The following is a 47,677-nucleotide window of genomic DNA, read 5'->3' on the forward strand; positions in this document are numbered from 1 at the left end:
CATCCACCACGCTGACCAGCCGCGTTGCCTTACGCCTCACGAACTACAGCTGCCGTGACGGCAGAGCAATTCCGGTCTTCGCGAGTAACGCCCGCAATTCTTTCACCACGTCCTCCGCTTCTTCGACGCAGAGCGCCGAGTGCCGTTCCTTCACCCTGGTCCCCTTCTCTTCGGCTTTCACGCTTCCCGTCCTTAAGGTGCCCTCCGGAACCTACACTCGGAAGAGTTTTGCACTCTACAAGTAACAGGCTGCACAAAGGGGTTGGGAAAGGGGTCGGCAATGGCCAACGGTTCACGCCAGGCGGCATGGGAGTTCTTCGGCACGGAACTGAGGCGACGCCGGGAGGAGTCGGGGTTCACGCAGGTGGAGCTGGGAGCGAGGGTGTTCGTTTCGGGGGGCTACATCGGCCAATTCGAACAGGCCATTCGGAAACCTCAATTGGACGTGGCTCGGCGGATCGACGAGACACTCCAAACCGACGGTATTTTCGAGCGGATGTGGCGCAAGCTCATCAAGGACCAGACGTACACGGAGTACTTTTCGCACGCAGCCGAGCTGGAGCGTCTGGCGACGGAAATCTGCGAGTACGCGCCGGCAGTGGTTCCCGGCCTCCTGCAAACGCGGGAGTACGCACGGGCGATGTTCCTGGCAGGCAACCCATTGGCCACCGACGAGTACATCGAGGAACTGATCAAGGGGCGCGTGGACAGGACTCAGATCCTCAAGGACGCCACAAGACCTGTGTATTGGGTGGTACTGCACGAGACGGTACTGCGCGCTTCCGTAGGCGGACCGGCGATCATGGCGCACCAGCTCGACCACATCGCGGCCCTGATGCGGCAGCGCACGGTGCTGTTGCAGATGCTGCCGTTCTCTGCTGGGGCACACCCAGCCATGGGCAAGATGATGTGGCTCATGGAGTTCGAAGACGCACCGCCCACGGTCTATACAGAAGGGGTGTTCTCGGGGAGCCTGCTGGACGAACCGGCACTGGTGAAGCGAATCCGTGCGTCCTACGATCACATCAGGGCCGCCGCACTGTCGCCGGAAGCGTCCCTGCCCCTGATCGAATCGGCCGCGGAGGACTACAGACGATGCGCGAGTTCCAGCTGAGCAACGCCCGCTGGCGCAAGAGCACGTACAGCGGCGGCGACGGCGGAGAAGCCTGCGTCGAGGTCGCCGACGGCTTCCCCGGCATCGTCCCCGTCCGGGACAGCAAAGTGACCGCCGGCCCCGTCCTGGTCATCGGCGCGACGGCCTGGACGGAGTTCACAGGTGCCGTCGCCGAAGGGGGCTCCGCCCGGGGATAGCCCCTGGGACAGGGGCGTGCGCGTGGTGCGCGTGGTGCGCGTGTACGACCTGTGAGAATGCTGCGCAGTTGTACGGTTACGGAGTGATTCACGCCTTAGCGGGTATACGGAGTGAAGCATGCGCATATGTCACATCCGTTCGTGCCATGGGGCGCTCCCGCATCCGCTTCTCCCAACTCCCGCTTTTCCGCTGAGCGGTTGGTCCGACCGGAGGATGACCTGGCTATGACGCCGTTGGCGTGACGTTTCGGCGGGTCTGCCCCTGTGGCGGGCTCCGGGGCGGTCTCCTATGAGGTAGAACCACGATTCTTTGGAGACCGACGTGACCGCCACCTCGTACGAGTACGGCCCCCACCACACCTACGTCGACCCGTACGCCTTCGACGGGAGCGCCTACGGCGACTTCCCGATCGCGCCGCCGCACCCGCCGGAGCGGCTGGACATCGCCATCGATCCGCAGGACCGGCGCCGGCTGGAACTCCACGCGGCCCTGACCGCCGCCGGTATCCCGCCGCTCCCCGAGGACCGCGAGGCCATCGACCGGCTCAGCGCCCTGCCCGGCAACATCAACGACACGATCCAGCGCTGGCTGCAGCACGCCCTCTGACGCGAGGCGAGCGCGGCGTACGGGAGGGCGTGGCATCCGTCCCGTCCGTCACGGCGTTCCCGGTGCGACCAGCCCCGACTCGTAGGCCACAATGACCGGCCGGGCCCGGTCGCGGGCCGCGAGCTTGCCCATGATCCGGCTGATACGGGTTTCGGCCGTGAACCGACTCAGCCCCAACGCCTCGGCGACCTCGGTATCGTCGAGCCCGCGCGACCGGCGCGAGCACCTCCCGCTCAGGTTGCTCCCCAAGGGGCGACGGGAGCATGGGCAGGGCGGAGGCAGAGCAGGGCCGCGGCGAGGATGCCGGGCGGGGCGGCGACTCAGGTGCGGTCGACCATCCAGGTGCCGTCCTCCTCGTCGTCGACCCGCACCTCCAGTTCGCGGATGCTCATACCCGCCTCCCAGAGCTTCCAGAAGCGCTTCATCTGCATCTGGACGTGGTCCTGATCCGCGATGAGCCGGGTTCTGACGTTGACGTCGCGCAGGTCCTGCTCGATCTCGAAGGACACTTCCTCGTCGTAGACGATGAAGTCGTTGGCGGTGCCGCGCTGGATGTGCGGCGGCAGTTCGGGCAGCACCGCCACCCGCACCTCGATGCGCAGCGCCTCCTGCTCGTCGCACAGCCGCAGCAGCCGGTCGTCGAGTTCCCGGGCGCTCTCCAGCAGGAACAGCCGCCGTACGGGCACCCCGTGCTCCTCGATCGCCTGCTTCTGTGCGTCGAGGTAGCGGCCGGCGGGCTCGCTGTTCCAGAACTCCCGGTCGACGGACGTACTGATGGCGCAGATCGACTGCTCCGCGACATGGGTGAGGCTGAGCATCCAGTCGTGGTTCTCCCCGTGGCTCTCCACGCTCAACCGGGTGAGCGCCGACATGTGCCCGATCACCCGCTGCATCTCCGACCGGATGAAGGAGTAGAGGAGCGGGGAGCCGGGCGCCAGGACGTCGGCGAAACGCTGGGCCAGTTCGGGGATGCCGTCCATGCGGACCCGGTCCAGCGGCGGGTAGGGCTGCGGGGACCGGTCCAGCTGGGCGAAGCGGTTCTCGACCAGCTGCTTCATGTCCTCGGTGTGCCGGCTCAGACCGGTCCGCATCTCCTCGGTGTGCCGGGTGAGACCGGTCCTCAGGGCGTCGTCGTACCGCTGGAGACCGTCCCGCACGGTGTTCTCCACCTCGGCGGCGGTCCCGGCCAGGGTGTGCTCGGCCCACCTCTCCCGTTCCCGCCTGTACCTGTCCTGCCTCTCCCGCGTCTGCCACTCCCGCGCCTCGCGGTCCGGGCCGAGGATGTACTGGACGGCCACGGCGGCACCGGCGCAGAGCGCGGCGGCGGCGAGCTGCCGCCCCGTACCGGCGTCCGGGGCCATCAGCGCGGCGACACCCCAGGCGAGGAGGCCGAGGACCAGGCCGACCAGGAGCCGGCGCTTCCCCGCGAATGCGGCCGGCCCCTGCCACTTGCCCGGCTTGTCGGGCGCGTCGCGTGCATCGGCCGCGACGGGCGCGTCGCGTGCATCGGCCGCGGCGGGCACGTCGCCTGCATCGGCCGCGGCGGGCACGTCGCCTGCATCGGCCGCGGCGGGCGCGGCGGGCGCGTCCGCCGAGGGGGGTAACGGTGGGGTGCCCGGGTCGCCCGGCGGTCCCGCCTGTGCGGGAATCGCCGTGCCGGGTTCGGGCTGGGTGCCCTCGGACTCAGGTGATGGTGCCGTGCTCATCTCGCTCTTCCCCCCGTTGGGATACGCGTCGGATCGGGGTGCGGAAATGTGCTTGGGGCCGGGTCCGGCGGTTGCCCGGTGTCCGGTCAGGGACCCATGTCCGCCTCCCGGTGGGGGGACGGGATCGCGTGCAGGGTGAGCTGGTCGCGGATGCGCTGCACGAGGGTCTGCCACTGCCGGGTGAAGCCGGGCCGTTCCTCCAGCGCGTCCCAGAGCGGCGCCAGGTCCTGTGCCACCCGGGCCCGCGGCATCCACAGGTGCAGCAGATGGTCGACGGCGGGCCGCAGCGCCCTGACCACGGCGGGAAGCTCCTCGCCCGTCCCCGGACGCTGCCTCGGCCGCTGCCGGACCGGCGGTGCTCCGGCCGCCCCGGCACCGGCCCCCAGCCGGATGCCGTCGAGGATGCGGACCACGGTGGTGAGCAGCCAGTCGTGCAGGGCGAGGTCGTCGCAGAGCCCGGCGACCCCCTCGCTGGGGGTGCCCTCGGGCACCCGGAGCCGTACCGTGCGCAGCTCGTCCTCGGCGAGGGTGAACCGCTCGATCGACGGGCCGTCGCCCGGGTCCGCGGGCAGGGCCACCCAGCGGAGCCGGGTGGGGCGGGACCTGAGGGGCGGCCGGTGGTCGAGCAGGGGGTGGCGCAGCAGTCTGGTGTGCAGTCCGTCCGCGATCAGACCGACGTCGAGATCGCCGTGCCGCCCGCCGTTCAGCACGCCCTCGGCCACCACCTCGTGGGGCAGCTTCCCGAACGGCTCGACCACGCCGGGCCGTACCAGATAGTGGCCCCACGGCCGCCGGTGGTCGGGGCCGGTGGCGGGCACCATGAAGTACGCGGAGGACTGGAGCAGGCGTCCCTCGGTGAGCACGGCCCGCGCGGCGACCGTGCCGACGGCGCGGACCCGGGCGCCGTTGGCGCTGGGCAGGGGGCAGTCGACGCCGGTGAGGGTGTCGGGCGAGCGCCCGTAGAGGTTGGGACGCTCGGAGAGGAGGACGCGTTCGTCGGCGCGCAGTCCGAGGAGCTGGGCGGCGGCCCGGCTGTCGAGGGCCTGGAGGGCCGGCAGCAGCGAGGTGCGGACCTCGCCGCAGGCGAGCACGACACGCGGTGCGGTCTTCGCCGGCCCCATGTCACGGCCCCGCGTAGAAGACGTAGGAGACGCGGTCGGCGACCGAGTCGGGGACGGTCACCTTCTCGCCGGCGGACCGGCGGGCGGCCTGGCCCAGCGCTTCGGGGTCCACCTCGGTCTGGTCGAGGATGACGCGGACGGCGTGCTCGACGGGCAGGAACCGGTTGGGCACCACCGAGCAGGTGCGGTACGCGGCGAACGGGTCCGCCCGGGGGTTGAGCCGGAGCAGCGGGGGCAGTTCGTCCCAGTCCTCGGGGAAGCCGTCGGCGGTGTGCGGCTGGGGCGTCAGGACGGCCTCTCCCTCGGTGCGCAGCAGCCCGAGGCGGGAGAGCTGCCACACCGCGGCGAGGAAGGGGCAGGACCAGGTGCGCTGCCCGTCGGGTGCGTCGCTCCAGAGCTCGACGTCCAGGAAGACGGAGTGGCGGCGGGACGCGGTCTCCTTGGGCGGCTGCCAGACGGCGGCCTCCCTCATCGCCTGCGGGGCGCGCGCGACGGGGCTGCGCTCGCCATTGGCCAGCCAGCCGGTCTGCGCGGCCGGCGGGCGCAGGCCGTAGCTGCCGGGCGGGGGTTCCTCGACGAGCCGGCCGGCCACCGCCTCCGCGACCGGCACCTTGCCGGCGACCGCGCAGCCGGACTCGCGTGCCAGGTAGTCGACGGCCAGCCCGGCCCGGTCCGCCTCCGCCAGCAGCAGCGGGACGAGTTCGGCGGGGCTGGAGAAGCGGGTGAAGTAGTCGTCGATCAGGAAGCAGGTGCTGATCCGGGGGCGCTTGCCGCCCGTCTGGGTGGCCGCCGCCGCCCGCGCCGCGTCCGCCCAGGGCCGTACCTGCGCGAAGTGCCGCCGCAGGTGCTGCGGACCGGCCTCGAAGTCCTCCATGTAGAGGTGGCCCAGCTCCAGGGAGAGATGGGACAGCGGCACCGCCTGGGTGCGCGGTTCGGCGGTGGTCTCGCGGAACACTGCGTCCGTCATGGCCGCCCCCAGCAGGAGTCGTCGGTCAGGCGTCGCGCGATCTCCTCCAGCGCCTCGAGCGTCTCCTTGTTGGCGATCTGGGTGGAGAGCACGTCCTCTTCGGTGATCAGCTGCTCGCGCCACTGCAGGACGGGTTCCAGCGGTACGGCGCCGAGCACCACGCTGTCGCCGATGCGGTGTTCCGCGGCGAGCCGGCGCAGGGCATCGTCGCAGGACTGCATCCAGGCCGCCTGGGCGGGCGAACCCTGGGCCCACAGCGGTGAGTCGGGGTCGGGCACGGCGGCCCGGACGAACCGGATGGCGCCGCGCAGGGCCTCCTCGTCGTGCCCGCGGTCGACGCCGCCCCTGATGATGCCGTGTTCCTTGTGGACCAGCCCGGCGGCGGCGATCACGTGCTGCCGGGTCCAGCGGTGGAAGACGAGCCAGCGGAAGGGGACGTAGCGCATCCGGGGGTGGGCGGTCGCCGCCAGGACCATGTCCACGGCGTAGCTGCGCCCGGCGCTGAGGTCCACCACGGTCAGGTCGAACTCGCCGTTCAGCCTGAGCAGGAGGTCGACGCACCGGTCGAGGGTCTCCTCGCCGGTGACGAACTCGCCGCCGCCGGCGTCGCCGGGGAACAGGGCCAGGCGGCCGGACTGGTTCGGCCGGGCGTGCAGCTGGGGGTGCTCGGTCTGCCGCCAGACGTCGATCCTGGCCGGTTCCGTGACCTCGCCCTCCAGGTAGGAGTGCAGGCCCCGCTCCGCGATGCCGCGCATCGCGCTCGGTACGTCGAAGACGGCGGCGGCCGTGGGCGAGCCGAAGTCGAAGTCCACGTACGCCACGTGGTCACCGGTGAGGGCGCGCTGATAGGCCAGGTTGGCGCTGGTGACCGAACGGCCCGTGCCCCCCTTGTCGGAGGCGGCGAAGACGAGCACGGCTCACATCTCCTCTGTGGCGGCACCGCGGGCCTGGGCCAGGGTGTCGAGCTCCTGGAGCACGGGCAGGGCGAGTGCGAACGCGGTGGCGGGCCGCTCGTCGACCAGGTCGCGGGCATGGTCCAGGCGGCTCTCGATGCTTCGCATGGCCCGTCCCCGGCTGCCGTCGGCGGTGGCGGAGGCCTCCAGCTGTTCCTTGCCGAACAGGTGGGCGGCCTCGCTGAGCAGTTCGCGGGCCAGCTCGGCGAGTTCGGGGCTGCGGATGGGCTGCTGCTCGTACAGGCTGCGGGCGGCGACCAGGCACTCGGTGATGCGCTCGGTGATGCTCCAGGAGAGGCGCAGGCCGATGGACGCGTCCGGGAAGACGGCTGCCGCGTTGTCCCAGAGGCCGGCTCCGTCGCCCTCCTCGATCCGCCGGTCCCACAGGTGCTCGAACGCCTGCTCGCCCAGGCGGATCAGGCGGTCCTGTGCCTCGATGTTCCGGGAGAGTGCCGCGAGCTGGATGATCCGCTTGAGCAGTTGGGCGGAGAAGTCGGTCATCCGCCACTCCAGCGGCGCGCCGGACCGCTCGGACCCGGCGAGCGGCATGGTGACCCCCGGGTGGTGCAGCCGGACGGTGGGGTCGTTCCTGGTCATCCGGCTGGTGACGCGGCCCCGGTCGGCGAGGCGTTCCATGATGGCGACGGTGCGGGTGAGGTCGTCGTCGGTCGCCTTCCGGCGGATCAGGTCGTGGACGAGGATGGCCGCCACGGTGAGGGAGAAGTACTCCGACTCCAGCCGCAGACCGGTGGTCTGCCAGGGGAGGTCCTCCAGGGGCCAGCGCTCGGTGCCGAAGCGGGCGATGGCCGACCAGTACTGCTGGCTGAGTTCCCAGCGCAGGCGTAACGCCTCGGCGAGCTTCTGCTGGTCCTCGTCGAGCAGCCCCAGGGTGAGGGTGCGCTCGGAGAACAGGTCCTGGATGCCGTCCAGGGCGACGACGGTGAAGTACACGTAGGGCAGCCGGTCGGCGATGCCGTCGGGCTGGCCGTTGACCGGGACGTCCAGGTCGACGACGGCCGGCGCGTCCTTCACCACGCCCCAGGCCCAGCCGCACTCGAAGAGCTGGCTCTCGTCCCGGATGCTCTCGTCGACCTCGATGCCGCGGCTGAGGCTTTCGATGATCGTGGCGCGCAGCGGGCGGAATCTGCGGGAGAACTGCTGGAGCACGGCCCGGTCGGACTGCTTGTTCTGCCCGATGACCTGGATCAGCCGCCGGCCCTGCTCGGACTCGGCGTCGAAGACGTTGACGGTGAAGGAGCGCAGCAGGCTGACCATCGCGGCGGTCAGCCGGGCATTGGTGGCGTCTCTCAGTTCACCGAGCGACTTGCGCACCTCGGGCCGGGTGGTGTTCTCCTCGTAGACCTTGAGGAACCCCAGGGCGGCCAGGCACAGCGTGACGGACATGGAGTAGGCGTCGACGACGCCCAACTGGGTTTGTTCGTGGGTGAGTTTCTGCTTCGGGTCGGCCGGCCTGAAGTAGTGCCCGCCGGAGAAGGTGGGGCTGTCGTCCGGCCCGGTGTGGGTGCGCATGAACTGGGACAGGACGGTGATCAGGTTGGGCGGGATCTCGAGCCGGCTGCCGACCCGCTCGAGCGCGCGCAGGACGTCCCGCTCGGTGGTGTCCGGTTGGTCGAGACGGAACGCGGGGACCTCGGTGGCGGGGTACAGCAGGCAGAGCAGCCGCTCCGCGTCCGCGACGGCACTCAGCCCGTCGGTGTCCCCCCAGACGAGCTTTCCGTCGTCGAACGAATGGCGGGCCGCGGCCCGCCAGATGTCCAGCAGATGCTGCCGTGGCTTGATCTGCATCCCCGCACCCCTCGTACAGATCTGGTTGCCCTGTGTTCAGACATGGTCCCCGTTCCTAGGGGACCGCAATCTCCGAATTGCGCCGTCCCAGGGCAAGGATGATTCCCTCGTGACCCGTCCGTACCATGTGGTGCAGATCGTGGATCTCCAGCTCGGAGGTGAAGGCCTCCAGGCTCTCGCGGACCCGGTCCTCATTCACCCGGTAGGCGGGATAGCGGTGTTCGCCGACCTGGTAGCCGACCGACTCCTTCATGAACGCGGCGGCGAAGGGAGCCCCTTCGGTCAGCGCGTCCATGAAGCACCGTACGCCCCGCAGGAATTCGTCGGGGCACTCGGACATCGAGTCCGCGACGAAGAACATCGTCCCGATGTCCCAGCGCCGCTGTCCGTCGAGGTCGAGCAGGTTGGCCCGCTCCACACGGACGATCTCGCCGAACCGGGCCTTCGGTTCGACGGCGGCGTAGGCGGGGGCTTCGCCCAGCTCGTCCCAGAACGCGTCCCAGGCCTCGTCGTAGCCCTTGGGGGAGGTCTGCCGCTCCAGGTACTCGACGTTCGGCTGCGCGTACTCGAGCAGGACGATCTTCTCGCACCACGGGAGCATGGCCAGGCCCGGGTACAGGTTCGCGCCGGCTCCGACGTCGACACCGCGCATCGAGTCCGGGACGCCCCGGGCGAAGCAGCCGCTGAAGTAGTCGCGCATCAAACGCACGATCAGCAGGTCGACTTCGAGCGGGGTGCGGTAGTTGAGGTCGACGTACACCTCGGGATCGAACTGCGCCCACGGCGCGTCGGCGTTGCGATCCATCATCACCCTGTCGTTTCCCAATTCAGTGTCGGACAAGACTCCGTGCTCTGTACGCATGTCCTCGTGGACATCGGCAGGTGAAACAGCATCTTCCGATACCCGCACGGTAAACCGACACGAAACACGCAGAGAAGCTGGGAAATGAGCCAGTCCAGGGCGAACAGGCGCACGACAGGCGCACGTCAGCACTTCACCGACAAACTTGAACTCGCCATTGCACGCAGTGAGTTGGGGGCTCACTGTAGCGAGGTGAAGCCGCCGGCCGCCACCGGAGCCCTCATCCTCACGGGTGAATCTCCTCAGAGCTGTCGGTGTTGACGGCTGCGCGTTCGTATGCCGTCCACATGTCCGACATCCCGAACGTTCCGCACGTCCCGACTGGGGGTGGCATGACCGCCGAGCCGCTGGAGCACGCCCTGGACCGCCGCGGGTATCTCAGGGAACCGGACCCGTTCCCCGACCCACGGCCCCTGGTCCTGCGGACGGCACAGGAGTCCGACCTGCCCGAGCTCCGGCGGCTCGACGAGGCGGTCTTCCAGGAGGTCGCGTACCCCGCGTTCCTGTTCCGCCAGCTCTACGAGATGTACGCCGAGCACCTCCTGGTCCTCGACGACGGCGAGGGGCGCCTGCACGGCTACGTCCTGGCCGGGACCACGGCGCTCAGCCGGGAGAGCTGGGTCCTCGGCCTGTGCGTGGCCGAGGAGCGCCGCCGCCACGGACTGGGCCGGGAGCTGATGGTGGCGGTCCTGGCACGGCTGCGCGACAGCGGCATCGAACAGGTCCGCCTGACGGTGGAACCCGCCAACCGCGCGGCCGTCCTGCTCTACCGGTCCCTGGGATTCTGTCCCGAGCAGCCCGGCGCGGGGCTGCGCCGGGACTACTTCGGCCCCGGCCAGGACCGTCTGATCATGCACCTCGCACTCACCGGATCCCACTGATCCGGGAGCCGGGCCGACCCCCGGGAGGGCCAGGACTCCCGGGGAAGGTCAGGACGGCGTCCGTGCCGCCGTCAGCAGGCGGGTCACGTCGGTCGCGCAGAGGGTGAGGGCGGCGCCGACGGTGGACAGCGTGTCGCGTTCGGCGGGGGTGTAGGGGCCGTCGGCGAGGGCGATGCGGGCCCCCTGGAGGAGGATCGATTCGCGGCCCGGGGCGGCGAGGTGCGGGGCCAGCGGGTCCAGGGCCTCGTGCAGTTCGATGGCGAGGCCCGCCGCGCAGGGCTCGCCGGTGAAGCGGCCGGTGTCGGCGGCCAGCGCCTCGACGAGGGCCGCCAGCTGGTCCTGGGTGCAGTCGTCGAAGCCGGCCGCGCGGACGGCGGTCACGGCGGTCTCCAGGGAGGCGCGCGCGCAGGTGCCGCCCGCGGCCAGCACCGCGAGGGCGACGGTGTGCACGGCGTCGCGGAGCATCGCGGAGAAGCGGGTGGTGGTGGGGTGGTCCAGGATGTCGGTGCCGAAGTGGCCGCGGCAGGCGGCGCATTCGACGACCGGGCCGGTCGTACCGCGGGGCAGCAGGGGCACGCCGAGGAGGGCGAAGCGGCGCCGTCCGGTCAGCCGCCGGTAGTTGCGGTCGCCGCCGCAGCCGGGGCAGAAGAACTCACCGTCGCCGACGGCCGTCCACGCGGTCCGGATGCCCAGCAGGCGCGAAAGTCTGGCGACAGCGGCACGGCCGTCGGGTCCCCGTCCTGGCAGCACGTCGCACCTCCGCATCACCCGGCTTCATCGCCGTGCCCCGTGATGTTAGCCACATCGGCGAGGCTGAGTCAGCACCTCGGACGAGACCTTTCCGTGACCTCTGCCGAATGTGGCCGGTAAATGACGGAGCCCCGCCCGCCGGAAGTGGCGGGCGGGGCCGTCGAACCCCTCGAAACGGCTGTTCAGCGGGTTGCCCGGTTGACGGCCGAGACGACCGCCTTCAGCGAGGCGCGGGTGGTGTTCGCGTCGATTCCGATGCCCCACAGAACCTTGTCGCCGACGGCGCACTCGATGTACGAGGCGGCCTGCGCGGAGGCACCCTCGCTCATCGTGTGCTCCTGGTAGTCGAGCAGGCGCACATCGATGCCGACGGACTGCAGGGCGTCGAAGAACGCGGAGATCGGTCCGTTGCCGCTGCCGGTCAGCACGGTGTCGACGCCGTCGACGGCGGCCTCGACGGTGAGCGTGTCGACGTCGTCCCGGTCGGTGGTGGACTGGCCCTTCTTGACCTGGATACGACCCCAGGGGTTGTCCGGGTTGGGCAGGTACTCGTCCTGGAACACCGACCAGATGTCGGCCGGGGTGACCTCACCGCCCTCGGCGTCCGTCTTGGCCTGGATGATCTTCGAGAACTCGATCTGCATCCGGCGGGGCAGGTCCAGCTTGTGGTCGTTCTTCAGGACGTAGGCGATACCGCCCTTGCCGGACTGCGAGTTGACGCGGATGACGGCCTCGTAGGAGCGGCCGACGTCCTTGGGGTCGATGGGCAGGTACGGCACCGCCCACTCAAGGTCGTCGACGGTGACGCCCTTGGCCTTCGCGTCGGCCTCCATGGCGTCGAAGCCCTTCTTGATGGCGTCCTGGTGGGAGCCGGAGAAGGACGTGTAGACCAGGTCGCCCACGTACGGGTGGCGCGGGTGGACGTCCATCTGGTTGCAGTACTCCCACGTACGACGGATCTCGTCGATGTCGGAGAAGTCAATCTGCGGGTCGACACCCTGGGAGAACAGGTTCATGCCCAGGGTGACCAGGTCGACGTTGCCGGTGCGCTCGCCCTGCCCGAACAGACAGCCCTCGACGCGGTCGGCGCCGGCCATCAGGGACAGCTCGGCGGCGGCCACGGCCGTACCGCGGTCGTTGTGCGGGTGGATGGACAGGCAGACGTGCTCGCGGCGGGACAGGTTGCGGCCCATCCACTCGAAGCGGTCGGCGTGCGTGGACGGCGTGGATCGCTCCACCGTGGCCGGCAGGTTCAGGATGATCTCGCGGCCCGGACCCGGCTGGTAGACGTCCATCACCGCCTCGCAGACCTCCAGCGCGAAGTCCAGCTCGGTGTCGGTGAAGATCTCGGGGCTGTACTGGTAGCCGAAGCGCGTCTCGGGGTCCAGCAGCTTCTCCGCGTACTCCACGACCAGGCGGGTGCCGTCGACGGCGATCTGCTTGATCTCGTCCTTGGAACCGCGGAAGACGACCCGGCGGAAGACCGGCGCGGTCGCGTTGTACAGGTGCACGGTGGCCCGGTGGGCGCCCTTCAGGGATTCGACCGTCCGCTCGATCAGGTCCTCGCGGGCCTGGGTCAGTACGGAGATCGTGACGTCCTCGGGGATCGCGCCCTCTTCCTCGATGATCGAGCGCACGAAGTCGAAGTCGGTCTGGCCGGAGGCGGGGAAGCCGACCTCGATCTCCTTGTAGCCCATCGAGACCAGCAGATCGAACATCGCGCGCTTGCGGGCGGGCGACATGGGGTCGATCAGGGACTGGTTGCCGTCGCGCAGATCGGTGGAGAGCCAGCGGGGGGCGGTGGTGATCCGCTTTTGCGGCCAGGTGCGGTCGGGGATGTCGACCTGCTCGTAGCGGCCGTACTTGTGGATCGGCATGGGGCTGGACTGCTGGCGGTTCGCCATGGGGCGTGGGCTCCTCGATGGTCTGCGGTCATCCGGTGGGATCCGGAAGGGACGGCCGACGGCGCAGCACCGAACTCCGCGGGGAGGGGGTCGGCCTCGACTACAGGCCCTCGCCGCGGCAGCTAAGGAGGAGCAGCCCGATACGCATGATGCTGCGCAGCCTAACCGAGACGCACTCCCGCGGGAGGGTCCGTATCAGTATGCGGGACCAGAGGGAGGAACAGGACAAAAAGTGCCGTATACCACTCGGAGGTGTCCCAATACGGGGATTGGCGGCATGTTTCATCCATCGCGGTCGAGGTTTTGGTTGCCGATAGTGACATTTACGTGACACAGTGCAAGGGTGCGGGCATGACGACCAACGGGGGCTTCGAGCCCGTCTTCTGCACCATCGTCCCGCCGCACGTCCTGGACCGGCTCGCGCAGGCCGAGGACCCCGCGCTCGCCGGCCCCGCCCGCCGCACCCTCCAGCGCGACGCCTACGAGCGCACCCAGCGCCGCCTGACCACCGTGGTCGGTGCCGCGGCCGTCGCGCCCCTCGCCGGGGCCGAGCCGGGCAAGCCGCACCGGACGATCCACGACGCCCGGCACCGCACCGTGCTGCCGGGGGCGAAGGTCCGCGGGGAGGGCGCGGAGTCCGGCAAGGACGCCACCGTCAACCGCGCCTACGCGGGCCTCGGCGCCACCTTCGAGCTCTTCCTGAAGGCCTTCTCCCGCGACTCGATCGACGGCTCGGGCCTGCCCCTGGTCGCGACCGTGCACTACGAACGCGACTACAACAACGCCTTCTGGAACGGCGAGCAGATGGTGTTCGGCGACGGGGACGGTGAGATCTTCCTCGACTTCACCCTCCCCGTCGACGTCATCGGCCACGAACTCGCGCACGGCGTCACGCAGTACACCGCCAACCTGGCCTACTTCGGCCAGTCCGGCGCGCTCAACGAGTCGGTGTCGGACGTCTTCGGCTCCCTCATCAAGCAGTACACGCTGGGCCAGACCGCCGCCGACGCCGACTGGCTGATCGGCGCCGGGCTGCTCGCCCCGCGGGTGACGGGGGTGGCGCTGCGCTCGATGAAGGAGCCGGGCACGGCGTACGACGACGACGTCCTCGGCAAGGACCCGCAGCCCGCGACGATGGACGACTACGTCCGCACCGGCCGGGACAACGGCGGCGTCCACATCAACTCCGGCATCCCCAACCACGCCTTCTACCTGGTGGCCACCGCCCTCGGCGGGAACGCCTGGGAGCGGGCGGGGCAGGTCTGGTACGACGTGCTGACCGGCGGCGAGCTGGTGGCGGACGCGCAGTTCAAGGACTTCGCGACGCTGACGGTGAAGGCGGCGCGGGAGCGGTTCGGCGAGGGCGAGGAGCTGCTGGCGGTGTCGAAGGCGTGGGAGCGGGTGGGGGTGGGGGTGCTGTGACGCCGGGGTGGCCCGGAGTGCCGCCGGGAGCGCCCGGAGTACCGCCGGGGTGGGCGGCACGCCCGTCCTCGTACTAGACAGGGACCATGCGAATTCAGGTGCGGCGTACGGGTGGCTTCGCGGGGATCGAGCGGCAGGCCGAGGTGGACACCTCGGGCCGGGCCGACGCCGGCGAGTGGCACACCCTGGCCGAACGAGCCGTCACCGCCGGCCGGGGCACACCACCGGCCGGGGTCCCGGACGGCTTCAGCTACCGGATCACGGTGGACGGGAGGTCGGTGTACTGCGCCGACCCCCGGCTGACCGAGGAACAGCGCACGCTGATCAGCAGAGTGCTCAAGGAGGGTGCGTAACCGCCCGTTCGGGTAAGGCTGTTGGCCGTCGGCGCCCGCGCGGGCACCGGCGGTCCCGTTTCCCGCAGGGGCGTTGACTTCCCTCGCCGCCGGTGCGGATGATCCACCCCATGGCGACGACGAACCCGGTCCCCCGCTTCCCGGACGGCTTCCTGTGGGGCGTGTCGACCTCGGCGCACCAGATCGAGGGCGCGGTGGACGAACGCGAACCGTCCGTGTGGGACGTGTTCACGGCCGAGCCGGGCCGGGTGCGGGACGGTTCGACGGCGGCGGTGGCCTGCGATCATGTGCACCGGCACCGCGAGGACGTGGCGCTCCTGTCCGGCCTGGGCGTGGACGCGTACCGCTTCTCCGTCTCCTGGCCCCGGGTGCGTGCGCGGGGCGGCCTGGACTTCTACGACCGCTTGGTCGACGACCTGTGTGCGGCGGGCGTACGGCCGGTGCCGACGTTGTTCCACTGGGATCTGCCGGCCGGTCTGGACTGGCTGGAACGCGGCACTGCGGAGCGGTTCGCGGAGTACGTCGGCGAGGTCGCCGGCCGGCTCGGCGACCGCGTGGAGCGCTGGATCACCCTCAACGAACCCGCCGAACACACCCTGCTCGGCCATGCGCTGGGCGTCCACGCCCCCGGCCGAAGGCTGCTCTTCGACGCGTTGCCGGTGGCGCACCACCAGCTCCTCGCGCACGGGCTGGCGGTACGCGCCCTGCGCGCGGCCGGCGCCGGTGGCATCGGGATCGCCAACTCCCACGGCCCGACCTGGCCGGCCTCCCCCGACCCGGCGGACGTGGCGGCGGCGGACTTCTACGACACGCTCCTGAACCGTCTGTTCGCCGACCCCGTGCTGCTCGGCCGTTACCCGGACGGCCTCGGCGACCTGATGCCGGGCGACGTCGAGGCGGACCTGAGGATCATCGCGGAGCCGATCGACTGGTACGGCGTCAACTACTACGCGCCGACCCGGGTGGGCGCCCCTCAGGGGACGGAGATCGACTTCGGCGGTGTCCGGATGCCGGCCGATCTCCCCTTCTCCGTAAGGGAGATCGAGGGGTACCCGGTGACGGACTTCGGCTGGCCGGTGGTCCCGGAGGCCCTGACCGAACTCCTCACCACCTTCCACGCCCGCTACGGCGACCGGCTCCCCCCGGTCGTCATCACCGAGAACGGCTGCTCCTACGAGGGCGTCGACGACCAGGCCCGCATCACCTACCTCGACGGCCACATCCATGCCCTGCACCGGGCGCTGGAGGCGGGCGTGGACGTACGCGGCTACTTCGTGTGGTCCCTGATGGACAACTTCGAGTGGGCGGAGGGCCATACCCGCCGCTTCGGTCTGGTCCACGTGGACTTCGAGACCCAGCGGCGCACCCCGAAGTCGTCCTACGGCTGGCTGCGCGAGGTGCTGAGCGAGCAGCGCCGGCGCCGGAACCCGTCCGGCACCTGATCCCGCCCCGGCCCCGACGTCAGAACCCCGGGCGGCGCAACCGCTTCGGATCCCGCGGCCAGTCCTCGGCACCCTTGGCCTGAAGATCGAGACCGCACCACCATGCGGCTACCGCCGCGCGGCAGAGGCCCCGAACACCGCCTCGCCCCGCACACCCACCCCGCGTCAGAACCCCAGACGACGCAACTGCTTCGGATCCCGCTGCCAGTCCTTGGCGACCTTGACGTGAAGGTCGAGGAAGACGGGGGTGCCGAGCAGTGCCTCGATCTGCTTGCGCGACTTGATGCCGACGTCCTTCAGGCGCTTGCCCTTGGGGCCGATGACGATGCCCTTCTGGCTGGTGCGCTCGATGTAGAGGTTGGCGTGGATGTCGAGCAGGGGCTTGTCGGCGGGGCGGTCCTCGCGGGGCAGCATCTCCTCCACGACCACGGCGATGGAGTGCGGCAGTTCGTCGCGGACGCCCTCCAGGGCGGCCTCGCGGATCAGCTCGGCCACCATGACCAGCTCGGGCTCGTCGGTCAGGTCGCCCTCGGGGTAGAGGGCGGGGCCCTCGGGCATCAGCGGGACGAGGAGGTCGGCCAGCAGGTCGACCTGCTGGTTCGCGGTCGCCGACACCGGGACGATCTCCGCCCAGGTGATCCCGAGCTCCTTGCCCAGCAGGTCGACGGCGATCAGCTGCTCGGCGAGCGCCCTGCCGTCCACCAGGTCGGTCTTGGTGACGATGGCGACCTTCGGGGTCTTTCTGATCCCGGCCAGTTCCTTGGCGATGAAGCGGTCGCCGGGGCCGATCTTCTGGTCCGCGGGGATGCAGAAGCCGATCGCGTCGACCTCGGCCCAGGTGGTGCGGACCACGTCGTTCAGCCGCTCGCCGAGCAGCGTGCGCGGCTTGTGCAGGCCGGGGGTGTCGACGAGGATCAGCTGCGCCTCGGGGCGGTGGACGATACCCCGCACGGTGTGCCGGGTCGTCTGCGGCCGGTTGGAGGTGATCGCCACCTTCTGCCCGACCAGAGCGTTCGTGAGGGTGGACTTGCCCGCATTGGGGCGGCCCACGAAGCAGGCGAAGCCGGCCCGGTGGACTGCCTCGGCAGGCTGCTCGGATGACTGGGTACGAACACTCATGCCGCCCATTCTCCCTGATCCCCGGAGCCCCGCCGTACCACCCGCCTGCGACGGACGCCGAGGACCGGCCCCGGGCCGCCCCGCGCGTCCGGCCGCCGCGGGGCGGACACCCCAGGGGGCCCGCCCGGGGTCATCCCGCGGTCGACGTCTCCCGGACCGTCCCGTCCGGTGCGGCCAGGAGCACCGGGGTCCCGGGGCCGCCGAGGTCCCGCACCGCCGCGCGGTCCGTGTCCGGCACCGAACCGGCGTCGGTCACCACGGCCGCCGCCTCCAGCGACTTCGCCCCGGACGCCACCGCCATCGCCACCGCCGTCTGCAGGGCGGTCAGCTTCAGGGAGTCCAGGGCCACGGTCCCGGCGACGTAGGTCCGGCCGTTCTCGTCCCGTACGGCGGCCCCCTCGGGCACACCGTTGCGGGCCCGCGCGGAACGGGCCAGGGTGACGATCTTGAGGTCCTCGGGGTCGAGCGCGCTGCTGTCGGTCATGGCCCCGAGCATACGGAGCGCGGCCCCGGGGACATGCCCCAGGGCCGCTCGCCGCGCCGCGCCGCGGAACCGCGCCTCAGCCGGCCTCGGCGCCTCACGGGCGGTCGAGGCGGAGGCGTTCGGCGCGCGGCAGGCCGGCGACGACCAGGTCGTAGGAGTCCTCGATCAGCTCGCGGACCAGCCGGTCCGGGAGGCCGCCGTCGACGGTCACCGTGTTCCAGTGCCGCTTGTTCATGTGCCAGCCGGGGACGATCAGGCCGGGGTGCCCGGCACGGAGCCGGACCGCTTCCTCCGGATCGCACTTGAGGTTGGCTTTCAGGGGCCGCGCGTCCAGGTTCGTCAGGGCGAAGAGCTTGCCCCCGACCTTGAAGACCGAGGTCTCCGGGTCGAAGGGGAAGTCCTCCACGGCCGCGTCGAAGGAGAGGCATAGTGCGCGCAGTTCCGCCGGAGTCATGCCGACCGCTCCTCCTCTTCTTCCTCCTCGCCCCGGGACGGGTCGATCGACTCCCCCGGGTCTCCGGGGCCGACCGGCTCCACCAGCACGGTGACGATCTTGTTCCGGCGGCCGGCCGCCGCCTCCGCCGTCAGCCGCAGCCGGCGCTCGTCGGGGAGGTCGACCACCGCGGACGCGCCCGCGATCGGTACCCGGCCGAGCCGCTTGGCGAGCAGTCCGCCGACGGTCTCCACGTCCTCGTCGTCGTACTCCTCCAGGCCGTACAGCTCGCCGAGGTCGGTGATGTCGAGGCGGGCGGTGACCCGGTAGCGCTCCTCGTCCAGTTTCTCCACCGGCGCGGTCTCACGGTCGTACTCGTCGGTGATCTCGCCGACGATCTCCTCGAGGATGTCCTCGATGGTGACGATGCCGGCGGTGCCGCCGTACTCGTCGATGACGACGGCGACGTGGTTGCGTTCCTTCTGCATCTCGCGCAGCAGGTCACCGGCGTTCTTGGTGTCGGGCACGAAGTACGCGGGCCGCATCGCCGTGGACACCAGCTCGCTCTCCGCGTCCCGGCTGATGTGCGTCTTGCGGGCCAGGTCCTTCAGGTACACGATGCCGACGATGTCGTCCTCGCTCTCGCCGGTCACCGGCATCCGGGAGAAACCGGAGCGCAGGGCGAGGGTGAGGGTCTGCCGGATGGTCTTGTAGCGCTCGATCACCACCAGGTCCGTACGCGGGACCATGACCTCACGCACCAGGGTGTCGCCCAGTTCGAAGACGGAGTGCACCATGCGGCGTTCCTCGTCCTCGATCAGCGACTCCTGCTCGGCGAGGTCGACCAGCGCGCGCAGTTCCGCCTCCGAGGCGAAGGGGCCGCGCCGGAAACCCTTGCCGGGGGTGAGCGCGTTGCCGATGAGGATCAGCAGACTCGGGACCGGGCCCATGATCCGGGCGAGCGGCAGCAGGACGTACGCCGCGGCCGTGGCCGTGTTCACGGGGTGCTGGCGGCCGATGGTGCGCGGTGAGACACCGACGGCGACGTAGGAGACGAGGACCATGACCGCGATGGCGATCAGCAGGGCCTTGGCGGTGCCGTCGAACGTGCGCAGGCAGGCGTAGGTGACCAGCGCGGCGGCGGCCATCTCGCAGCCGACGCGGACCAGCAGCGCCACGTTGAGATAGCGGGTGGGGTCGGCGGCGATCCTGGCCAGCCTCGCGCTGCCCCGGCGGCCGGAGCGCGCGGCCTCCTCGGCCCGGAAGGTGGAGATCCGGGCGATGCCCGCCTCCGCGCAGGCGAACAGCCAGGCGACGACGACCAGGGCGATCGCGCCGAGGACGAGGTACGGAATCATGACACGGTCGGGGCGGGGGACGGGCCGCTGATGCCCTTCTCCTCGCGCCAGCCGTCGACGATGGCGGCCTGGAGGCCGAACATCTCGGCCTTCTCGTCGGGCTCCTCGTGGTCGAAGCCCAGCAGGTGCAGCACACCGTGGACGGTGAGCAGTTGGAGCTCCTCGTCCATGGTGTGCTGCGTCGGCGCCTCGACGCCCTGCCTGGCGGCGACCTCGGGGCACAGCACGATGTCACCGAGCAGCCCCTGCGGGGGTTCGGCCTCGTCCTTCGCGGGCGGCCGCAGCTCGTCCATCGGGAACGACATGACGTCCGTCGGGCCTGGCAGGTCCATCCACTGGATGTGGAGCTCTTCCATGGCGGCGGCGTCCACCACGATCACCGAGAGCTCGGAGAGCGGGTGGATGCGCATGCGCGCGAGTGCGTAGCGGGCGATGTCGAGGATCGCCTGCTCGTCGACCTCGGTTCCGGACTCGTTGTTGACGTCGATCGACATCTGCTGCTCGGTCTACTTCCCCTTGTGCCCGGACCTGCCCCGGCCGCTCTGGTGCGTGCCGTTCTCGGTGCCGTGCTCGCTGTCGTACTGCTCGTACGCGTCGACGATACGGCCCACCAGCCGGTGGCGTACGACGTCCTGCGACGACAGCCGGGAGAAGTGGACGTCCTCGAGGCCCTCCAGGATGTCCTGCACCTGCCGCAGCCCGGACTTGGTGCCGCTCGGCAGGTCGACCTGGGTGACGTCACCCGTGACGACGATCTTCGAGTCGAACCCGAGCCGGGTGAGGAACATCTTCATCTGCTCGGCGCTGGTGTTCTGCGCCTCGTCCAGGATGATGAAAGCGTCGTTCAGGGTGCGTCCCCGCATGTACGCCAGCGGCGCGACCTCGATGGTCCCGGCCGCCATCAGGCGGGGGATGGAGTCGGGGTCGAGCATGTCGTGCAGGGCGTCGTAGAGCGGGCGCAGGTACGGGTCGATCTTCTCGTAGAGGGTGCCGGGCAGGAAGCCCAGTCGCTCTCCGGCCTCGACCGCGGGGCGGGTCAGGATGATGCGGTTGACCTGCTTGGACTGCAGAGCCTGCACTGCCTTGGCCATGGCGAGGTAGGTCTTGCCGGTACCGGCGGGGCCGATGCCGAAGACGATGGTGTGCTTGTCGATCGCGTCCACATAGCGCTTCTGGTTGAGCGTCTTGGGGCGGATCGTGCGGCCGCGCGAGGACAGGATGTTCTGCGTGAGCACCTGGGCCGGGGTCTCCTGGCCGTCGCTCTCCCCGTCCGGGCTCGCCTTCAGCATCGCGATCGAGCGTTCCACCCCGTCCTCCGTCATCGGCTGCCCGGTGCGGAGCACCAGCATCATCTCGTCGAACAGACGCGAGACGAGAGCGACTTCCGTGGCATCGCCGACCGCGCTGATCTCATTGCCCCGGACGTGGATGTCGGCCCCCGGGAAGGCCTTCTCGATCACGCGCAGGAGGGAATCACCGGAGCCCAGCACGGTCACCATGGGGTGCTGGGCCGGGACGGTGAGCTGCACTCTCGCCTGCTCCTGCGCGGGGGTGTGGGCTGTGGGTGTCTGAGTCATGGGCCGGCGCTGAAGGCCTGCGGTTCCTCCTCGTCAGGGCCGCGCAACTGAGGGCGGCCTCGCGACTCCCAGGGTACGACGCGGGGGTGACAACCCCGTAGGCCTTTTCACAGCGGGGTGGTTGCGGGCGGGTGTGGGAGGAGTGGCGGAGGTGCTTCGGGGGTGGCGGCCGGTGGGGGTGGCCCGGGGGCGACGAGATGGCGGCCAGGCGGCTGCCGGGAGCGATTCCGCGGGCGGGCCGGCAGCCGTGAGAGACGGTCGCGGGAGACCGGGCACAGGCGGGAAAGACCGGCCACGGGACGACCGACGACGCGCGACGACGACCACCCCACGGCCGACACCCACCGGCAGCACCACATCGAGACGACAGGCCGGGCCGACGACGATCCCGACCGACCTCGGCCGAAACGGGGGACGTGACCGACGGCCACGGCAGAAGACCGCAGGAAACCGGGCACAGGCAGAAAGACCGGCCGCGGGACGGCCGACGGTGCGCGACGACGACCTTGCCCGCCCGGTGCTGTCCCCGCGGCCGGAACGCGCGGCTTCCTCGGCTCGGAAACCTGAGGCTCGGGGCGATGCCCGCCTCCGCGCGACCGGGGGGTGCGGCTGCGGGAGACCGGCTGTGGAAGAGCCGTCGCCCGGTCAGGCCGGGCGGCCGAAGCCGATCGTCGGGACCGCTCGGCGCAGGGGCCAGGGGCGGATCAGGTCGTCGGGGACCAGGCCCGCCAGGAACGCGTACCGTCTCAGGGCGGTCGGGTCCTGGCCCCGTACGGACTGGACCTCGCGCCACCAGGCGGCGATCTCCGACCAGCCGGGGGCCGACAGGGAGCCGCCGAACTCCTGGACGGAGAGGGCCGCGGTCAGGCCGGCGAAGGCGAGGCGGTCGGCGAGCGGCCAGCCGGCCAGGCTGCCGGTGACGAAGCCCGCGACGAAGACGTCCCCGGCGCCGGTCGGGTCGAGCGCCTCGACGGCGATGGCCGGTACCTCGGCGCTCTCACCGGTGCGCCGGTCCACGGCGTACGCCCCGTCCACGCCGAGGGTGACGACGGCGACCGGCACATGGTCGGTGAGGGCGTGCGCGGCGGCGCGGGGGCAGTCGGTGCCGGTGTAGCGCATGGCCTCCTCGGCGTTGGGCAGGAAGGCCTCGCAGTACCGCAGGTCGGGCAGCGCGGCCAGATCCCAGGCCCCGGTGTCGTCCCAGCCGACGTCACCGAAGACGCGGGTGCCCTTCGCCGCGGCGCGGGCGATCCATGAGTCGCTGCGGCCCGGGGTGAGGGAGGCGACGGCGGCACGCGCGCGGGGCGGGCAGAGCGGCAGGTCGGCGCCGGGCGGGAGCCGCTTGCGGGCGGCGGGGTCCGACGGACGGGAGGGCTGTTCCGGGGGCGGCTCGTGGCCGTGGGAGATCATCGTGCGCTCCCCCTCGTACGCCATCGAGACGGTGACCGGGGAGTGCCAGCCGGGCACGGTGCGCGACGGGGAGAGGTCGATGGCCTCGCCCTGCTCCAGGGCGTCCCAGCAGTAGTCCCCGTAGTGGTCGTCGCCGAAGGCGGCCGCGAGGGAGGTGCGCAGGCCGAGGCGGGCCAGGGCGGTGGCCATGTTGGCGACGCCGCCGGGGCTCGACCCCATCCCGCGCGCCCAGGACTCGGTCCCGCGCACCGGGGCGGAGTCGAGCCCGGTGAAGATGATGTCGAGGAAGACCGTGCCGGTGAGGTAGACGTCCCAGGGCGGGTCGTCGGATGTGCGCAGCGCGGCGAGCGGGTCGACCTGGGGCGCGCAGGACGACTCCGCCGGGACGGCGTCCGGGATGACGCTCTCCGGGACGCCCCCGGTGACACGCTCGATGGTGCCCTTGACGGTTCTCTCGGTGGCCCCCTCGGCGATTCCCTCGGTGACTGCCTCTCCGGCTGACGCGGCCGGCACAGCCGATGCGGCTGGCTCAACCGTCGCGGCCGACGCGGTGGACGCCCTCACGTTGCGCTCCCTGACCTGGTGCGGTTCCGGCCAGTGTGCACCACGCCACCGACAACGCGCCGCCCGTCCCGCCGGAGCCGCTCCCCGCTCCTGGATCCGGCGTGCCGCCGGGCCTCTCACCAGCGGGGCATCGCCGGGGGGAGCCAGGCGGGGTCGGCGATCCGCATGGCCGCCGCGTCGTCGCGGTCGCGGAGCGCGCCGTCGTCCTGCAGCCACCGCCGGTGCAGCGCGGCGAGCCGGTCGTGGTCGAGGGTGACGCCGAGGCCGGGTGCGTCGGACACCCGCACGGCGCCGTCCTCGAAGGTGAGGCGTTCGGTGAGGACGTCCTCGGACTGCCACGGGTAGTGGGAGTCGCAGGCGTGGTGCAGGCCCGGGACGGTGGACGCGACGTGGGTCATCGCGGCGAGGCTGATCCCGAGATGGGTGTTGGAGTGCATGGAGACGCCCACGCCGAAGGTGCGGCAGACGGCGGCGAGGTGCAGGGTGTTGCGCAGTCCACCCCAGTAGTGGTGGTCGGAGAGGACGACCTGGACGGCGTTCGTGGTGAACGCCTCCTTGATCTCGGCGAACGTCGTCACGCACATGTTGGTCGCGAGCGGCACACCGGTGCGCGCGGCGACCTCGGCCATGGCGGGGGCACCGAGCGCCGGGTCCTCCAGGTACTCCAGGATGCCGCCGACCGCCTCGGCCACCTTGACCGAGGTCTCGACGGACCAGGCGCCGTTGGGGTCGAGCCGCAGCGGGTGGCCGGGGAAGGCCTCGGCGAGGGCGCGGACCGCGGCGATCTCCTCCTCCGGCGGGAAGACACCGCCCTTGAGCTTGAAGGAGCCGAAGCCGTACCGCTCCTTGAAGGCGCGGGCCTGCGCGACGACGCCGGCCGGGTCCAGGGCGGCACCCCAGTCGTCCTTCTCGGCCGGGACGCCCTCGGGGTGGTCGGCCCACTTGTAGAAGAGGTACGCGCTGTACTCCACGAGGTCGCGGAGCTTGCCGCCGAGCAGTGTGTGCACGGGCAGGCCGAGGCTCTTGCCGAGGGCGTCGAGGCAGGCGACCTCGAAGGCGGAGGCGATGGACAGCCGCAGCTTGTCGGCGGTCTGCACGCCGCGCAGCCCACCGACGTCGACGGCGTGGTCGACCCGGGCGGCCGCGACGGCGACCTCGTCCAGGAGCGCGAACAGTCCGTTCACATCCGTGACCTTGCGGCCCTCGAGCAGCTCGGCGAAGGGGCGGGCCAGTTCCAGGTACTTGGTGTCGCCGTAGGTCTCCCCCACGCCGGTGGTCCCGTCCGCCGTGACGATCTCGACGATCAGCCGGGGCGTGTACGGCTGGTGGACGCCCTGCGTGTTCAGCAGCGGCGGGTCGGCGACCAGGATCGGCGTGAGCCGCACCTCGGTGATGGTCAGGTCACGGGCGGTCGGCACGGCCGACACGGTCTGCGCGGTCACAGAGCGGCTCCTACGAGGTCCAGGCCGACGGTGAGCAGGGCCTTGAGGTCGGCGAGGTCCACGGGCGAGGGGTCGGTGAGCGGGGCGCGTACGGGACCCACGGGGCGTCCGCGGAGCCGGGCCGCCGCCTTCACCAGCGACACGGCGTACCCGGGGGTGCGGTCCCGGAGTTCGACGAAGGGGACGTAGAAGTCGCGCAGCAGGGTGTCGACGGTGCCGTGGTCGCCGTCGCGCAGGGCGGTGAAGCAGGCGTCGGCGATCTCCGGGGCGAAGGCGTGGACGGCGGAGGAGTAGGCCGGGATGCCGATGGCGGCGATGGGGGCACCTCCCTGCTCGAACGCAGTTGAGAGCTTGGGGGAGCGGGCCTGGATCTCGGCGGTGGAGGCTCCGTTGAAGAAGAGGAAGTCCGCCGGTGCGGCGAGCGTGAGGCGCTGCAGCCGGTCGAGGTCGCTGTGGCCGTCCTTGAGGCCGACGACGTTCTCGATGGCGGCGATGCGCCGGAGCGAGCCGAGGCTGTACGCGACCTGACCGCGCTGGTAGGCGATGAGCGGGAGCCGGGTGCGGGCGGCGATGTGCTCGAGCTGGGCGACGAGGCCGTCCTGGGGGACGTCGACGAGGTAGTGCGGCAGGACCAGGAGCGCGTCGGCACCGGCCTCCTCGGCGATGCGCGCGAACCGGACGGCCTGCGCCCAGCCGTATCCGATCCCGGCGACGACCGGCGCCCTGCCCGCCGCCTCCTCGACGGTGAGGGTGACGACCCGGCGGTACTCGTCCTCGTCCAGGGAGAAGAACTCGCCGGTGCCGCAGGCGGGGAAGAGGGCGCCGGGGGCGGCGGAGAGCTGGCGGGCGAGGTAGGCGCGCTGCCCGTCGGTGTCGAGGGTGCCGTCGTCGTGGAAGGCGGTCAGCGGGAACGACAGCACACCACCCGCCATCGCGTCCCGCAGCCGCCGCACCATGGCCGCGGTGTCCGGCGCCCTGTCCGTCTCCGTCCCCGTGTCCGTGCCTGTGCCGCTGTCCGTGCCCGTGCCCGTGCCCGTGCCCGTGCCCGTGCCGAGACTCACCCGCGTCAACTCCCCATAGGGACGTCATCCATGTATGAGAACAGAGGTTAGATAGGCGAACAGGAGGCGTCAATGGGCGGGCGGCAACCGGTCCCGGACCGGACCGTCAGCCGGCGGCCCGCGCGGTGGCGTCCTCGATCGCCTCGACGGCGGTCTCGGGCTCGTCGACGTAGATGGAGTGCCCGCTGTTCCTGGCGGTGCTCGGTTCGCTGGTGCCGGACGGCGCCAGCCACGCCTTCTGGCCCTTGGTCCAGTCCTCCTCGAGGCCCGGCCCGTACTCGGGCACCGCTCCGAGGTACTGCTGCCCGTGCTGGATCACCCGCACCGGGAGGTCGCCGGCGGCACGGACCTCCCCGTCGGCGAAGACGAGCCGCTCCGGGTTCTGCCCCTCGAACACCGCGAGGCTCTGGACGCGCAGCTCGCCGGCCGGGCCGGTGGCGGACTCCGGGATCCTGTTCTTGAGGTCGGCGCCCGCGGTGGGCGAGGCGGCGTCCAGCAGGACCAGGCCCTTGACCTCGTCCTGGTGGCCGGGGGCGTACCTGGCGGCGATCAAGCCCGCCCATCGAGTGCCCGGCCAGGACGACCGGACCGTCCCCGGCGACCTTGCCGAGCACCCCGGTCAGGGTCTTTCCGATGGTGTCGAAGTCCTGGGGTCCGGCCGGCTTGTCGCCGGCGCCCGCGCCGAGCCGGTCGTAGGAGCAGACCCGGCCGTCGGCGCTCAGCCTCTTCTGCAGGGCAGCCGGCTTGGTCAGGTCGTCGCCCCCCGCCGTGCGGCAGGACGACGGTCGGCCGGCCCTCGACCTGCTTGCCGGAGCAGGACACGTTCACCGACCGGTCTTCGACGGTGATCTTCTTGGTCCCGGTGAACAGGTCCTTGCCGGCCTCCCGGGCGGAAGCGTCGGCGGCCGGGGTCGGCTCCGGACCCGGCACCCCGCTGTCGCAGCCGACGAGCCCCGCACCGGCCACGGTGCACAGCGCGGTCGCGGCGAGCGTCCTGGTGGTGTTGCGAGCCATGGGGTCCTCCAGCGGAATGATCCAGCGGCATGAAGCGTGATGCGCAAGGCACGACGGAAACCGGCATCTCAGGGGTGGGATGTCGAGCGGCCTGTCGGCCGGCTCCGCTCGTGTCGCCCCGTTCGGCGACGGCACAAAGGCCATGGACGGCCGTTGCTGCGATCGATGAGCCTGCGACCCATGTACACAGGGGTGTTGGCACCACCATCGGTTCGCGTGCTGGACGCACCGGCCGGCGGGAACACGGCACAACGGACAGCCGCCCGGCTGAACGACCGGACGGCTGGGGTGCTCCAGGGCTCCGCGGTTCCGCTGCGAGGTCTGCGGGGACCACGGAGAGGCCTCGGGGGCTACGGGGGCTACGGGGGCTACGGGGGCTACGGGGGCTACGGGGGCTACGGGGGCTACGGGGGCTACGGGGGCTACGGGGGCTACGGGGGCTACGGGAAGACGTACGCCTCCACCTCGGCGAGGTACCGGCCCCGCCGGTCCTCGTCGTCGTCCAGGAAGGCGGCGAGGAAGGAGTTGCGGGCCAGCTCGCGCAGCCGCTCCGGGCCGAGGCCGAGGGTGTCGCGCACCGCGTCGAAGTTGTCGCCGGCGTAGCCGCCGAAGTAGGCAGGGTCGTCGGAGTTCACCGTGCACAGCAGGCCGGCGTCGAGCATCGCGGGCAGCGGGTGGTCGGCGAGGGTGTCCACGGCGCGCAGCCGGACGTTCGACAGCGGGCACAGGGTCAACGGGATCCGGTCCCGCACCAGCCGCGCCACCAGCGCCGGGTCCTCCACGCAGCGCAGCCCGTGATCGACCCGTTCGACGCCGAGGACGTCCAGCGCCTCGGTGATGTACTCCGGCGGCCCCTCCTCACCGGCGTGCGCCACGCGTCGCAGCCCGAGCGCGGCAGCCGCCTCGTACACCTCACGGAACTTCACCGGCGGGTGGCCGACCTCGGCCGAGTCCAGGCCCACCCCGGTGATCCGGTCCAGGTAGGGCTTCGCCGCGTCCAGGGTCGCCAGGGCCGACTCGGCGGACTCGTCCCGCAGGAAGCACATGATCAGCCGGGTCGAGACGCCGTGCGTCTCCCCGCTGCGCCCGAGCGCCCGCCACAGCCCGTCGACCACGGTGCCCATGCCGACGCCCCGGGCGAGGTGGGCCTGCGGATCGAAGAAGATCTCCGCGTGTCGCACGCCCTGCGCCGCGGCGCGGGCCAGGTAGGCGTCGGCGAGGTCCTCGAAGTCCCGCTCGGTGCGCAGCACGGCCATGAGCTCGTAGTACAGGTTCAGGAAGGACTGGAGGTCCTGGAACCGGTACGCCTCGCGCAGCGCGTCGGTGTCGGCGTAGGGCAGGTCGACGCCGTTGCGCGCGGCGAGGGCGAAGGCGAGCTCGGGTTCGAGGGTGCCTTCGATGTGAAGGTGCAGTTCGGCTTTCGGTACGGGCATCGAAGCATCCTACGGGCGACCTCAGCGGCGCTTGGGGAGCGGCACTCGCAACAGATCGCGCGCCACGGTCAGCTCACCCTCGTACCCGGCGGCCCGTGCCTGCCGCTCGAACTCCTCCGGGTCGCTGTAGCGCTGGCTGAAGTGGGTGAGCACCAGATGCCGTACGTCCGCGTCCCGTGCCACCCCGGCGGCTTGACCTGCCGTCAGATGACCGTGCTCGAAGGCGAGTTCCTCGTCCTCGTCGAGGAACGTGGACTCGATGACGAGCAGGTCGCAGCCCTCGGCGAGCGCGTGCACCCCCTCGCAGAGCCGGGTGTCCATGACGAACGCGAACCGCTGGCCGCGCCGCACCTCGCTGACGTCCTCCAGCGCGATCCCGTCGAGCGTGCCCTCGCGCTGGATGCGGCCGACGTCCGGGCCCTTGATGCCGCGCGCGGCGAGCCGGCCGGGCAGCATCCGCCGGCCGTCGGGTTCGACCAGCCGGTAGCCGTACGACTCGACGGGGTGCGACAGCTTCCGCGCCTCCAGCGTGTACCCGGGGGTGCGGGCGAGCGGGCCGTCGACGGCGACGGGTCCCTCGGTGATGCCGACCGTCTCCCGGTAGGCGGTGGCGTACCGCAGCCGGTCGAAGAAGCGCTGCCCGGAGCCCGGGTAGTGGGCGGTGACGGGGTGCGGGACCCGGTCGAGGTTGATGCGCTGGATCACTCCGGCGAGGCCGAGCGAGTGGTCGCCGTGGAAGTGGGTGACGCAGATCCGGTTCAGGTCGTGCGCGGCGACCCCGGCGCGCAGCATCTGGCGCTGGGTGCCCTCGCCGGGGTCGAACAGGATGCCCTCGCCGTCCCAGCGCAGCAGATAGCCGTTGTGATTGCGGTGGCGGGTGGGGACCTGGCTGGCGGTGCCGAGCACCACCAGTTCGCGTACGGACAAAGGAAGCTGCCTATCCGGGCGGCCAGTGGAGACCGCGGCCGCCCAGGACGTGGGCGTGCGCGTGCCAGACGGTCTGGCCGGCGCCGCCGCCGGTGTTGAAGACGATGCGGTGGCTCTCCAGTTGCTCCTGGTCCGCGACGGCCTGGGCCTCACGCAGGAGGTCCGCCGCGACCTCGGGGGCGCCCGCGGCGAGGGCCGCCGCGTCCTTGTAGTGCGCCTTCGGGATCACCAGGACGTGCGTGGGCGCCTGCGGGTTTATGTCGCGGAACGCGACGGTGGTGTCCGTCTCACGGACGATCGTCGCCGGGATCTGCCCTGCGACGATTTTGCAGAACAAGCAGTCGTCCTGTGGTTCCCCTGCCATGGGTGTGCCTCCTCGCGCCGGGTTGATCACCTACCCGGCATCGTATCCGTCACACCATTGCGTCGGACGCTTCGGCTACCTCGGCCGCTTCGGCTTCTTCGGCTGTCCCGGTTTCCTCGGTTGTCCCGGTCTCCTCGGTTGCTTCGGCTGCATCAGTCGTCCCCGTCGGATCGGTCACGTCGGTCAGGTCACCGCCGGCGGCGTCTTCGCCGGTGTCTCCTCGAGCGCGGCCAGCGCCAGCCGTACCGCCTCGTCCAGCTGGACGTCCCGGCCCTCCGCGTAGTCCTGCGGGCGCTGGACGACCTCCACGTCCGGGTCCACGCCGTGGTTCTCCACGCCCCAGCCGTAGCCCTCCAGCCAGAAGGCGTACTTGGGCTGGGTGACGAGGGTGTGGTCGACCAGCCGGTAGCGGCTGTCGATGCCGACCACGCCGCCCCAGGTGCGGGTGCCGACGACCGGGCCGATGCCGAGCGCCTTGATCGCCGCGTTGACGATGTCGCCGTCGGAGCCGGAGAACTCGTTGGCGACGGCGACGACCGGGCCGCGGGGCGCGTCCTGCGGGTAGCTCTCCGGGCGCATGCCGCGCGGCAGGTCCCAGCCGACGATCCGCCGGGCCAGCTTCTCCACGACGAGCTGGGAGGTGTGGCCGCCGCGGTTCTCCCGGACGTCCACGATCAGGCCCTCGCGGACCACCTCGACCCGCAGGTCCCGGTGGATCTGTGCCCAGCCGGGGGCCTGCATGTCGGGGACGTGGATGTAGCCGAGCCGGCCGCCGGACAGCTCGTGGACATGGGCCCGCCGGTCGGCGACCCAGGCGTGGTAGCGCAGCGGCTCCTCGTCGGCTACGGGGACGACGACCGCGTGCCGCGCCTCGCCGCCGCCGGCCGGGGAGACGGTCAGCTCGACGGGTTTGCCCGCGGTGCCGACCAGCAGCGGGGCCGGTCCGGCCACCGGGTCGACGGGCTGTCCGCCCACGGCGACGATCGCGTCACCGGTGCGGATCGCGACGCCGGGCGCGGCCAGCGGGGAGCGGCCCTGGGGGTCGGAGGTCTCCGCGGGCAGGATGCGGTCGACGCGCCAGCCGCCGTCCTCGTGGCGGGAGATGTCCGCGCCGAGCAGGCCCTGCCGGGCGCCGCCGCCGTAGTCGCCGCGCGGGGTGACGTAGGCGTGCGAGGTGCCGAGTTCGCCCTGGACCTCCCAGAGGAGGTCGACCAGGTCGTCATGGGTGGCGAGCCGGTCCAGGACGGGCCGGTAGCGGTCGAGGACGGCGTCCCAGTCGACGCCGTTCATGTCCGGCCGCCAGTAGTTGTCCCGCATGATGCGGCCGGCCTCGTCGAACATCTGCCGCCACTCGGCGGCCGGGTCGATGAACTGGCGGACCCGGTCGAGGTCGACGGTGATGTTGCTGTCGCTGTCGTCGTCGCCCGACGCGCGCCGGTCGCTGGGGACGACCTTGAGCCGGCCGTCGGTCCACAGCAGCACCCGCTTGCCGTCGCCGCTGACCTCGAAGTGGTCGGCGTCCGAGGTCAGATGCTCGAGGCGCTGCTGGGCGAGGTCGTACCGCTCCAGCTCGGTCTTCGGGTCGGGGTCCTCGGGGGTGGCCCTGGTGGCGCCGAGGACGCCGCGTACCGGGTGGCGCAGCCACAGCACCCCGTCCTTGGCGGCGCGCAGGTTGGAGTAACGGGCGGCCTCGACCGGGAACGGCACGATCCGGTCGGCGAGCCCCTCCAGGTCGATCCGGGTGGTGGGGGTGCCCTCGCTGTCGGGGGTCTCGTCCCGGTCCGGCGTCTCGAAGGGGCGGCCGTGCCGCTGCGGGCCGAACGGCGACGGGGTCGTCGCGGCGAGGGTGATCAGGTGCGGCCGGGCGCCCTCGACGAAGGCGAGGTCGAAGACGTGCTCGTCGTAGACCGGGTCGAAGGAGCGGGCCGACAGGAACGCGAGGTGCTTGCCGTCGAGGGTGAAGGCGGGCGCGTAGTCCTGGAAGCGCAGCGGGGTCGCCTCGGTGACCTGGAGGTCGGTGGTGCTGGCGATCCTCAGCTGGCTGAGCGGGCGGGGGCCGGGGTGGGACCAGGCGAGCCAGGCGGAGTCGGGCGAGAAGGTCAGCCCGGACACGTCGCCGTCCTCGCTGCGGTCGACCTCGCGGACCTCGCCGGTCTCGCGCTCGACGAGCAGGACGCGGCCGTCGTGCGAGGCGACCGCGGCGCGGCTGCCGTCCGGTGACATCGCGAGCCCCAGGACCCGGCCGAGCTGTCCGGCGGCGAGCCGGCGCGGGGTCGCGCCGGGGGCGAGGCCGGTGGCCGGGGCGAACTCCAGGGCGTCGTCGCCCTCGGCGTCCGTCACCCACACCACCCACTCCTCCCCGTCCGCGCGGAAGGTGCGCGGGCGCCGGGCGCGGACGCCGGGGGTGGCGGCGAGGGCCCGGGCGGGCCCCGAACGGTGGGTGACCCAGTGGACGGTGCCGCGCACGCAGACGGCGCTGCCGCGCGCGGTGTGGTCGGGGGCGGCGGAGCCGAACCAGCGGGCGGCGTTCACCGGGAACGGCTGGAGGTCGACGCGCTGGCCGCCGAGCCGGATGTCGAGCGGGCGGGGCTCGGCCCCGTCCAGGTCGTCGAGGAGCCACAGTCGGCCGGCGCTGGAGTAGACGACGCGGGTGCCGTCGGTGGCGGCGTGCCGGGCGTAGAAGCCCTCGAGGGGGGTGTGCCGGCGCAGGTCGGACCCGTCGGCGAGGGAGGAGTACAGCGCGCCGGTGCCCTCGTGGTCGGAGAGGAAGGCAAGCCTCGTCCCCACCCAGACCGGGTACTCGATGTTCCCGTCGAGGTCGGCGTGCAGGCGTACGAACTCGACGGGGCCGTCGGTCTCCGGGGCGTCCGCGCCGTCGCCGTCCCCGGACTCCCGCTCGATCCACAGCTTGCCCGCCGTGCCGCCCCGGTAGCGCTTCCACGTAGCGGCCTCGCGGCCCATCGTCGCGGACAGCAGTACGGTGCGCGGCCCGTGGGCGACGTCGCCCACGGGGCCGTAGGGCAGCGTGGTGGCGGGGCCTCCGTCGAGCGGGATCGCGCGGGCCCAGGTGCGGCGCAGGCTGGCCTGGCCGTGGGCGCTGAGCGCCAGGACCTTCCCGTCCGGGGTCCAGCCGCGCACCTGGGTCTTCCCGCTCCCCCAGTGCGTCAGGCGTCTGCCGGGGCCGCCCTCGACGGGCGCGACGTGCACCTCGGGGGCGCCGTCACGGGTGGAGGTCCAGGCGACGGTGGTGCCGTCGGGCGAGATGCGGGGCATCGTCACCGGCACGTTGTCGGCGCTGGCCCGCCAGGCGCGGCCGCCGTCGAGCGGGGCGAGCCACACGTCGTCCTCGGCGGTGAAGGCGACCAACTCGCCGTGCAGATGCGGGAACCGGAAATAGGCGGCGGGGGCGACCGATGCAGGCTGTGTCACCCGGTCACCCTATGCAAGCGCGGTCGGCGTGGACAGAGGTTTGGATCACTTGCCCTCGACAGGGCGGCAGGAGGGGTACTGATCGCACCACACGGTCGTCGTGACCGTCACCGTGACGGTGGGCCGCGGGCCGCGGTTCGTGGGCTCGCCCACCGCGGGCGGGCTGGTGGCGTCGCAGTCGCCCAGGCCGTCGACCCGGAACACCTGCTTGCCGTCCACCTTCGCGGTGATGTCCCCGCGCACGCAGGCGCCGTTGACGGCGTGGGTGATCTTCCCGGTGACGGTGATCTCCTTGCCGTTCTCGGTCTCCCCGTGGCAGTCCACGGTGGCCACGGTGTCCTCGCTCGCGCTCGCGGACCGCGGCGACGCGCTCGCGTCCTCCCCGTAGGAGGCGGTGCAGCTGAGCCACCGCACGCCGTCCTTCTGGCGGTTGAGCTCCTCGGTGACCGTCTCGTCGGTCGTGAGCGCCACCGCGGCCGAGCCGACCGAGCCGGGCTCGCACGCCACGATCCCACCCACGGCGACCACGGCGAACACCGCGGCCGGCACCGGCCGCCGCCACCGTGTCCCGCGTCGAGCCCTTGGCCACGGCCTTGCCCTTGACCAGGACCTTGGCCAACTCCTCGTCAGTGCCCCCTTGGACGCCATGGACGGCAGCCTGCCACCGTCACAGGCGTGACGGTAGGGCGCATACGGCCACCGCGCACCACCGTGGGCGGACGCGCGGCGAACGCCGCCCCGGAAGGCTCGTCGTGGACGGTTCCGCCGCGGGCGGAACAGCCGTTCACCTGTGGTCGGTGCGCCATCGGCACAGCACCGGGGGCCCTGTCAGGAGGTGCTCACCCTGCGCAGGGACGAGAGGACGACACGCCCGGTGTTCCGGGGCGGCGAGGGACGTCTCGTCCCCGGTGGCTTCCCGCACTCGGGGGGCGTGGCCGGCGGCGGTCAGGGGACACCGGACCTGCACGAGCCCCGTGTCGTACGGGCCTTCGTCGACGAGGCGGCCCGGCACGGGCTGCTCACCGGGTCCGGGTCCGGGCCCAGGTCCGGGCCCAGGTCCGGGCCCAGGTCCGGGCCCAGGTCCGGGCCCAGGTCCGGGCCCGCGGAACTCGACGGCTGGTAGCTGTTCCCGGCGGTCGCCGCCGGCCGCGCGGCGGACGGCTGACCGGAACCCGTCAGAGGCCTGGGCCGTCAGGACCAGCGGCCCGTGCGGGCCAGGAGGACGGCCGTCGCCGCGGTGCCGGCGGTGGAGGTGCGCAGGACGCTGCGGCCCAGGCGGTAGGGCTTGGCGCCGGCCTGCGCGAAGAGCTCCAGCTCCTGCGGCGAGACGCCGCCTTCGGGGCCGACGACCAGCACGATGGTGCCGGAGACGGGGAGTTCGGCGGTCGCGAGGGGTTCGGTGCCGCTCTCGTGGAGGACGGCGGCGAAGTCGGCTTCGGCGAGAAGTGACGCAACCTGTGGGGTCGTGGCCGCGTCCGCGACCTCCGGGAAGCGCGTCCGGCGGGACTGCTTGCCGGCTTCGCGGGCCGTCGCCCGCCATTTGCCGAGGGACTTCAGCCCGCGCTCGCCCCGCCACTGGGTGACGCAGCGCGACGCCGACCACGGCACGACCGCGTCGACGCCGACCTCGGTCATCGTCTCCACGGCCAGCTCGCCCCGGTCCCCCTTGGGCAGGGCCTGGACGACGGTGAGCCGGGGCGACTCCACGGGTTCCTCGACGACGTCGCCGAGGCGCACGATCAGCCGGTCCTTGCCTTCGGTGCCGGTCACCTCACCCTCGGCCCGGCGGCCGGCGCCGTCGGTGAGGACGACGGTCTCCCCGGCCCGCAGCCGCTTCACCGAGACGGCGTGCCGCCCCTCGGGGCCGTCGAGCACGTGGTGGCCAAAGCCGTCCGTGCCGAAGTCGTCCACGACGAAGACCGGGGCGGTCATCGGGCACCTCCTGCCGACAACGCGGTCCGGGTGGCGGCGAGTTCGGCGGCCAGCACCTCCACCAGCTGCCCGGCGGGCAGCTCGCGGGCCATCCGGTGGCCCTGTCCCGCCCACAGCGCCATGCCCTGCGGGTCCCCGGCGGCGGCCGCGGCCTTGCGCAGCGGGGCGGTCAGATGGTGGACGTCCGGGTAGGCGGCGGGCGCGTACGGGCCGTGCTCGCGCAGGAAGCGGTTGACCAGGGCGCGGGCCGGGCGTCCGGAGAAGGCGCGGGTCAGTTCGGTGCGGGCGTACAGGGGGTTGGTCAGCGCCTGCTTGTGCAGGACGTGCGCGCCGGACTCGTGGGCGGCGAGGAACGCCGTGCCGAGCTGGGCCGCCGAGGCGCCGGCCGCGAGGACGGCGGCGATCTGGCTGCCGTGCATGATGCCGCCGGCCGCGACGACCGGGATGCCCACGGCCTCCCGCACCTGGCTGATCAGCGACAGCAGTCCGATGCCGGAGCCGTCCGTCTCCGGGTCGTCCCGGTGGGTGCCCTGATGGCCGCCGGCCTCGACACCCTGCGCGATCACCGCGTCGGCGCCCGCCTCCTCCACCGACCGCGCCTCGTCGGGGGTGGTGGCGGTGGCCAGCGTGAACGTGCCGGCGCGGCGCAGGGCGTCCAGGACGTCGCGGGAGGGCACGCCGAAGTGGAACGACACCACCGGCACCGGGTTGTCGAGCAGGACGGCGAGTTTGGCGTCGTAGCCGTCGTCGCGGCCGCAGTCGGGGTCGCCGAGCTCGGTGGCGTACCAGGGGGCCTCACCGGCCAGCTGGTGGGCGTAGACGCCGACGGCGGCGGGGTCGGGGGTCTCGGGCTGCGGCATGAAGACGTTGACGCCGAAGGCGAGGCCGGTCAGTCCGCGCAACTGCTTGATCTCCTGGTACATCCCGTCCGCGGTCTTGTACCCGGCGGCCAGGAACCCGAGTCCGCCCGCCTCGGACACGGCCGCGGCAAGCTGCGGCACGGCGACTCCGCCCGCCATCGGGGCCTGCACCACGGGGTGCCGGAGGAGGTCGGTGAGCGCCAAGGACATGACGGCATGTTGCCACGTCCTTCGGACATCTCCGAATCGGATCGAAGGCAGACCGGACGCGGATCGAAGATGGACCGGAAACGGATCGAAGGCGGATCGAAGACGGGTTCGAAGACGGGTTCGAAACGAACCGGGAACCCGTCGGAGACAGGTCCGGAGCGGTTCCGAAGAGGGCTTCGGAAGGGCTCCGGACGGATTCCGGAGCCGACCGTGCCCCTTGGCGCAGACCGTTTCCGAGGCCCCGCGCGGCCACTGCGACGAAGCGCCCCCGGGGCGTCCCGCGGGGGCCTTGTCCGGCCCTCGCGGAAAGCACCCGTCAGCACCATCAGGGAGCCGCAGGCCCACAGGCCCGTAGACGCCCGCCAGCGCGCGGCAGCGCCTCAGCGCCCGTTGAAGGCGTCCTTCAGCCGGGAGAACAGGCCCTGCTGGCCCGGCTGGAACTGGCCCAGCGGGCGCTCCTCGCCGCGGAGCTTGGCGAGTTCGCGCAGCAGGCGTTCCTGTTCGACGTCGAGCTTGCCCGGGGTCTGCACCTCGACGTGCACGATGAGGTCGCCCCGGCCGCCGCCGCGCAGATGCGTGACGCCCCGGTCGTGCAGCGGGATCGACTGGCCGGACTGGGTGCCGGGCCGGATGTCGACCTCCTCCATGCCGTCCAGCGTCTCCAGCGGCACTTTGGTGCCGAGGGCTGCCGCCGTCATCGGGATGGTGACCGTGCAGTGCAGGTCGTCGCCGCGCCGCTGGAAGGTGCTGTGCGGCAGCTCGTGGATCTCGACGTACAGGTCGCCGGCGGGACCGCCTCCGGGGCCGACCTCGCCCTCGCCGGCCAGCTGGATCCGCGTGCCGTTGTCCACACCGGCCGGGATCTTCACCGTCAGGGTGCGGCGGGAGCGGATCCGTCCGTCGCCCGCGCACTCCGGGCACGGGGTCGGGACGACGGTGCCGAAGCCCTGGCACTGCGGGCAGGGGCGCGAGGTCATGACCTGGCCCAGGAAGGACCGCGTGACCTGCGAGACCTCGCCCCGGCCGCGGCACATGTCACAGGTCTGCGCGGTGGTGCCGGGCGCGGCGCCCTCACCGCTGCAGGTGGTGCAGACGACCGCCGTGTCGACCTGGATGTCCTTGGTCGTCCCGAACGCGGCCTCGTCCAGCTCGATTTCGAGGCGGATCATCGCGTCCTGGCCGCGGCGGGTGCGCGAGCGCGGTCCGCGCTGCGACGCCGTGCCGAAGAACGCGTCCATGATGTCGGAGAAGTTTCCGAAGCCGCCCGCTCCGAAGCCGCCCGCGCCACCGCCGCCGGCCTGCTGGAGCGGGTCACCGCCGAGGTCGTAGACCTGCTTCTTCTGCGGGTCCGACAGCACCTCGTAGGCGGCGTTGATCTCCTTGAACCGCTCCTGCGTCTTCGGATCCGGGTTGACGTCCGGATGCAGCTCGCGGGCGAGTCGCCGGAAGGCCTTCTTGATCTCTTCCTGCGACGCGTCCCGGCGTACGCCGAGTACGGCGTAATAGTCGGTGGCCACTTACGACTCCGCCAGGATCTGTCCGACGTACCGTGCCACTGCGCGTACCGCTCCCATCGTTCCCGGGTAATCCATGCGTGTCGGTCCGACCACGCCGAGCTTGGCAACAGCCTCGCCGCCCGAACCGTAGCCCACCGACACCACGGACGTGGAGTTGAGTCCCTCATGGGCGTTCTCATGACCGATACGCACGGTCACGCCCGGATCCTTCGCCTCGCCGAGCAGCTTGAGAAGCACGACCTGCTCCTCGAGCGCCTCCAGGACAGGCCGGATCACCAGGGGAAAGTCATGTCCGAAGCGGGTCAGATTGGCGGTGCCGCCGATCATCAACCGCTCCTCGTTCTCCTCGACCAGTGTCTCCAGGAGAGTGGAGAGCACGGTCGAGACCGTACCGCGTTCCTCGGGGTCGAAGCCCTCGGGGAGGTCCTCGACGAGGGATGGTACGTCGGTGAAACGGCGGCCCGCGACACGGCTGTTGAGCCGCGCCCGCAGATCCGCCAGGGTCGCCTCCCCGACCGGCGCCGGACAGTCGATCATGCGCTGCTCGACCCGCCCGGTGTCCGTGATCAGCACCAGCATGGCGCGCGCGGGCGCCATCGGGAGCAGCTCCACGTGCCGCACGGTCGAACGGGTCAGCGACGGGTACTGCACGACGGCGACCTGCCGGGTCAGCTGCGCGAGCAGCCGCACCGTGCGGGCCACGACGTCGTCCAGGTCGACGGCGCCCTCGAGGAAGTTCTGGATGGCGCGCCGCTCGGGCGCGGTCATCGGCTTGACGCCGGCGAGCTTGTCCACGAAGAGCCGGTAGCCCTTGTCCGTGGGGATGCGCCCGGCGCTGGTGTGCGGCTGGGCGATGAAGCCCTCGTCCTCCAGGGCCGCCATGTCGTTGCGCACGGTGGCCGGGGAGACGCCCAGGTTGTGCCGCTCGGTGAGGGCCTTGGAACCGACGGGTTCCTCGGTGCCGACGTAGTCCTGGACGATGGCGCGCAGCACCTGGAGCCTGCGTTCACTGAGCATCACGCGCACCTCCAGAAGCCGTCCGCCCGGTATCTTCCCTGGCACTCTTCGCACGCGAGTGCCAGTCTCCCCGCCCAGTGTACGGCCGGGGGGTACTCCCCGGGCAAGGCCGGTGCCGCACCGTCGCGCCGCGAAAGCCGTAGGCGGTTAGCGTCGCGGTATGACGGTGGCTTGGGAAGAGTCGGGATGGGAACGGCCGGCGCCGGGAGTGGGGCGGTGCCGGCTTCCGGTGTGGGACTGCACGGTGGGGCTCGTGGTCGGCGCGGACGCGGTGCTGCTCGTGGACTCCGGTTCGTCCCTGCGCGAGGGCGCGCGGTTGCGGGCCGAGGCGCAGGCGCTCACCGGGCGGCGTGTGACGCATCTCGCGCTCACCCACCCCCACTTCGACCATGTGCTGGGGGCGGCGGTGTTCGCGGGCGCGGAGGTGTTCGGTGCGGTGGGCCTGGACACGGTGCTGGCGCGGGGGCGCGAGGAGCTGCGCGCGGACGCGGAGCGCCACGGTCTGGACGCGCGGGCGGCGGAAGAGGCCGTGGACGCGCTGGTCACGCCCCGGCACACGGTGGCCGGCGAGCGGACGCTCGACCTGGGCGGCGGACGGCGGGCACTTCTCGCGAACGTGGGCCCGGGGCACACGGCGCACGATCTCGCGGTACTGGTGCCCGGCGATCCGGGGGTGGTGTTCTGCGGCGACCTGGTGGAGGAGTCCGGCGAGCCGCAGGCGGGCCCCGACGCCGTGCCGTCGCAGTGGCCGGGCGCCCTGGACCGGCTGCTGGCCCTGGGCGGCGAGGACGCGGTGTACGTCCCCGGCCACGGCGCGGTGGTAGACGCGGCGTTCGTACGGGCCCAGCGCGACGCCCTCGCGGCCCGCTTCGGCGTGTCGGGCTGAATCTTCGGCCGAACGGGGGCCTGCTTCTCCTATCGTCATCAGAATGCGCTCGTACTCTCCTGATCTGACCCCCGGGTGGAAGAAGTCCCGTCCCGTCCCCGAGGTGCCGGCCGAGCCCGGTCTGGTCGTGGAGGAGCCCGGCAGCGGATTCTGCGGCGCGGTGATCCGCTGCGAGGCGGGCACGGTGACCCTGGAGGACCGCTTCGGCAAGCACCGGGTGTTCCCGCTGGAACCGCGCGGCTTCCTGTGGGAGGGGCGTGCGGTGACGCTGGTGCGGCCGGCCGCCGGCCCGTCCCGGCCGGCCCGTACGGCGTCCGGTTCGGTGGCGGTCCCGGGCGCACGCGCGCGCGTGGCGCGTGCCGGGCGCATCTACGTCGAGGGGCGGCACGACGCCGAACTGGTCGAGAAGGTGTGGGGCGACGACCTGCGCATCGAGGGCGTGGTCGTGGAGTACCTGGAGGGCGTCGACGACCTTCCGGCGATCGTCGAGGAGTTCGGTCCGGGCCCGGACGCACGGTTGGGGGTGCTGGTGGACCACTTGGTGCCGGGTTCGAAGGAGTGGCGGATCGCCGGGGCGGTCACCAGTGAGCACGCCCTGGTCGTCGGCCACCCCTACATCGACATCTGGGAGGCGGTGAAGCCGTCCTCCCTGGGCATCGAGTCCTGGCCGCGCGTCCCGCGCGGCCAGGACTGGAAGACGGGGGTGTGCGGCGCCCTGGGGTGGCCGGAGAACACGGGGGCGGCCTGGCAGCGGATCCTGGGCCGGGTGCGGTCCTACAAGGACCTGGAGCCGGCGCTCCTGGGAAGGGTCGAGGAATTGATCGACTTCGTCACGGAAAGCGGTGGGGCCTGACGCCCGGGAAGGCGCCGAATTCACTGGTGTCCAGGCCGATGCCCAGCATGTCGAGCGGCAGTCGATCACCGAAGTCCAGCTTCATCTGTGCCTTGTAGTCGGCTGCGTCCCCCTCTCCGACGGGCATCGTGAGCAGGACGCAGTGCTCCATGATCGGGTCGATGATGAGGTACGCGGGAACCTTGCCGGCGGCGTAGATCGACCGCTTGACGAGGTAATCCCGCACCACACTGGTCTTGGAGACGACCTCGACCACCAGGGTGATCAGCTCGGACGGCAGCAGACGTCCTGCCTCGGGCGTGGCGTCACGCTTGAGGACCACCAGATCCGGCACGGGCTCGCTGGCCTCGTCGACAATGTCGACGTCCTGGGTCTGAAGGCGAGCCCACTGCTTGCGCGGAATCTGGTCCAGGACATCTTCCACGATCATGTTGTGCACGAGATCGGGACCGGCCATCATCACGATTTCCCCCCGGAGAAGCTCGACCCTGACCCCCTCGGGAGGCTCGAACTCCTCGAAGAACCTGGTCATCCCACGCTCGTCCACAGCGGTCATCTCCGTGGCCCTCCACATCCGCCGCGTCCTTTTAGCGGCAGCCTACGAACCAGGTTAGGGACCGAACCCGCGTTCCGTGGTGATTCACTCCGCCGAGTGATCAATCCACCACATCCCTGACCACGGCGTCCGCCAGCAACCGCCCCCGGAGCGTCAGCACCGCACGCCCCTCCTCGTACGGGCCCTGCTGGAGCAGGCCGTCGGTGAGGGCCCTGTCGGCGGCCCGAAGGCCCTCCGCGCGGAGGAGGGACAGCGGGACGCCCTCCTTGAGGCGCAGTTCCAGCAGGATGCGCTCCACCCGGCGGTCCTCCCCGGAGAGGATCTCGCGCCCGGCACCCGGTGAACGGCCCTCGGCCAGGGCCGCCGCGTACGCGCCGGGGTGCTTCACGTTCCACCAGCGCACCCCGCCCACGTGCGAGTGGGCCCCGGGTCCGGCGCCCCACCAGTCGGCGCCGCGCCAGTACAGCTCGTTGTGCAGGCAGCGGCCCGCGTCCGAGGTGGCCCAGTTGGACACCTCGTACCAGTCGAATCCGGCCGCCGACAGGATCTCCTCGGCGATCAGGTACCGGTCGGCGTGGACGTCGTCGTCGGTCATCGGGACCTCGCCGCGCCGGATGCGGCGGGCGAGCTGGGTGCCCTCCTCGACGATCAGGGCGTAGGCCGAGACGTGGTCGGGGCCGGCGCCGAGGGCCGCGTCCAGCGAGGCCCGCCAGTCGTCGTCGGACTCGCCGGGGGTGCCGTAGATCAGGTCGAGGTTGACGTGCTCGAAGCCCGCCGCGCGCGCCTCGGCGACACACGCTTCCGGGCGGCCGGGGGTGTGCGTGCGGTCCAGGATCTTCAGTACGTGCTGCCGGGCACTCTGCATGCCGAAGGAGATCCGGTTGAAGCCGCCCTCGCGCAGGGTGGCCAGATAGGCAGGGTCGACCGACTCCGGGTTCGCCTCCGTGGTGACCTCGGCGTCCGCCGCCAGCCCGAACTCGTCACGGATCGCGGCCAGCATCCGTACGAGGTCGTCGGCGGCCAGCAGGGTGGGTGTGCCGCCGCCGACGAAGACCGTGCGGACCTCGCGCGGGTCGTCGCCGAGCACCTTGCGGGCCAGGCGGACCTCGTCGGTCAGCGTGTCGGCGTAGTTGTCGCGGGACGCCAGTACTCCACCGCTGCCGCGCAGCTCGGTGGCGGTGTAGGTGTTGAAGTCGCAGTAGCCGCAGCGGGTCGCGCAGTACGGCACGTGCAGATAGAACCCGAGGGGGCGGTCGGCGGCCCCGGCGAGCGCGAACGCGGGGAGCGCGCCGTCGGCGGGGACGGGCTCGCCGTCGGGGAGTGCGGAAGGCATGTGCTCCATTGTCCCGCACTCGTCCTGGTCCTCTCGCGCGTCGCGGGTGTCAGCCCGCCTGGAGCACGAGCAGCGCGAGATCGTCGGCCGGCGGCCGTGCCCCGAACTCGTGGACGAGCCGGTTGATCCGTTTTGCTGTCAGCTCGGCGTCCAGCCCCGCGCAGCCGGCCAGCGCCGTGGCGAGCCCGTCCCCGTCGTCGAACTGGCGGGAGCCGGAGCGCCGCTCGGTGACGCCGTCGGTGACACAGAGCAGGGTGTCGCCGGAGCGCAGCTCGAAGGTCTCGCTGGTGTAGGTGGCGTCCTCGACGACCCCGAGCAGGGTCTGCGGCTGGGCGACGGTACGGACCGTCCCGTCGGGCGCGAGCAGCAGGGGCAGGGGGTGCCCGGCGGAGGCGAGGGTGACGCGGGCACGGACACGGCCGCCGTCGCCGTCGCCGTCGTCTTCGACGAGGGTGAGTTCGCCGTAGAGGAGGGACAGGAAACGGGTCTGGGGGCCGTCCCCGGGGGCGGTCGGACGGGCGCCGGCGGCGACGAGGGCGCGGGCGGCGGCGTCGGCGGCTTCCGTGGCGTCGTCCAGGAGCAGCTGGTTGAGGCGGTCGAGGACGTCGGCGACGCGGTAGCCCTCGCGGGCGAGCAGCCGCAGCCAGGGGCGGGCCAGCCCGATGACGACGGCCGCCTCGGGGCCCTTGCCCTGGACGTCGCCGATGGCGAAGCACCAGCGGCCCTTCCCGGCCTGGAACAGGTCGTAGAAGTCGCCGCTCGGTCCGCCCTTGTCGAGGGGCTCGTGGATGAAGGCGGAGTGCACGCCGGGGATCTCGGCGACGGCGCTGGGCAGCAGACCGCGCTGGAGCACGGCGGAGATGGTGGCCTGCCGGGCGTACTGCCGGGCGGCGCCGATGGCGAGCGCCACGCGCCGGCCGAGGTCCTCCACCAGCCCGGTGACCTCGTCCGGGAACCGCCCGATCCCGGCCCGCCCGATCACCAGCGTCCCCAGCGGCCGCCCGCCGGCGACGAGACGGTAGGCGAGGGCGGTGCCGGGGGCGGCCACGAGGGCCGGGACGGAGCCGGGGGCAGTGGCGGGGCCGGGGACGGTGGGGCCCGGGACGCTGTAGTCGTACGGCGGGGCGTCGGCCGACAGCTCCGGCATGCCGAAAGGGGCCTGCGGCGGGTCGAAGCCCTCCGGCAAGTGGCCGAGGCCGGCCTGCGGCAGGTCGAGGGCCTTCTCCGGCCAGGGGTAGACGAGCGGGCCGGGGCACAACGGGTCGGAGAGAGGCGGCGGATTCTGCTCGAGCGCCCTGTTCAGTTCCTCGACGCGGCTCTCGTCGGCGTGCCAGACCCGGGCGAGGCGGGGCCCGCCGGCCCGTGCCCCGTCGCTCCAGTCGCCATGGCCGGTGGTCTCGTCCTCCAGCCACACCGCGCACCAGTCGGCCAGCCGCGGCACGATCAGCTGCCCGGTGAGCGCGGCGACGAGATCCTCGTCGAGCTGTCCGGCGAGCAGATCGGACGCCTCGGCCAGGAACGACAGCGCCCCACGCCCCAGCCAGGCCCCGTCCCGCCGATACGGCCGGGACGCACGCCACGCCTCCCCGTCGGCCCCGACCCGCTCACCGGGCGCCCCGGCCCCGCGCGGCGGCTCCGGCTCCCCCTCGTACGCGTACGCCTCGATCCAGTCGTCCATACCGGCCGGGTCGTGGATGCCGTCCGAGTCGCCCACGCCGTCCGTGCCGTCCGCCGCGAGGCCCCGGGCGGGGATGCGGGCCCAGACCGACTTCGTGTGCGCGCCGGGCCGGTACGTGATCCCCCAGGCCTCGGAGAGCGCGGCCACGAGCCGCAGCCCGCGCCCGTACTCGGGGCCCTCGGGGCCCTCACCGGGCGGTGCGTCCGGCTCACTGCCGCGCGGGGAGCGGGAGGGGTGGCGGTCGGCGACCTCGATGACGAGCGCACCGGTCTCCGCCTCGAGCCAGCAGCTCAGCCGTACCTCGGTCCCCGCGTGCACGACGGCGTTGGTGACCAGTTCGCTGGCGACGAGCATGGCGTCGTCGCCGGCGCGGGTGGTGAGGTGCTCCGCACCGGGCAGCGCGCGTTCCGTCCACTCGGCGAGCGCCGCCCGCACCAGGGCCCGCGCGGACCCCGGGGCGAGGGGGCCGCCGGACAGGGTCGCATCCGTCCGCGCGCACGCCCGCGCGGACGCCTCGGAGGCGGCACGCAAGGTCTCCCTCTGCGTCGGAATGGCCCTCATGGGCAGCTCCCGGCCTGTTCGTACGAATACACCTCGATCAATGCCGCCAGGGTGACAGACCGACCCCACCCATAAGCAACGAGTTACCGAAGTGGACCGCCGAGAGCGGGAACAGTGCCCCACGCCCGGTCAAGACTGGCCGAAAACCGATCACTTTCGAGCAATCATGTCGGAGCGCTCAGATGCGCTGGACGTAGGGAGCCCGCCAGGCGGGCGAAGGATCCGCGCCGAGCTCCGTCCAGTATTCACGGCCACCGATGATCAGGCCGTCGCGAACGGTCCAGAAGGACACCACCCGGTGAACGCCCATCGTGGCGTGCGGGACCTCGACCTCGGAGACCACTTCGTCCCCGGCCGACACAATGCGCAGGACGTCGATCGACCATCCCTCCGGGTACTCCGCATTGACACGCACATAGTTGTCCCGGCCGAGGATGCGTTCCCCGCTGACCGGCCACTCCACGACGACATCGGCCGCCAGTAGGGCGCCGACGCCCGCCCAGTCCCGGTCCTGCATGCGGTCCCAGAGCATCCGAACAGTGGTTACGGATTCCATGACCACATCCTGCACCGCACCACCGGCAGAAGGGGCGGGTTCCCGCCCGGCCGGGCGCGGCGCGGACATGCGCACCACGCGCCTCACGTGTCCGCGCCTCGACGTCCGGCAGGACTTCGGCGACGCGCAAGGGCAGCACTCCGTTCTCGGCCCGACGGCGAAGGGCGCCCAGTGTGTCGGTATCGTCCGGGAATCAACTCCCTTGTCCGAGCGGCCGTCTCGGAGTCACGCTCGACCACGTGGTCGGCTCCGAATCCGCGCACCGGGTCGAGGTCACGTGCGGAGGCGTCAGCGACGAGATCCAGCCCGTCCGCCACGGCCGGCTCGACCACGTATCCGCCGACGGCACCAGCCGCGCCGGCCACCGGTCGACTCCGTACCGGGCCTCAGCGGGAAGGGGCGGGGCCACGCCCCGGTAATTCGATGGCGCGCGCGAGACAGCGTGCCCACCCTGTTCCCGTGGCAGAACCCAACTACCGGATCCGCGCCCTGCACACGGACTCCACGATCACCGTCTACCAGGCGTACCCGCCGGAGATCGGCCTGCCGGCGGCCGGGGAGGGCCGTTTCCCCCCGGTGTGGCAGCGGGGCCGGATGACGTGGATCAAGCCGTCGTTCCTGTGGATGATGTACCGCTGCGGATGGGGCACCAAGGAAGGCCAGGAAACCGTCCTCGCCGTCGAGATCACCCGTGAAGGCTTCGAGTGGGCACTGGAACACGCCTGCCTGTCCCACTACGAGCACGGGCTCCATGCCGACCGCGCCACCTGGAAGCGACAACTGAAGCGGGCCCTGGCCCGGGTGCAATGGGACCCCGAACGCGACCTGCACCTTCAGCCACTTCCCCACCGGTCTCTCCAGCTCGGCCTCGCCGGCGAAGCCGCACGTCTCTACGCCGACGAGTGGACCGTCCGCATCACCGACGTCACGCCACTCGCCCACACGATCCACGAGCATGTACGGGACGGAGACCTGGATGCCGCACGGCGGCTCCTGCCCCACGAGCACCCCTACCCCACGCAGGACGGAAGCCTGGCTCACCTGCACCGATGAGCCGGCCTGTGAGGACAAGCACCGGTCCGAGACGACTTTCCGGACCAAGGGCCCCTCATTTCCCGGGACAGGCAGGTGGACGATCAGGGGTGCACCTGCTGCAGCGGAGGGCCGGGGAGTTCGGCCCAGACGGTCTTGCCCGAGGGAAGCCGGGGGGCAACGCCCCAACCGGAGGCGAGCGCACTCACGAGAAGCAGTCCGCGCCCCTGCTCGCCGAGCGAGCGGGGCTCCGCGACCGGGGCGGGCAGCCCCTCTCCCCGGCAGTCGGCGACCTCGATCCGGAGGATGCCGGAACGCCCATCCGGACAACCGATGAGGGTCATCGTGAGCAGGAAGTCCCGTCCGGGCAGGTGACCGTGCGTGGCCGCGTTCGCAGCAAGTTCACCCACCACCAGTTCGGCGGCCTCCAGGCACTCGCTGTCCTTGGCCCACCCCCAGGCCGCCAACTGCTGGGCCGCGAGCAGGCGCGCGAGACGTGCTCCACGTCGTGTCGAGCTGAACCGTTGCCTGAAGGGCTCGGGAGATGGGGCGCGGGGGGACACCCGGGGATGGTCACGGATTTCGTACTTCATGTGACAGAGCGTGCCCGGATGGCCGTACGCTGACCAGAGGAACCGTTGGTACGGCACGCGCCTGTACCGCCGTTGACGGTTGTGTGTCCGTGCTGACGGGAGTAACTGGGCGGCAGGCAGGCGGGTTGGGGGATGTGTGATGGCATCAGGACCCCGTCAGAGCGATACCGAAGGCTGCCCCGAGCCCTCGGAGGACACGGACGGTCTCGTCGACCTGAACCGGGCTGTGGGCAGACAGGTCAAGCTGCTTCGGGAACGGGCCGGCATGACCCAGAAGGAACTGGGTGACCGGCTGGGGTACGGCGAGGACCTCGTCTCGTCCCTGGAACGGGGCCGCAGAACACCACAGCCGGAATTCCTCGACGCGGCGGACGACCTGCTCGACGCCGGAGGGCTGCTGAAGGCGACGAAGGAGGACGTGGCGCGGGCGAAGGCCCGCGCACGGGTCCGCCACCCGGCATGGTTCCGGGACTATGCGCGACTGGAGGCGGATGCGGTCGAGATCAACTTCTACAACAACCACGACATCCCCGGACTGTTCCAGACCGAGGGACGCACCCGCGCCCTGTACGAGATGCGCAAACCCCTGCTCGACGAAGAGATGATCGAACAACGCGTGGCCTCACGCATGGACCGCCAGGAAATCCTGACCCGACGTCCCCTTCCCATACTGACCGTGGTGATCGAAGAGGTGGTACTTCGTCGACCGCTGGGAGGGCGCGAGGTCCACAAGGAGCAGTTGGGCCGACTGCTCGAACTCGGACGGCTGCGTACCGTCGAGTTGCAGGTCATGCCCACGCACCGGACCGAACACTCGGGCATGGGAGGCTCGTTCACCCTGCTGATGCCGAGGGGAAAGCCACAGGTGGCGTATACGGAAGTGCAGACCTCCGCACGGCTGGCCACAGACCTGGACGAGGTCCGTATCCTGGCCGCACGCTACGGCAGCATCAGGGCCCAGGCGCTCACTCCGCGAGAGTCTCTGACCCTGATCGAGAGGATGCGGACGGAAGATGAGCACTGAGAGCCGTCGACGGCTTGTCTGGCACAAGAGCAGCTACAGCGGCAACGAAGGCGGCGAGTGTGTCGAAATAGCCGTCGCCCCGGGAACCGTCCACGTCCGCGACTCCAAGGACGTGGATCGACCACACCTCTCCGTCCATACGGTCGGCTGGGCCGCGTTCGTGAACTTCGCAACGGACCGCTGAGCCCTCCAAGGCGTGTCCGGGAAAGCGTGAGCACTTCGGCCGTCCCTGCCCACACGCCGCTCGTTCGAGCGCTCAAGTGTCATGTGGCTGCTGGCTGCTGGCTGCTGGCTGCTGGCTGCTCACGCTTTTCCGTAGGACCTTCGCTTCCGGCTTCGCGGTTCCGGGAGCGCGAGTTCCGGACCGGA

47 protein-coding genes are annotated in these 47,677 nt (G+C 71.6%); 12 read left to right on the forward strand and 35 right to left on the reverse strand.

All coding sequences use genetic code 11. The features are described 5' to 3' along the window. Window positions 1-43: 43 nt before the first annotated feature. Entirely contained in the window at window positions 44-181 is a 138-nt protein-coding gene (locus ACFP2V_RS03510; RefSeq protein ID WP_381205158.1) for a hypothetical protein, read from the reverse strand. Between the two features lie 99 nt (window positions 182-280). Between ACFP2V_RS03510 and ACFP2V_RS03515 the strand changes: the two genes are divergently transcribed. From ACFP2V_RS03515 to ACFP2V_RS03525, 3 genes are all read left to right on the forward strand, one after another. Next, the gene (locus ACFP2V_RS03515) at window positions 281-1,114 is read left to right on the forward strand and encodes a helix-turn-helix domain-containing protein (protein ID WP_381205161.1); all 834 of its coding nucleotides are present in this window, start codon (window positions 281-283) and stop codon (window positions 1,112-1,114) included. Continuing rightward, on the forward strand, window positions 1,096-1,311 hold the full coding sequence (locus ACFP2V_RS03520) for a DUF397 domain-containing protein (protein WP_381205164.1): 216 nt from the start codon (window positions 1,096-1,098) through the stop codon (window positions 1,309-1,311). The genes ACFP2V_RS03515 and ACFP2V_RS03520 overlap by 19 nt, the downstream gene beginning before the upstream one ends. Before the next feature lie 322 nt (window positions 1,312-1,633). Continuing rightward, window positions 1,634-1,918 carry a hypothetical protein gene (locus ACFP2V_RS03525; RefSeq protein WP_055592250.1) on the forward strand — a complete coding sequence of 95 codons (285 nt, stop codon included), beginning with the start codon at window positions 1,634-1,636 and terminating at the stop codon, window positions 1,916-1,918. A 48-nt stretch (window positions 1,919-1,966) separates the two neighbouring features. Here the strand turns inward: ACFP2V_RS03525 and ACFP2V_RS03530 are convergent, their stop codons facing one another. The 7 genes from ACFP2V_RS03530 to ACFP2V_RS03560 all read right to left on the reverse strand — a co-directional run bounded on the left by ACFP2V_RS03530 (window position 1,967) and on the right by ACFP2V_RS03560 (window position 9,279). Then, window positions 1,967-2,167, reverse strand: coding sequence for a helix-turn-helix domain-containing protein (locus ACFP2V_RS03530; RefSeq protein ID WP_381205167.1), 201 nt, complete (start codon window positions 2,165-2,167; stop codon window positions 1,967-1,969). Between the two features lie 71 nt (window positions 2,168-2,238). Next, on the reverse strand, window positions 2,239-3,624 hold the full coding sequence (locus tag ACFP2V_RS03535; protein WP_381205170.1) for a hypothetical protein: 1,386 nt from the start codon (window positions 3,622-3,624) through the stop codon (window positions 2,239-2,241). 86 nt (window positions 3,625-3,710) lie between these two features. Continuing rightward, the gene (locus tag ACFP2V_RS03540; RefSeq protein ID WP_381205173.1) at window positions 3,711-4,745 is read right to left on the reverse strand and encodes an SCO2521 family protein; all 1,035 of its coding nucleotides are present in this window, start codon (window positions 4,743-4,745) and stop codon (window positions 3,711-3,713) included. Between the two features lies 1 nt (window position 4,746). Next, a complete protein-coding gene (locus ACFP2V_RS03545; protein ID WP_381205176.1) occupies window positions 4,747-5,712 on the reverse strand; it encodes an SCO2522 family protein in 966 nt (321 codons plus the stop codon). Further along, window positions 5,709-6,626 carry an SCO2523 family variant P-loop protein gene (locus ACFP2V_RS03550; RefSeq protein ID WP_381205179.1) on the reverse strand — a complete coding sequence of 306 codons (918 nt, stop codon included), beginning with the start codon at window positions 6,624-6,626 and terminating at the stop codon, window positions 5,709-5,711. The genes ACFP2V_RS03545 and ACFP2V_RS03550 overlap by 4 nt, the downstream gene beginning before the upstream one ends. A gap of 3 nt (window positions 6,627-6,629) precedes the next feature. Beyond that, a complete protein-coding gene (locus ACFP2V_RS03555) occupies window positions 6,630-8,471 on the reverse strand; it encodes an SCO2524 family protein (RefSeq protein ID WP_381205181.1) in 1,842 nt (613 codons plus the stop codon). Window positions 8,472-8,526: 55 nt separating this feature from the next. Next, window positions 8,527-9,279, reverse strand: coding sequence for an SCO2525 family SAM-dependent methyltransferase (locus ACFP2V_RS03560; protein ID WP_381205184.1), 753 nt, complete (start codon window positions 9,277-9,279; stop codon window positions 8,527-8,529). 386 nt (window positions 9,280-9,665) lie between these two features. Between ACFP2V_RS03560 and ACFP2V_RS03565 the strand changes: the two genes are divergently transcribed. Beyond that, window positions 9,666-10,214: a GNAT family N-acetyltransferase gene (locus ACFP2V_RS03565; protein WP_381205568.1), complete on the forward strand. Its 549-nt coding sequence runs from the start codon at window positions 9,666-9,668 to the stop codon at window positions 10,212-10,214. Between the two features lie 48 nt (window positions 10,215-10,262). Here the strand turns inward: ACFP2V_RS03565 and ACFP2V_RS03570 are convergent, their stop codons facing one another. Together ACFP2V_RS03570 and leuA are read right to left on the reverse strand one after the other, a co-directional pair. Continuing rightward, window positions 10,263-10,964, reverse strand: a complete 702-nt coding sequence (locus ACFP2V_RS03570) for a TerB family tellurite resistance protein (RefSeq protein ID WP_381205187.1) — start codon at window positions 10,962-10,964, stop codon at window positions 10,263-10,265. A gap of 182 nt (window positions 10,965-11,146) precedes the next feature. Next, window positions 11,147-12,868 carry a 2-isopropylmalate synthase gene (gene leuA, locus ACFP2V_RS03575; RefSeq protein WP_381205191.1) on the reverse strand — a complete coding sequence of 574 codons (1,722 nt, stop codon included), beginning with the start codon at window positions 12,866-12,868 and terminating at the stop codon, window positions 11,147-11,149. Window positions 12,869-13,219: 351 nt separating this feature from the next. Here leuA and ACFP2V_RS03580 point away from each other — a divergent pair, with 351 nt between their 5' ends. The 3 genes from ACFP2V_RS03580 to ACFP2V_RS03590 all read left to right on the forward strand — a co-directional run bounded on the left by ACFP2V_RS03580 (window position 13,220) and on the right by ACFP2V_RS03590 (window position 16,085). Beyond that, window positions 13,220-14,290 (forward strand): M4 family metallopeptidase, encoded by a 1,071-nt coding sequence (locus tag ACFP2V_RS03580; RefSeq protein ID WP_381205194.1) that lies wholly within the window; start codon window positions 13,220-13,222, stop codon window positions 14,288-14,290. Between the two features lie 86 nt (window positions 14,291-14,376). Then, on the forward strand, window positions 14,377-14,643 hold the full coding sequence (locus ACFP2V_RS03585) for a protealysin inhibitor emfourin (protein ID WP_381205196.1): 267 nt from the start codon (window positions 14,377-14,379) through the stop codon (window positions 14,641-14,643). A 110-nt stretch (window positions 14,644-14,753) separates the two neighbouring features. Beyond that, on the forward strand, window positions 14,754-16,085 hold the full coding sequence (locus ACFP2V_RS03590; protein ID WP_381205199.1) for a GH1 family beta-glucosidase: 1,332 nt from the start codon (window positions 14,754-14,756) through the stop codon (window positions 16,083-16,085). Between the two features lie 165 nt (window positions 16,086-16,250). Here the strand turns inward: ACFP2V_RS03590 and era are convergent, their stop codons facing one another. From era to hrcA, 20 genes are all read right to left on the reverse strand, one after another. Continuing rightward, entirely contained in the window at window positions 16,251-17,204 is a 954-nt protein-coding gene (gene era, locus ACFP2V_RS03595) for a GTPase Era (RefSeq protein WP_381205202.1), read from the reverse strand. 130 nt (window positions 17,205-17,334) lie between these two features. Continuing rightward, window positions 17,335-17,688 carry a cytidine deaminase gene (locus ACFP2V_RS03600; RefSeq protein WP_381205205.1) on the reverse strand — a complete coding sequence of 118 codons (354 nt, stop codon included), beginning with the start codon at window positions 17,686-17,688 and terminating at the stop codon, window positions 17,335-17,337. Window positions 17,689-17,782: 94 nt separating this feature from the next. Then, complete coding sequence (locus ACFP2V_RS03605; RefSeq protein WP_381205208.1) at window positions 17,783-18,142, reverse strand: MmcQ/YjbR family DNA-binding protein; 360 nt, start codon at window positions 18,140-18,142, stop codon at window positions 17,783-17,785. Then, on the reverse strand, window positions 18,139-19,479 hold the full coding sequence (locus tag ACFP2V_RS03610; protein ID WP_381205211.1) for a hemolysin family protein: 1,341 nt from the start codon (window positions 19,477-19,479) through the stop codon (window positions 18,139-18,141). Before ACFP2V_RS03610 ends, ACFP2V_RS03605 begins: the two co-directional genes overlap by 4 nt. Beyond that, window positions 19,476-19,973 (reverse strand): rRNA maturation RNase YbeY, encoded by a 498-nt coding sequence (ybeY, locus tag ACFP2V_RS03615; protein WP_381205214.1) that lies wholly within the window; start codon window positions 19,971-19,973, stop codon window positions 19,476-19,478. Before ybeY ends, ACFP2V_RS03610 begins: the two co-directional genes overlap by 4 nt. 12 nt (window positions 19,974-19,985) lie before the next feature. Then, a complete protein-coding gene (locus ACFP2V_RS03620) occupies window positions 19,986-21,056 on the reverse strand; it encodes a PhoH family protein (protein WP_381205218.1) in 1,071 nt (356 codons plus the stop codon). 645 nt (window positions 21,057-21,701) lie between these two features. Next, on the reverse strand, window positions 21,702-22,865 hold the full coding sequence (locus tag ACFP2V_RS03625; RefSeq protein ID WP_381205571.1) for a carbohydrate kinase family protein: 1,164 nt from the start codon (window positions 22,863-22,865) through the stop codon (window positions 21,702-21,704). Between the two features lie 281 nt (window positions 22,866-23,146). Then, a complete protein-coding gene (locus ACFP2V_RS03630; RefSeq protein WP_381205574.1) occupies window positions 23,147-24,448 on the reverse strand; it encodes a glucarate dehydratase family protein in 1,302 nt (433 codons plus the stop codon). Window positions 24,449-24,468: 20 nt separating this feature from the next. Beyond that, window positions 24,469-25,428 carry a 5-dehydro-4-deoxyglucarate dehydratase gene (locus ACFP2V_RS03635; protein ID WP_381205578.1) on the reverse strand — a complete coding sequence of 320 codons (960 nt, stop codon included), beginning with the start codon at window positions 25,426-25,428 and terminating at the stop codon, window positions 24,469-24,471. Between the two features lie 211 nt (window positions 25,429-25,639). Continuing rightward, window positions 25,640-26,086: a hypothetical protein gene (locus ACFP2V_RS03640; protein WP_381205221.1), complete on the reverse strand. Its 447-nt coding sequence runs from the start codon at window positions 26,084-26,086 to the stop codon at window positions 25,640-25,642. A gap of 901 nt (window positions 26,087-26,987) precedes the next feature. Next, the gene (locus ACFP2V_RS03645) at window positions 26,988-27,980 is read right to left on the reverse strand and encodes an adenosine deaminase (RefSeq protein ID WP_381205224.1); all 993 of its coding nucleotides are present in this window, start codon (window positions 27,978-27,980) and stop codon (window positions 26,988-26,990) included. Window positions 27,981-28,001: 21 nt separating this feature from the next. Continuing rightward, the gene (locus tag ACFP2V_RS03650) at window positions 28,002-28,907 is read right to left on the reverse strand and encodes a ribonuclease Z (protein WP_381205228.1); all 906 of its coding nucleotides are present in this window, start codon (window positions 28,905-28,907) and stop codon (window positions 28,002-28,004) included. 10 nt (window positions 28,908-28,917) lie between these two features. Then, window positions 28,918-29,271, reverse strand: a complete 354-nt coding sequence (locus tag ACFP2V_RS03655; RefSeq protein ID WP_381205231.1) for a histidine triad nucleotide-binding protein — start codon at window positions 29,269-29,271, stop codon at window positions 28,918-28,920. Between the two features lie 49 nt (window positions 29,272-29,320). After that, window positions 29,321-29,449, reverse strand: coding sequence for a hypothetical protein (locus ACFP2V_RS03660; RefSeq protein ID WP_381205234.1), 129 nt, complete (start codon window positions 29,447-29,449; stop codon window positions 29,321-29,323). 5 nt (window positions 29,450-29,454) lie between these two features. Beyond that, the gene (locus ACFP2V_RS03665) at window positions 29,455-32,700 is read right to left on the reverse strand and encodes a S41 family peptidase (protein ID WP_381205237.1); all 3,246 of its coding nucleotides are present in this window, start codon (window positions 32,698-32,700) and stop codon (window positions 29,455-29,457) included. Between the two features lie 45 nt (window positions 32,701-32,745). Beyond that, window positions 32,746-33,249 carry a hypothetical protein gene (locus ACFP2V_RS03670; RefSeq protein ID WP_381205240.1) on the reverse strand — a complete coding sequence of 168 codons (504 nt, stop codon included), beginning with the start codon at window positions 33,247-33,249 and terminating at the stop codon, window positions 32,746-32,748. A gap of 642 nt (window positions 33,250-33,891) precedes the next feature. Further along, window positions 33,892-34,632 (reverse strand): 16S rRNA (uracil(1498)-N(3))-methyltransferase, encoded by a 741-nt coding sequence (locus ACFP2V_RS03675; RefSeq protein WP_381205243.1) that lies wholly within the window; start codon window positions 34,630-34,632, stop codon window positions 33,892-33,894. After that, entirely contained in the window at window positions 34,629-35,702 is a 1,074-nt protein-coding gene (locus tag ACFP2V_RS03680; RefSeq protein WP_381205246.1) for a nitronate monooxygenase, read from the reverse strand. Before ACFP2V_RS03680 ends, ACFP2V_RS03675 begins: the two co-directional genes overlap by 4 nt. Window positions 35,703-36,082: 380 nt before the next feature. Next, window positions 36,083-37,219, reverse strand: coding sequence for a molecular chaperone DnaJ (gene dnaJ, locus ACFP2V_RS03685; RefSeq protein ID WP_381205249.1), 1,137 nt, complete (start codon window positions 37,217-37,219; stop codon window positions 36,083-36,085). Beyond that, window positions 37,220-38,236, reverse strand: a complete 1,017-nt coding sequence (gene hrcA, locus ACFP2V_RS03690) for a heat-inducible transcriptional repressor HrcA (RefSeq protein WP_381205581.1) — start codon at window positions 38,234-38,236, stop codon at window positions 37,220-37,222. 160 nt (window positions 38,237-38,396) lie between these two features. On the opposite strand from hrcA, the gene ACFP2V_RS03695 reads away from it, so the two are divergent. Both ACFP2V_RS03695 and ACFP2V_RS03700 read left to right on the forward strand, forming a co-directional pair. Continuing rightward, window positions 38,397-39,122, forward strand: coding sequence for an MBL fold metallo-hydrolase (locus tag ACFP2V_RS03695; protein ID WP_381205252.1), 726 nt, complete (start codon window positions 38,397-38,399; stop codon window positions 39,120-39,122). Window positions 39,123-39,165: 43 nt separating this feature from the next. Then, the gene (locus ACFP2V_RS03700; protein WP_381205255.1) at window positions 39,166-39,975 is read left to right on the forward strand and encodes a DUF3097 domain-containing protein; all 810 of its coding nucleotides are present in this window, start codon (window positions 39,166-39,168) and stop codon (window positions 39,973-39,975) included. On the opposite strand, the gene ACFP2V_RS03705 is transcribed toward ACFP2V_RS03700, so the two are convergent. The 4 genes from ACFP2V_RS03705 to ACFP2V_RS03720 form a co-directional block, all read right to left on the reverse strand. Beyond that, window positions 39,953-40,531, reverse strand: coding sequence for a Uma2 family endonuclease (locus ACFP2V_RS03705; protein ID WP_381205258.1), 579 nt, complete (start codon window positions 40,529-40,531; stop codon window positions 39,953-39,955). The genes ACFP2V_RS03700 and ACFP2V_RS03705 overlap by 23 nt on opposite strands. Window positions 40,532-40,631: 100 nt before the next feature. Next, the gene (gene hemW, locus ACFP2V_RS03710) at window positions 40,632-41,864 is read right to left on the reverse strand and encodes a radical SAM family heme chaperone HemW (protein WP_381205261.1); all 1,233 of its coding nucleotides are present in this window, start codon (window positions 41,862-41,864) and stop codon (window positions 40,632-40,634) included. 49 nt (window positions 41,865-41,913) lie between these two features. Then, window positions 41,914-44,103: a SpoIIE family protein phosphatase gene (locus ACFP2V_RS03715; RefSeq protein WP_381205264.1), complete on the reverse strand. Its 2,190-nt coding sequence runs from the start codon at window positions 44,101-44,103 to the stop codon at window positions 41,914-41,916. Window positions 44,104-44,281: 178 nt separating this feature from the next. Further along, window positions 44,282-44,659, reverse strand: coding sequence for a nuclear transport factor 2 family protein (locus ACFP2V_RS03720; RefSeq protein ID WP_381205268.1), 378 nt, complete (start codon window positions 44,657-44,659; stop codon window positions 44,282-44,284). Between the two features lie 423 nt (window positions 44,660-45,082). On the opposite strand from ACFP2V_RS03720, the gene ACFP2V_RS03725 reads away from it, so the two are divergent. Then, the gene (locus ACFP2V_RS03725) at window positions 45,083-45,712 is read left to right on the forward strand and encodes a DUF4291 domain-containing protein (protein ID WP_381205271.1); all 630 of its coding nucleotides are present in this window, start codon (window positions 45,083-45,085) and stop codon (window positions 45,710-45,712) included. 83 nt (window positions 45,713-45,795) lie between these two features. Here the strand turns inward: ACFP2V_RS03725 and ACFP2V_RS03730 are convergent, their stop codons facing one another. After that, window positions 45,796-46,284 (reverse strand): ATP-binding protein, encoded by a 489-nt coding sequence (locus ACFP2V_RS03730; protein WP_381205274.1) that lies wholly within the window; start codon window positions 46,282-46,284, stop codon window positions 45,796-45,798. A 139-nt stretch (window positions 46,285-46,423) separates the two neighbouring features. Here ACFP2V_RS03730 and ACFP2V_RS03735 point away from each other — a divergent pair, with 139 nt between their 5' ends. Beyond that, the gene (locus ACFP2V_RS03735) at window positions 46,424-47,308 is read left to right on the forward strand and encodes a helix-turn-helix domain-containing protein (protein WP_381205277.1); all 885 of its coding nucleotides are present in this window, start codon (window positions 46,424-46,426) and stop codon (window positions 47,306-47,308) included. Continuing rightward, window positions 47,298-47,492, forward strand: coding sequence for a DUF397 domain-containing protein (locus ACFP2V_RS03740; protein WP_079034551.1), 195 nt, complete (start codon window positions 47,298-47,300; stop codon window positions 47,490-47,492). Before ACFP2V_RS03735 ends, ACFP2V_RS03740 begins: the two co-directional genes overlap by 11 nt. The last annotated feature ends 185 nt before the right edge of the window (window positions 47,493-47,677 follow it).

The sequence above is a fragment of the Streptomyces incanus genome, from assembly GCF_042656345.1.
Classification (GTDB): Bacteria; Actinomycetota; Actinomycetes; order Streptomycetales; family Streptomycetaceae; genus Streptomyces; species Streptomyces incanus.

Excerpts from the sequence above, each read along its gene's own strand:
- ACFP2V_RS03515 (WP_381205161.1), top strand. The coding sequence starts at position 281 with ATGGCCAACGGTTCACGCCAGGCGGCATGGGAGTTCTTCGGCACGGAA.
- ACFP2V_RS03520 (WP_381205164.1), top strand. The coding sequence starts at position 1,096 with ATGCGCGAGTTCCAGCTGAGCAACGCCCGCTGGCGCAAGAGCACGTAC.
- ACFP2V_RS03535 (WP_381205170.1), bottom strand. The coding sequence starts at position 3,624 with ATGAGCACGGCACCATCACCTGAGTCCGAGGGCACCCAGCCCGAACCC.
- ACFP2V_RS03540 (WP_381205173.1), bottom strand. The coding sequence starts at position 4,745 with ATGGGGCCGGCGAAGACCGCACCGCGTGTCGTGCTCGCCTGCGGCGAG.
- ACFP2V_RS03545 (WP_381205176.1), bottom strand. The coding sequence starts at position 5,712 with ATGACGGACGCAGTGTTCCGCGAGACCACCGCCGAACCGCGCACCCAG.
- ACFP2V_RS03555 (WP_381205181.1), bottom strand. The coding sequence starts at position 8,471 with ATGCAGATCAAGCCACGGCAGCATCTGCTGGACATCTGGCGGGCCGCG.
- ACFP2V_RS03560 (WP_381205184.1), bottom strand. The coding sequence starts at position 9,279 with ATGATGGATCGCAACGCCGACGCGCCGTGGGCGCAGTTCGATCCCGAG.
- ACFP2V_RS03565 (WP_381205568.1), top strand. The coding sequence starts at position 9,666 with ATGACCGCCGAGCCGCTGGAGCACGCCCTGGACCGCCGCGGGTATCTC.
- leuA (WP_381205191.1), bottom strand. The coding sequence starts at position 12,868 with ATGGCGAACCGCCAGCAGTCCAGCCCCATGCCGATCCACAAGTACGGC.
- ACFP2V_RS03580 (WP_381205194.1), top strand. The coding sequence starts at position 13,220 with ATGACGACCAACGGGGGCTTCGAGCCCGTCTTCTGCACCATCGTCCCG.
- ACFP2V_RS03585 (WP_381205196.1), top strand. The coding sequence starts at position 14,377 with ATGCGAATTCAGGTGCGGCGTACGGGTGGCTTCGCGGGGATCGAGCGG.
- ACFP2V_RS03590 (WP_381205199.1), top strand. The coding sequence starts at position 14,754 with ATGGCGACGACGAACCCGGTCCCCCGCTTCCCGGACGGCTTCCTGTGG.
- era (WP_381205202.1), bottom strand. The coding sequence starts at position 17,204 with ATGAGTGTTCGTACCCAGTCATCCGAGCAGCCTGCCGAGGCAGTCCAC.
- ACFP2V_RS03600 (WP_381205205.1), bottom strand. The coding sequence starts at position 17,688 with ATGACCGACAGCAGCGCGCTCGACCCCGAGGACCTCAAGATCGTCACC.
- ACFP2V_RS03605 (WP_381205208.1), bottom strand. The coding sequence starts at position 18,142 with ATGACTCCGGCGGAACTGCGCGCACTATGCCTCTCCTTCGACGCGGCC.
- ACFP2V_RS03610 (WP_381205211.1), bottom strand. The coding sequence starts at position 19,479 with ATGATTCCGTACCTCGTCCTCGGCGCGATCGCCCTGGTCGTCGTCGCC.
- ybeY (WP_381205214.1), bottom strand. The coding sequence starts at position 19,973 with ATGTCGATCGACGTCAACAACGAGTCCGGAACCGAGGTCGACGAGCAG.
- ACFP2V_RS03620 (WP_381205218.1), bottom strand. The coding sequence starts at position 21,056 with ATGACTCAGACACCCACAGCCCACACCCCCGCGCAGGAGCAGGCGAGA.
- ACFP2V_RS03635 (WP_381205578.1), bottom strand. The coding sequence starts at position 25,428 with ATGGTGCGGCGGCTGCGGGACGCGATGGCGGGTGGTGTGCTGTCGTTC.
- ACFP2V_RS03645 (WP_381205224.1), bottom strand. The coding sequence starts at position 27,980 with ATGCCCGTACCGAAAGCCGAACTGCACCTTCACATCGAAGGCACCCTC.
- ACFP2V_RS03655 (WP_381205231.1), bottom strand. The coding sequence starts at position 29,271 with ATGGCAGGGGAACCACAGGACGACTGCTTGTTCTGCAAAATCGTCGCA.
- ACFP2V_RS03675 (WP_381205243.1), bottom strand. The coding sequence starts at position 34,632 with ATGACCGCCCCGGTCTTCGTCGTGGACGACTTCGGCACGGACGGCTTT.
- ACFP2V_RS03680 (WP_381205246.1), bottom strand. The coding sequence starts at position 35,702 with ATGTCCTTGGCGCTCACCGACCTCCTCCGGCACCCCGTGGTGCAGGCC.
- hrcA (WP_381205581.1), bottom strand. The coding sequence starts at position 38,236 with ATGCTCAGTGAACGCAGGCTCCAGGTGCTGCGCGCCATCGTCCAGGAC.
- ACFP2V_RS03695 (WP_381205252.1), top strand. The coding sequence starts at position 38,397 with ATGACGGTGGCTTGGGAAGAGTCGGGATGGGAACGGCCGGCGCCGGGA.
- ACFP2V_RS03700 (WP_381205255.1), top strand. The coding sequence starts at position 39,166 with ATGCGCTCGTACTCTCCTGATCTGACCCCCGGGTGGAAGAAGTCCCGT.
- ACFP2V_RS03705 (WP_381205258.1), bottom strand. The coding sequence starts at position 40,531 with ATGACCGCTGTGGACGAGCGTGGGATGACCAGGTTCTTCGAGGAGTTC.
- hemW (WP_381205261.1), bottom strand. The coding sequence starts at position 41,864 with ATGCCTTCCGCACTCCCCGACGGCGAGCCCGTCCCCGCCGACGGCGCG.
- ACFP2V_RS03715 (WP_381205264.1), bottom strand. The coding sequence starts at position 44,103 with ATGAGGGCCATTCCGACGCAGAGGGAGACCTTGCGTGCCGCCTCCGAG.
- ACFP2V_RS03720 (WP_381205268.1), bottom strand. The coding sequence starts at position 44,659 with ATGGAATCCGTAACCACTGTTCGGATGCTCTGGGACCGCATGCAGGAC.
- ACFP2V_RS03725 (WP_381205271.1), top strand. The coding sequence starts at position 45,083 with ATGGCGCGCGCGAGACAGCGTGCCCACCCTGTTCCCGTGGCAGAACCC.
- ACFP2V_RS03730 (WP_381205274.1), bottom strand. The coding sequence starts at position 46,284 with ATGAAGTACGAAATCCGTGACCATCCCCGGGTGTCCCCCCGCGCCCCA.
- ACFP2V_RS03735 (WP_381205277.1), top strand. The coding sequence starts at position 46,424 with ATGGCATCAGGACCCCGTCAGAGCGATACCGAAGGCTGCCCCGAGCCC.
- ACFP2V_RS03740 (WP_079034551.1), top strand. The coding sequence starts at position 47,298 with ATGAGCACTGAGAGCCGTCGACGGCTTGTCTGGCACAAGAGCAGCTAC.